Source organism: Seonamhaeicola sediminis, assembly GCF_004358095.2.
In the GTDB taxonomy this organism is placed as follows: domain Bacteria; phylum Bacteroidota; class Bacteroidia; order Flavobacteriales; family Flavobacteriaceae; genus Seonamhaeicola; species Seonamhaeicola sediminis.
This window is the reverse complement of sequence record NZ_SMZJ02000004.1, coordinates 230,685-288,355: the sequence shown is the minus strand read 5'-3', so window position 1 is coordinate 288,355 and position 57,671 is coordinate 230,685. Positions and strand designations below refer to the sequence as shown.

46 protein-coding genes and 1 pseudogene (2 of these 47 cut by a window edge) are annotated in these 57,671 nt (G+C 33.3%); 12 read left to right on the top strand and 35 right to left on the bottom strand.

Annotated elements, in window-relative coordinates:
* From E1J38_RS07615 to E1J38_RS07600, 4 genes and pseudogenes are all read left to right on the top strand, one after another.
* A protein-coding gene (locus tag E1J38_RS07615) for a four helix bundle protein (RefSeq protein ID WP_133355448.1) crosses the window boundary here: on the top strand, positions 1-51 show its 3' end. 297 nt of this gene lie to the left of the window's left edge; the window shows 51 of its 348 coding nt (coding positions 298-348); its start codon lies off the left edge, out of view; it ends in the stop codon at positions 49-51.
* A 25-nt stretch (positions 52-76) separates the two neighbouring features.
* Complete coding sequence (gene moaCB / locus E1J38_RS07610; RefSeq protein WP_133355447.1) at positions 77-988, top strand: bifunctional molybdenum cofactor biosynthesis protein MoaC/MoaB; 912 nt, start codon at positions 77-79, stop codon at positions 986-988.
* A 79-nt stretch (positions 989-1,067) separates the two neighbouring features.
* Positions 1,068-2,075 carry a GTP 3',8-cyclase MoaA gene (gene moaA / locus E1J38_RS07605; protein WP_133355446.1) on the top strand — a complete coding sequence of 336 codons (1,008 nt, stop codon included), beginning with the start codon at positions 1,068-1,070 and terminating at the stop codon, positions 2,073-2,075.
* A gap of 25 nt (positions 2,076-2,100) precedes the next feature.
* Positions 2,101-2,547, top strand: a pseudogene (locus tag E1J38_RS07600) (RNA methyltransferase).
* A gap of 73 nt (positions 2,548-2,620) precedes the next feature.
* On the opposite strand, the gene E1J38_RS07595 reads toward E1J38_RS07600, so the two are convergent.
* A complete protein-coding gene (locus tag E1J38_RS07595; RefSeq protein WP_133355445.1) occupies positions 2,621-3,805 on the bottom strand; it encodes a glycosyltransferase in 1,185 nt (394 codons plus the stop codon).
* A gap of 184 nt (positions 3,806-3,989) precedes the next feature.
* Between E1J38_RS07595 and E1J38_RS07590 the strand changes: the two genes are divergently transcribed.
* From E1J38_RS07590 to E1J38_RS07580, 3 genes are read left to right on the top strand one after another with little or no spacing between them, the layout of a single operon-like run.
* Positions 3,990-7,076: a putative glycosyltransferase family protein gene (locus tag E1J38_RS07590; RefSeq protein WP_133355444.1), complete on the top strand. Its 3,087-nt coding sequence runs from the start codon at positions 3,990-3,992 to the stop codon at positions 7,074-7,076.
* Positions 7,076-8,281 carry a hypothetical protein gene (locus tag E1J38_RS07585; RefSeq protein WP_133355443.1) on the top strand — a complete coding sequence of 402 codons (1,206 nt, stop codon included), beginning with the start codon at positions 7,076-7,078 and terminating at the stop codon, positions 8,279-8,281. The genes E1J38_RS07590 and E1J38_RS07585 overlap by 1 nt, the downstream gene beginning before the upstream one ends.
* Complete coding sequence (locus E1J38_RS07580; RefSeq protein ID WP_133355442.1) at positions 8,278-9,795, top strand: glycoside hydrolase family 2 TIM barrel-domain containing protein; 1,518 nt, start codon at positions 8,278-8,280, stop codon at positions 9,793-9,795. Before E1J38_RS07585 ends, E1J38_RS07580 begins: the two co-directional genes overlap by 4 nt.
* On the opposite strand, the gene E1J38_RS07575 is transcribed toward E1J38_RS07580, so the two are convergent.
* The 3 genes from E1J38_RS07575 to E1J38_RS07565 form a co-directional block, all read right to left on the bottom strand.
* Positions 9,785-11,002: a glycosyltransferase gene (locus E1J38_RS07575; protein WP_133355441.1), complete on the bottom strand. Its 1,218-nt coding sequence runs from the start codon at positions 11,000-11,002 to the stop codon at positions 9,785-9,787. The two genes, E1J38_RS07580 and E1J38_RS07575, sit on opposite strands and share 11 nt — an antisense overlap.
* A gap of 121 nt (positions 11,003-11,123) precedes the next feature.
* On the bottom strand, positions 11,124-12,362 hold the full coding sequence (locus E1J38_RS07570) for an oligosaccharide flippase family protein (RefSeq protein WP_133355440.1): 1,239 nt from the start codon (positions 12,360-12,362) through the stop codon (positions 11,124-11,126).
* A gap of 41 nt (positions 12,363-12,403) precedes the next feature.
* Positions 12,404-12,682: an STAS domain-containing protein gene (locus tag E1J38_RS07565; protein ID WP_133355439.1), complete on the bottom strand. Its 279-nt coding sequence runs from the start codon at positions 12,680-12,682 to the stop codon at positions 12,404-12,406.
* A 156-nt stretch (positions 12,683-12,838) separates the two neighbouring features.
* Here E1J38_RS07565 and E1J38_RS07560 point away from each other — a divergent pair, with 156 nt between their 5' ends.
* Positions 12,839-14,899, top strand: a complete 2,061-nt coding sequence (locus tag E1J38_RS07560) for a tetratricopeptide repeat protein (RefSeq protein ID WP_133355438.1) — start codon at positions 12,839-12,841, stop codon at positions 14,897-14,899.
* 32 nt (positions 14,900-14,931) lie between these two features.
* Here E1J38_RS07560 and E1J38_RS07555 read toward each other — a convergent pair whose 3' ends face one another.
* From E1J38_RS07555 to pabB, 27 genes are all read right to left on the bottom strand, one after another.
* Positions 14,932-15,774 (bottom strand): GIY-YIG nuclease family protein, encoded by an 843-nt coding sequence (locus tag E1J38_RS07555; protein ID WP_133355437.1) that lies wholly within the window; start codon positions 15,772-15,774, stop codon positions 14,932-14,934.
* Between the two features lie 157 nt (positions 15,775-15,931).
* Positions 15,932-18,721, bottom strand: a complete 2,790-nt coding sequence (locus E1J38_RS07550; protein ID WP_133355436.1) for a T9SS type A sorting domain-containing protein — start codon at positions 18,719-18,721, stop codon at positions 15,932-15,934.
* A gap of 394 nt (positions 18,722-19,115) precedes the next feature.
* Positions 19,116-19,415, bottom strand: coding sequence for a GIY-YIG nuclease family protein (locus E1J38_RS07545; protein ID WP_133355435.1), 300 nt, complete (start codon positions 19,413-19,415; stop codon positions 19,116-19,118).
* Between the two features lie 163 nt (positions 19,416-19,578).
* Positions 19,579-20,289 carry a LytR/AlgR family response regulator transcription factor gene (locus E1J38_RS07540; protein WP_133355434.1) on the bottom strand — a complete coding sequence of 237 codons (711 nt, stop codon included), beginning with the start codon at positions 20,287-20,289 and terminating at the stop codon, positions 19,579-19,581.
* Positions 20,290-20,299: 10 nt separating this feature from the next.
* Entirely contained in the window at positions 20,300-20,617 is a 318-nt protein-coding gene (locus E1J38_RS07535) for an Hpt domain-containing protein (RefSeq protein ID WP_133355433.1), read from the bottom strand.
* Positions 20,618-20,620: 3 nt separating this feature from the next.
* Entirely contained in the window at positions 20,621-21,670 is a 1,050-nt protein-coding gene (locus E1J38_RS07530) for a sensor histidine kinase (RefSeq protein WP_133355432.1), read from the bottom strand.
* Complete coding sequence (locus tag E1J38_RS07525) at positions 21,670-22,803, bottom strand: FIST signal transduction protein (protein WP_133355431.1); 1,134 nt, start codon at positions 22,801-22,803, stop codon at positions 21,670-21,672. Before E1J38_RS07525 ends, E1J38_RS07530 begins: the two co-directional genes overlap by 1 nt.
* A 3-nt stretch (positions 22,804-22,806) precedes the next feature.
* Positions 22,807-24,783: a PAS domain S-box protein gene (locus E1J38_RS07520; protein ID WP_133355430.1), complete on the bottom strand. Its 1,977-nt coding sequence runs from the start codon at positions 24,781-24,783 to the stop codon at positions 22,807-22,809.
* On the bottom strand, positions 24,783-25,322 hold the full coding sequence (locus tag E1J38_RS07515; protein ID WP_133355429.1) for a heme NO-binding domain-containing protein: 540 nt from the start codon (positions 25,320-25,322) through the stop codon (positions 24,783-24,785). Before E1J38_RS07515 ends, E1J38_RS07520 begins: the two co-directional genes overlap by 1 nt.
* Before the next feature lies 1 nt (position 25,323).
* Complete coding sequence (locus E1J38_RS07510; RefSeq protein WP_133355428.1) at positions 25,324-25,734, bottom strand: response regulator; 411 nt, start codon at positions 25,732-25,734, stop codon at positions 25,324-25,326.
* Positions 25,735-25,883: 149 nt separating this feature from the next.
* Entirely contained in the window at positions 25,884-26,255 is a 372-nt protein-coding gene (locus E1J38_RS07505; RefSeq protein WP_133355427.1) for an Hsp20/alpha crystallin family protein, read from the bottom strand.
* A gap of 255 nt (positions 26,256-26,510) precedes the next feature.
* Positions 26,511-27,947 (bottom strand): rubredoxin, encoded by a 1,437-nt coding sequence (locus E1J38_RS07500; protein ID WP_133355426.1) that lies wholly within the window; start codon positions 27,945-27,947, stop codon positions 26,511-26,513.
* Entirely contained in the window at positions 27,947-31,468 is a 3,522-nt protein-coding gene (locus E1J38_RS07495) for a nitrate reductase (protein ID WP_133355425.1), read from the bottom strand. The genes E1J38_RS07500 and E1J38_RS07495 overlap by 1 nt, the downstream gene beginning before the upstream one ends.
* A 241-nt stretch (positions 31,469-31,709) precedes the next feature.
* A complete protein-coding gene (locus E1J38_RS07490) occupies positions 31,710-33,146 on the bottom strand; it encodes an MFS transporter (protein ID WP_133355424.1) in 1,437 nt (478 codons plus the stop codon).
* 171 nt (positions 33,147-33,317) lie between these two features.
* On the bottom strand, positions 33,318-33,980 hold the full coding sequence (locus tag E1J38_RS07485) for a response regulator transcription factor (protein ID WP_133355423.1): 663 nt from the start codon (positions 33,978-33,980) through the stop codon (positions 33,318-33,320).
* A gap of 50 nt (positions 33,981-34,030) precedes the next feature.
* Entirely contained in the window at positions 34,031-34,414 is a 384-nt protein-coding gene (locus E1J38_RS07480; RefSeq protein ID WP_133355422.1) for a RidA family protein, read from the bottom strand.
* 6 nt (positions 34,415-34,420) lie between these two features.
* Positions 34,421-36,241 carry an ATP-binding protein gene (locus tag E1J38_RS07475; RefSeq protein ID WP_133355421.1) on the bottom strand — a complete coding sequence of 607 codons (1,821 nt, stop codon included), beginning with the start codon at positions 36,239-36,241 and terminating at the stop codon, positions 34,421-34,423.
* An 11-nt stretch (positions 36,242-36,252) separates the two neighbouring features.
* Entirely contained in the window at positions 36,253-36,840 is a 588-nt protein-coding gene (locus E1J38_RS07470; protein WP_133355420.1) for a DUF4202 domain-containing protein, read from the bottom strand.
* Between the two features lie 12 nt (positions 36,841-36,852).
* On the bottom strand, positions 36,853-37,230 hold the full coding sequence (nirD, locus tag E1J38_RS07465) for a nitrite reductase small subunit NirD (protein ID WP_133355419.1): 378 nt from the start codon (positions 37,228-37,230) through the stop codon (positions 36,853-36,855).
* A gap of 22 nt (positions 37,231-37,252) precedes the next feature.
* Entirely contained in the window at positions 37,253-39,772 is a 2,520-nt protein-coding gene (gene nirB, locus E1J38_RS07460; RefSeq protein ID WP_133355418.1) for a nitrite reductase large subunit NirB, read from the bottom strand.
* 267 nt (positions 39,773-40,039) lie between these two features.
* Positions 40,040-42,334: an FdhF/YdeP family oxidoreductase gene (locus E1J38_RS07455; protein ID WP_133355417.1), complete on the bottom strand. Its 2,295-nt coding sequence runs from the start codon at positions 42,332-42,334 to the stop codon at positions 40,040-40,042.
* Between the two features lie 173 nt (positions 42,335-42,507).
* Positions 42,508-44,724, bottom strand: a complete 2,217-nt coding sequence (locus tag E1J38_RS07450; protein WP_133355416.1) for a xanthine dehydrogenase family protein molybdopterin-binding subunit — start codon at positions 44,722-44,724, stop codon at positions 42,508-42,510.
* Between the two features lie 16 nt (positions 44,725-44,740).
* Positions 44,741-45,202 carry a (2Fe-2S)-binding protein gene (locus E1J38_RS07445; RefSeq protein WP_133355415.1) on the bottom strand — a complete coding sequence of 154 codons (462 nt, stop codon included), beginning with the start codon at positions 45,200-45,202 and terminating at the stop codon, positions 44,741-44,743.
* A 113-nt stretch (positions 45,203-45,315) separates the two neighbouring features.
* The gene (locus E1J38_RS07440) at positions 45,316-46,278 is read right to left on the bottom strand and encodes a YheT family hydrolase (protein ID WP_133355414.1); all 963 of its coding nucleotides are present in this window, start codon (positions 46,276-46,278) and stop codon (positions 45,316-45,318) included.
* Positions 46,279-47,901, bottom strand: a complete 1,623-nt coding sequence (ade, locus tag E1J38_RS07435; protein ID WP_133355413.1) for an adenine deaminase — start codon at positions 47,899-47,901, stop codon at positions 46,279-46,281. It lies immediately after the preceding gene.
* 43 nt (positions 47,902-47,944) lie between these two features.
* The gene (gene tilS / locus E1J38_RS07430; RefSeq protein WP_369407153.1) at positions 47,945-49,288 is read right to left on the bottom strand and encodes a tRNA lysidine(34) synthetase TilS; all 1,344 of its coding nucleotides are present in this window, start codon (positions 49,286-49,288) and stop codon (positions 47,945-47,947) included.
* Positions 49,289-49,337: 49 nt separating this feature from the next.
* Positions 49,338-50,633, bottom strand: coding sequence for an aminodeoxychorismate synthase component I (pabB, locus tag E1J38_RS07425; protein ID WP_133355412.1), 1,296 nt, complete (start codon positions 50,631-50,633; stop codon positions 49,338-49,340).
* 136 nt (positions 50,634-50,769) lie between these two features.
* Here pabB and E1J38_RS07420 point away from each other — a divergent pair, with 136 nt between their 5' ends.
* On the top strand, positions 50,770-52,125 hold the full coding sequence (locus tag E1J38_RS07420) for a DEAD/DEAH box helicase (RefSeq protein WP_133355411.1): 1,356 nt from the start codon (positions 50,770-50,772) through the stop codon (positions 52,123-52,125).
* Positions 52,126-52,227: 102 nt separating this feature from the next.
* On the opposite strand, the gene E1J38_RS07415 is transcribed toward E1J38_RS07420, so the two are convergent.
* Positions 52,228-52,530 carry a hypothetical protein gene (locus E1J38_RS07415; RefSeq protein ID WP_133355410.1) on the bottom strand — a complete coding sequence of 101 codons (303 nt, stop codon included), beginning with the start codon at positions 52,528-52,530 and terminating at the stop codon, positions 52,228-52,230.
* Between the two features lie 418 nt (positions 52,531-52,948).
* Here E1J38_RS07415 and E1J38_RS07410 point away from each other — a divergent pair, with 418 nt between their 5' ends.
* A complete protein-coding gene (locus tag E1J38_RS07410) occupies positions 52,949-53,764 on the top strand; it encodes a 2,3,4,5-tetrahydropyridine-2,6-dicarboxylate N-succinyltransferase (RefSeq protein ID WP_133355409.1) in 816 nt (271 codons plus the stop codon).
* Between the two features lie 72 nt (positions 53,765-53,836).
* Positions 53,837-54,655 (top strand): glycosyltransferase, encoded by an 819-nt coding sequence (locus tag E1J38_RS07405; protein ID WP_133355408.1) that lies wholly within the window; start codon positions 53,837-53,839, stop codon positions 54,653-54,655.
* On the opposite strand, the gene E1J38_RS07400 is transcribed toward E1J38_RS07405, so the two are convergent.
* Positions 54,652-55,482 (bottom strand): glycosyltransferase family 2 protein, encoded by an 831-nt coding sequence (locus E1J38_RS07400; RefSeq protein ID WP_133355407.1) that lies wholly within the window; start codon positions 55,480-55,482, stop codon positions 54,652-54,654. The genes E1J38_RS07405 and E1J38_RS07400 overlap by 4 nt on opposite strands.
* Positions 55,483-55,574: 92 nt before the next feature.
* Between E1J38_RS07400 and E1J38_RS07395 the strand changes: the two genes are divergently transcribed.
* Positions 55,575-56,336: a glycosyltransferase family 2 protein gene (locus E1J38_RS07395; protein WP_133355406.1), complete on the top strand. Its 762-nt coding sequence runs from the start codon at positions 55,575-55,577 to the stop codon at positions 56,334-56,336.
* Here the strand turns inward: E1J38_RS07395 and E1J38_RS07390 are convergent.
* Together E1J38_RS07390 and E1J38_RS07385 are read right to left on the bottom strand one after the other, a co-directional pair.
* Positions 56,325-57,092, bottom strand: coding sequence for a lipopolysaccharide kinase InaA family protein (locus E1J38_RS07390; RefSeq protein ID WP_133355405.1), 768 nt, complete (start codon positions 57,090-57,092; stop codon positions 56,325-56,327). The genes E1J38_RS07395 and E1J38_RS07390 overlap by 12 nt on opposite strands.
* A gap of 9 nt (positions 57,093-57,101) precedes the next feature.
* Positions 57,102-57,671 carry the 3' portion of a DUF1919 domain-containing protein gene (locus tag E1J38_RS07385; protein ID WP_186525834.1) on the bottom strand. 60 nt of this gene lie beyond the right edge of the window, so only the last 570 of its 630 coding nucleotides appear in the window; its start codon lies beyond the right edge, outside the window; it ends in the stop codon at positions 57,102-57,104.

Genomic DNA, 57,671 nt, shown 5'->3' with positions numbered 1-57,671 from the left:
GAGTTAACAGCAATCTTTATAGCCTCTAGAAAAACAGCAAATAATAAATAATCAATAGAAAATTGAAAATTGAATAATGGTCGATATAACACATAAAGTAACAACATTACGAACAGCAGTCTCGCAAGCCATAGTAAAGGTTAGTAAACCCGAAACTATTGAAGCTATTAAAAATGATACTGTACCAAAGGGAAACGTATTTGCAATGAGCAAAGCAGCGGGATTACTTGGAGTTAAGCGCACCCCAGATATTTTACCAGATTGCCACCCCATACCTATTGAATTTACAAGTGTTGAATATGAAATTAACGGATTAGAAATCACTGTTTTATTCACCGTTAAAACCATTTACAAAACGGGCGTTGAAGTTGAAGCCATGCATGGCGCAAGTGTTGTAGCATTAAATATGTACGACATGTTAAAGCCCATTGATAAAGGCATTGAAATTAGCACCATAAAACTCCTTAAAAAGAAAGGTGGGAAATCTGATTTTAAAGATAGTTTTAGAAAAGATTTGAAGGCAGCCGTTGTAGTATGTAGTGATACCATTTCAGCAGGGCATAAAGAAGACAAAGCAGGTAAGGCCATTATTGAAAAGCTGAAGTCTTGTAATGTTTCTATTGCAGAATATGTTATCATTCCTGATGAAATTGATACTATTCAAGATAAGGCTAAAACCTATCAAGAACAGGGTATTGATATGGTAATCTATACTGGAGGCACAGGGCTTTCAGGACGCGATGTTACACCCGAAGCGTTATTACCACTATTAGACAGACGTGTTTCTGGAATAGAGGAAGCGATTAGAAGTTACGGTCAAGGTCGCATGCCTTTTGCAATGCTATCTAGGTCTGTTGCTGGCACTATGGGAGATACTTTAGTATTGGCATTACCAGGTTCCACAAATGGAGCTAAAGAATCTATGGATGCCATTTTTCCAGCAGTATTACACAGTTTTAGAATTTTAAAAGGGGCTAGACACGATTAAAATTGTTTATATGTGGAATAGTTAAATCGCTTAGTCGATTACACGGTTTAACAATTCAACGATTAAACAGAGTGAGAATATGAGCGAAAACAAAAACATATTACAAGACACCCACGGTAGAGATCATGCCTATTTACGTATCTCGTTAACGGAGCGCTGTAATTTACGCTGTACCTATTGTATGCCTGCGGATGGTATTCAACTATCGCCAAAAAGTCATTTAATGACTTATGAGGAAATATATGAAATTGCCAAAACCTTTGTAAAGCATGGTGTAACAAAAATTCGCCTAACGGGTGGTGAACCTTTAGTAAGAAAAGATATTCCTGTAATTTTAGAAAAATTAGCGTCGCTTCCTGTGGAATTGTCCATCACATCTAATGCCGTAATTATAGATAAATTTGTTGCTATTTTAAAGGCTAATGGTGTCAACAAAATTAATGTGAGTTTAGACTCCTTGGACGCTTCAAAATTTAAGCATATCACACGGCGTCATGAATTCAAAAAAGTTTATGATAATATTTTATTATTAGTTAAAGAAGGCTTTACGGTAAAAGTAAATGCTGTTTTAATGAAAGGATTTAATGATAATGAAATTATTGACTTTATCAACTTTACAAAAGATCTGCCCATTTCGGTTCGGTTTATAGAATTTATGCCTTTTGATGGCAATAAGTGGGATATGAGTAAAATGGTGTCGTATGCCGAAGTGATGAAATATGTAAGCGAAGCATTTAAAGAAAAAGATATTATACGCTTACAAGACTCGCCAAATGATACATCAAAAAACTATAAAATAAAAGGGTATCAAGGTAGCTTTGCAATCATTAGTTCAGTTACAAATCCGTTTTGCGATTCTTGCAATAGACTACGTTTAACGGCTAATGGCCAATTAAAAAACTGTTTATTTTCTGCTACAGAATCTGATTTATTAACATCGCTTCGAGCTGGAAAACCCATTGAATCCATAATCGATAAAGCAGTACAAGCTAAATTTAAAGTTCGAGGTGGCATGGATACTTTAAAGAAGCTTCAGAAACCTGATTTACATTCAAAAAATAGAAGTATGATTACTATTGGGGGATAATCTTAAGAATATTTACTTTTAAAAGGTGAACAATAACTTTGAAAACGAATTCTTCGGTATCGGCATCCAAAACGGAAAAACACCTTAAAACTTAGGCGTACTTTGGCTATCTGAACATAATTTAGGAGCTAGCTTTATTTTCACCATTGGCAACCGCTATGCAAAACAAGCTTGTGATACTCATAATACCGTTAGGGCGATGCCGTATTCTTTTGAAGAGTTTTATAACAACTTACCAAAAGACACAAGAATTTTAGGCGTTGAGTTGACCTATGATGCTGAAAGCCTGAAAGCATTTCATCATCCAAGACATTGTGTGTATTTGCTTGGTAATGATGATTAAGGATTATCAAAAAAAGCTATTGAAAAAAGTCATTTTTTAGTGAAGTTTAAGTCTTAATTAAGTTTAAACGTTTCTGTTGCTGGTAGTATTGTGATGTATGACAGAGGAATTGATAAGCCTAGGTCATAATAAAATAAAAAGGCAGTACAAAAAGTACCGCCTTTTAATCACAAAAACATAAACAAATCAAACTAAATTAACTCTAGTGAACTAATTTGAGTTCAATCTGAGTACTATCAACCAATTTTTTTCTACCTCTATATACCCAAGCAATTTGAGCTAACTGTCCAACAATTTTAACTGAATCTTTCATTGAAAGCTTAGAACCATCAGCATGAATCCATCTTTTTAATGGTTGCTCACATAATATAGATTTTGCTTTAGATAATCCGTAATACTGACTTATTCTCTTAAATATTTCAACATCAAAAATCCATTGGGTTACAAATTTTTCTGCAAAAGCGAGTTGAATCACATCTTTTCTAAAGATTTTAGCACCACATTGTGTGTCTTTAAAATCCATTTTTAAAATCTTTCTTATAATAAAATTGATAGTTAAACTGATAATTTTTCTGGCTGATTCTTTAGTAATATTTGCACCCATTCTAGCAATACGAGAACCACTTACAATTTTAAATTCTGAATGTTCTATAGTTTTAACCAAGTCATCAAAATCTGCTAAATCTGTTGATAAATCAGCATCTAAAAATCCTATATAATCTAGATCTTCTTTTTTTGACATATGTAACATTCCTAATCGTACAGCTTCTGCTTTCCCTCCATTTTTCTCACAGTCATATACAGTAATAAACTCTTCTCTACCTTTTTGTAATGCTTTTAAAACCTCTAGAGTATTATCTTTACTACCATCGTTTACAAAACATAAATGGTAACCAGAGTTTTTATCTATATAATCTGTAAACTCTTTACTAAGTAATCGTTCTTCTTCATTATAACAAGGAATAACAACTCCTACACAACGCTCTTGAATCATCACATCACTTTTGTGGGCTATATTTTTAACTTCAGGCGCACCAATTAATCGCTTTACACGTGCACAAATTTCATTAAGGCTTAATGGTTTTTTCATATAATCATTAATACCTAATTCAAAACCAGTTGTGATAATATTATCTTCTGTATTACCCGATAAAACCATTATTGGTGTATCAGCATTTTTAGAATTTCTGATATATTTTACAATATCTAACCCAGAAACACCTGGCATATTAATATCTACAATAACTAAATCTGGATTAAATGAGTTGTAAAGTAAAATACCATCATTAGCATCTGTTTCTATTTTAACCTCATATCCTAATTCGGCTAATCTTTTTTGTAATGGTAATAAAACTAATTGTTGATCGTCTATGGCTAATATTTTCATTTTTGAGTGTTTTTGTTTTTTAATTACAGGACAAATTTACACTTGAAGTATCTTCAAAAATCTATATTTAGCTTAACTAATAGGTAAGTATAGACGAATGGTAATTTTGTGTAGATAAATAAAATTTAAGGCAGCAATTAAATTATTTATCTTTACCATGTAGCGATTACCGTTCAAAAAAATAATGAAAGAGACCTCAAATAAATTCTTAATAGTTGCACTGCTTATAGGTATTGCATTTCATGGGACTTCTATATTTTTCACTTTAGAAAGTACCTATGATGCCCTCATCCACTTATTTTTTGCAGAACACTATGCTTCTAGTTGGTTTGAACCGTGGAACTATAAATGGTACACAGGTTTTACCGTGATGAGTTACCCGCCTTTGGTACATCAATCTATAGCTGCACTATCTTATATTGGTGGTTTAAAATTTGGGCTTTTTACGGTTGCGCTAATTGGTATTGTATTATTTATAACTGGTGCTTACCGGTTTTCCTTATTAATTACTGGAAACCGAACTGTAGCGGGTTATGCATCTGTTTTAGCAGCATTATCGTCTTCATTTGCAGAAACATTGCATGTATTTGGACAATTACCAAGTATCATTGGTATTTCGGTGTTAATGCATGCGTTACCGGAAATATATTTATGGTTAAAAACTGGTAAAATAAAATATTTATTCACCTCTTTATCTCTTATAGCAGTTACGGTTACCTCCCACCATGTAACGCCAATTTTTGGAATGGTTTTCTTTATTTTTCCGCTTATTGGTATGGTACTTATGGATGTATCGAAAGACAAGGCAGGTAGCATGAAAGCCGTTACGTTTAAAGTATTTTTAAATAGTTTCTTTAACCTTTTTAAACGTATCGTAAGTTTTGGGTTGTTATCCTTAGTTATTATCATCACTTGTATTTTACCCTATTGGATAAACTCTAAAAACAACCCCATAACCCAAGTTCCCATACCACATGGATCTAGAGATAATTTTTTAGAAATTACCTCCTCTGGCTTGGTATTCTTTTTAATTCCTTGGGGCGTTTTACTCATTATATTGCCTTACATTTTTTATAGGTATTACAATAAACGCTATTTGTTTTTTGGCTTATCCATTACCATATTAACGGTGCTTGGTACTGGTGGTACTACTCCCATTCCCAGACTGTTTTTAGGAGAAACAGCGTTTAATATTTTAACCTTAGACCGATTTACACTTTGGGCATCAATAATGTCTATACCACTTTTTGGGGAGTTTGCATATAGATTAGTTGAAGGCGATTTAAAAACCTTAATGCAGGATAAATTTGGAGCCGTTTACCATAGAATTATTGGGGGTGTGTTTGCTGGGTTATTTGTTTTCATGACCATCTTTACCATGAGTTTGGGATATTTTAGGCCAGGGCAACCCCAGAAAATAAAAATGTTACCCATTATTAATTTTTTGAATCAAGACCAGCATGACCAATGGCGTTACATGACTTTAGGGTTTGGGGATCAAATGGCGTGGTTATCAGCTCAAACTAAAGCCATGAGTGTAGATGGCAACTACCATTCTGCGAGAAGACTTCCTGAGCTTACCACAAGACCTATAGAACGATTAGAAAACTCAAAATTTAAAGGTGTAGAAGGTATTGGATCACTACAACAGTTTTTAACCACACCCGAAAAGTATAATCTAAAATACATTTTCTCTAACGATAAGTTTTACGACCCTATTCTGTATTTCTGCGGATGGCAACGCTTAAGGCAACTAGAAAATGGTATTCAGGTTTGGGAAAAGTTAAATGTACCACCAATTTCTTCCATTCTTCCAAAAGAAGATGTAGCACAATGGCAAAAAATACTTTGGGGAATAGTTCCGTTTTTAACGGTTCTTATGGCATTCTTTTTAAACGTGCACTTGCTCATTGCACGCGCTTTAAAAACAAGACTAAAACACAATCCTGATTACCTGAATTTTAAAACCAGCTACACCCATTTTTCCAAACGGGTTTTAAACATAAATCATATTTGGTCTTTCATTTTAGTAATAATCGTTGGCTTTGGCTTTTATCAATTTTATATAAAAAACAATAGCCACCATGCGCCTAAAAATGCCATTTTAGCATATTACGATGCTTTAGATTTTAAACAGTTTGAAACAGCACATCAATTAATCAACCCAAAAAGTAATTTATCTATTTCTCAATATATGCTGGAAATTTCTGTTACCGATGGCCTTTTAAGTTCTTATGCGAAATTGGATGCTATTGATATTGAAGTCACCAATAAAACTGATACGCTAGCCTCTGCAATTGTCAATACAAAATGGATTACACCTTTAGAAAAAATTGATAAAACGTATTATAAATCTCTTGTCAAAATAAATGGAAAATGGTTTATTGAACCTGATGCTATTGATTTAGATTTACCGCCAAATCAGTTTTATACCGATAATCAAACACAGTATTTCAATCAAGGTAGACGCCGTATTACAACCGAACAAACACATCACGAAGATGTTTTAAAGCAGCCTGTATTAGAGATCCTTTCTGCGAAACTGGTAAAGCATGATAAAAGCTACGTACTGGTTGGTGAGGTGCAGAATATTGATAATGTGCCGGCCGATGTCGTTTTAAAAGGTACGCTTTATAATGACAAAAATAAAGCATTGGCCACCTATAACGCCAAACATCAGGTAAAGCATAAATTGATGCCAAAAGAAGTAAGTTCTTTTAGAATTAATTTTGAAGGTATTGCTTGGTCTAAAACAAAAGATTCCATCCCAAAAACATTTAATCCTGATGAGTTTACACCGATTGAATTAGAGGAGCAACCTACCAAATTCAATTTGCAAGTCGCTGGAAATGTGTCTGGGTCAGATTTATACAAACAAACTGTGTTAAGTGATTTAGAACTTTCAAACCACGGATTTTCTGGTAAATTATTTAATTCTGGTATCATGGAAATTACCATACCTCAAATTTTAGTATCTTATTATGATGATGCTAAGACGTTGGTGTGGGTAGACCATATCTTCGTTAAGGAAGGTATCAGGCAACAACGCCAACAAAGTTTTGAATATGAATTCTTAGACCAGCAAACCACCATCATAAATGATAATATGGCAAATTGTTTTGTAAATGGTTTACCAAATCAAGATATTTCAAATAAAGTAGTACCAAATCGCATAAAAAACCAAACATATTCAGAACTACAACCCATAAATCATCCCATTTATAGTTATATAAAAATTGAAACCAATGCTTATTTAGGAGCGCCGTACTAATGCAAAAACTACAACTACATATTACCCTTCTCTTGGTGATGCTATTGTCATTAAATGTTCATGCATTTTTTAATGATGATTTTAAGTTAATAACTACCCAAACAGAGTTTGTTGCAGGTGATACCGTAGTTTTAAAATTTTTAACTACATCTAGTAAAACCCCGTCGTTGTATGTAAGTAATAGCTTTGGAACTACATTGATTGAAGGCGATAGAGCTGATAATACTTTAAGTTATAAAATCCCAAATAATGTGTCTTCAAAATCAGGAGTTATACATTGGAAATTACTTGCTGCAACTGCAAACCTACAGGGTATCATAAAAATTGTGCCTACTAAAACCGTTTCAAAAATCCAGACCTATTTAGGGCCACCAAGTATTTCTGCTGGCGGTAAAGATTTTAGTATGATGGTTCCCATTCCAACCGATGAACATGATAACCCATTGGCTGAAGGCACTAAAGTTGCTATCAAACATCAATTTCAAAATAACCAAACTGTGGATTCGGTTAAAATTAAAAATGGCATTAGTTACCAAAACATATATTCGCCATTACAAACAGGTCGTATTTTACTGAGTTCTTCCTGCATGGGCTTCAACTCAAAGGAATACGATATTAGTATCATGCCGGCACCTCCTACTAACTTTGAAATTAAATACAAAAGAGATCACGATTATGCAGACGGTAATCAAATCACCACCTTTTTCACATCCAAAATAAAAGATGCATACGATAATACAATTAGCGATGGCACTTATATTGAATTCTTTATTAGAACAAAAAATAATACTATTTTAAAAACCTCAGGAACCACAATTGATGGTGTTGCTAGCGCTAAAATGATTCACCCTAGTAAATCGGATGATTGGTCTGTTCAAGCCTTTATTGAAGGTATGGCGGAAAGTAACCGCATTGATATTTCGTTTAAATCTGTAATTACGGATTTTGATATCACACTTTCTGATAATAATCGGAGCATTACCATTGGCCCGCTAAAAAGTTTCATGAACCAGATGATTCCAGATGGATTAGAAGTAATTTTAGAAGTCTATGCCGATGATAAAGTATTACATACCCAACGCAAAAGTAGTTACGAAGGCTATGTTGGCTTTAAACTCAAACCAGATCAATTGCCAACAGGAGATTATAAAATAATAATTAAAACTGCAGGAATTTCTAAATCTATTGCACATTTAAAATTATGAAAAGCCTAAACAAAAATATAATGCGGGCACTTTTGCTATTGTCATACATAGCAATAACGGTTATCATTGTTTTAGGCATAGGTAGTGTAATTTCATATTTAAACACAGGTGCTGATAGAAGTAAAATGCTCCATACGGAGATAAAAAAGATAGATCAGTATTTACCAAAATTGGAATGGGCACCTTTGAAAAACGAAGGACGCCCAATGGATATGCAAACTTTAAAATCCATTGAAACTGATTATTTAGACGCGTGGTATGTGAGACATGTTGCATACAAAACAAATACCACACAAGGCATTGAAGATTACTACACCGAAAATGCAAGAACTTCTATCTACAACTTTATTGAGAAGAACAGCAACGACAATATATGGATTGATGGCACCACTTTAGAGCATCATCTTACGCTAGAGTTTTTTAGTGAAGATGGCCAACTGGTTGTATTGAGAGATAAAGATGTTTTAGAATACAAACGTCTGTATCAAAATGATGAGATCCTTTTAGAAACTAGAGAAGTGTCAACCTATAAAATTATTATGTTGTTGGAAGATGGGTTTTGGCGCACAAGACATCTCATCAAAGAAAAAAGTGAACCTTATCAACAGAAGTTGACATCTGTATCCAAAACCATTACCAACATTAAAGGTATTAATTATTATCCGCAAGCCACACCATGGAATTTGTATGGTGACGATTTTGATAAAAATATCATTTCAAAAGATTTCAAAATTATAAAAGAAGCTGGTTTAAACAGTATTAGAATTTTTGTGCCTTATGATGATTTTGGACGTGCTAATGTTACATCTGATAAATTAGAAAAACTAAAAACCGTTCTAAATCTTGCTGAAAACCAACAGCTAAAAGTTGTAATAACTCTCTTTGATTTTTATGGGGATTATGAAGTGCTTAACTGGACTTTAAATCAGCATCACGCCATTAACATAGTTTCAGCACTAAAGGATCATAACGCACTTTTAGCATGGGATATCAAAAATGAACCTAATTTAGATTTTGAATCCAGAGGAAAAACTAAAGTACTGGCTTGGGCAGAACAGATGATACAAACCGTTAAATCAACTGATACCATACACCCCGTAACCATAGGGTGGTCTAATACAGAAAGTGCAACTATCTTGAAAGACAAGGTCGATTTTGTATCCTTTCACTATTATGAAGATTTAGATGCATTAGAAACCGAATACAAAACATTAAAAACTAATATTCCAGACAAACCTGTTATAATTACAGAATTTGGGCTATCCTCTTACCGTGGTTTGTGGCGTCCTTTTGGTAATTCTGAAGAAGATCAGGCCGATCATCATAAAGCAGCGCAAACTCTATTTGCAAAAAATGACATCCAGTTTATGAGCTGGACACTTTATGACTTTACAGAAATACCAAAGGAAGTCGTTGGTAGACTTCCTTGGAGAAAACAGGCTCAAGGCTATTTTGGTTTTATTGACCAAAATGGAGAGACTAAGCCCGCATTTAAATACATTTCTAAAGAATAACTTCTTCTGCTTGAATGGATTTTGTTGAAGATTTTTTGGCTATGATTGCTTCAAACGTATTGATATACATTTCTGCAATTCTAAACATTGGATACGCCGTAGCCGCCTTATAATTTGCTTTTTCAAGAGAGATACGATATGCATTATCTTCCAATATTTTCTGTAATGCAACGGCTAAACTACTTGCACTTGTTGGTTCAAAAAACTCACCTCTATAACCTTCATCTTGAACTAGCAACGCTAAGTCTCCTAAATCTGGCATCACAACTGCTTTTCCATAACTTCCTGCTTGGTGTAACACCCCAGAACTTCCTGTAGTTGATGTGTATGGAAATACTACTACTGCACTTTCTTTAAATATCTTTGGCACATCTTCTTCAGCAACATAACCGGTAAAGGTTAAACCTTTAACATGGTTATATTGTTTTTGTACGCTTTCTAAATATCCAGGTGTATTTGGGTTATCAGTTCCTGCAATTACAATTTCAATATTTAAATCAGAAACTTCTCTTATCATTTCTACAGCTTCAATCATCCCTTCCACTTTCTTATACGTTCCGAACTTTCCAAAAGTCATTATTTTAAAAGGTTCTAAAGGTATATCATAACTAGGCTCTTCAAGAATTTCAAACGTGCCATGAGGTATTAATTTTACATTTAGTGCTTTGTACTTTTTACTCAACACATCAACATATTTTTGCATGGTCACTGCAACGGTATCAGATTGCAAAATCAATCGTGTTAATGTACTTCCAATAAAACCATATATTTTTTGCATGATTTTATTATTAGTAAATCCAGCGCTTCCTAAATCTACTTCTTCCATTATATTGTGAAGTAATACAATGTTTGGAATCTTTTTCAGCTTACAAACTAATGGCAACATTAAGCCCAAAGCTGCCGCTATTTTTTTATCGCCAAACTTCATAAACTGCAGGTTAAATAGAACCGAATCTGGTTTTACTTTATTAATCGCTTTGGTAACATTTACAATGTTTAAATAGCTATTAAATGTCCAGCATTCTTTAACTGTGATTTTACATTCATCTTCTGTAAAGTTGATGTCTTTTTGTCCTTCGGTAGTATCAGTAAGTAAAACTAATTCTGTGATATTTTGGTTTTGTCTGAAGTGTTTTACTAAATGATATGCGTATTCATTTAAAGTAACTTTACTTGGTGGATATGCTGTAACGATTGCTAATTTCATAATGATTTGAGTTTTATGTTATTTGTGATTTACACTACAAAGATGCAGCGTATTACAGAATATTTATGGTGTATTTAGGTAGATGGAAAATTACTGTAGACGAATGGTAATTTACTTTAGATTAAGCCTTTTTACTAGTTGCTTTAAAAAATACAATTTGAATTACCAAAAGCAAAGCCATAGCTACAATTTGCATGTGAACTACCTGATTTAAACTATCATGATATCCTATAACTAATGCTACCTGAAGCATACCGAATATTCCCGAAATAACTACCGGAATATATTTATCTAAAGACAGGTAGTAATAGGCAAAAATGTTAGAGATAGCAAATAAAGATGTAGCAATAGCGTATTTATAAAGTAATGGAGCCATAGCAATGTAGCTATCTCCAAATAAAAGTTGAATGATGAGTTCTGGAAAACTAAAACACCCCACAACAATTGAAAGTGAAATACCTGCAATGTAACCAATGTATTTAAAAAGAACAGAAGCCGTTTCCTTACCGTCTTTTTTCAATTGTACTACCGTTGGTAAAAGCAACATAACAAACATCCAAGCAATAAAATATACAATACGTCCTATTAGTGCTAAGGATGCGTATAATCCCGCTTCATACGATTCAAAATAGTGCTTTACTAAAAGAATATCACTGTTGTTAATAATGATTTGTGTGAGTTCGTAAAACGCCGTAATTATAAAAAAACTGCGTATCGCTTTTTTATGTGTTTGGGATATTGTTTGACGTTTAAAACTAACGTTAGACGACTTAAATGGTATCAGTCCAAAAACGAAAGATGCCAAAATACCTATAGCAATAATTACAGGTGATTTTATATCCAATACCAGTATTAAAAGCAAGGTGACAAGCAACCTGCTCCACATCTCTGTTTGATAGGTTATTGATAGCAATTTAAAGGCTTTTTTTCCTTGAAAAACACCCCTATTCACGCTCATTAAAAAGTAAATAGGTACACCGCACCCAAACACCACGAACATGGTGGATGATGATGTATTGAATATCTCTTGCAATGTTGGTGCAAACACCACTATAGCTACTCCAAAAAGTAACCCTACCGCAAATGCATTTTGATAGACTTTTGCAATGAAACTTTGAAATAATTGATACTCAAAAAGCATCGAGAATTTGGCGGTTACCAACTGAAAGGTCATTGCTGCGAAACTCAATACCAGTAAAAATGTAATGAGTACAGCGGCATCTGCAAAAGCGGCAGGTCCTAATACCCTGCCAAGAATTAAGTTATACAAATAATTACCGCCATTTACGGCAAGAACACTGAGCATAAACAATTGTTCTTGTGTAATTTTTTTTGATTTTAGTATTGTAGCTAATTGCATCTTATAGTGTTTTTTGTGAGTGGTGATTTGGGTTAGCGTTTTTACGCTGCTAGGTTCGATTCAAAATCTTGAAATATCTCTTTACAACCATTTCCGATAATGTAAAACGACTTATTTTTTATGAGAGCAACTGTATATAAATCTCTTAACGCATGCATGCCATTTGTATCAATTTCGGTTACTTCGTCAATATTAAGGGTTACCCCTTTGGTATAAAGTAATAAGAATTCTACATGATTTTTAAACTGCTTTACAGTTGAAGCATTAATAGAGCCTTCAATAAAAAAAGTGCCGTTGTTTTCTTTAATTTTTAGTGCCATAATTTCTAGGTTTTAAATATTGTTTTCAATGATTTCTGACGCAAATATGGCGCAACAAACAACGGAAGGCGCTCAAATTTCGGTGAGTGACGGTTTGCTGTAGATGAATGAAACAGGTTTCGGTCTTAACTTGCAGTATCACAAAAAACCCGAGTCATGAGTACTTTAAAACACTTAAGTTTCACCTTATTATTTGCTGTATCGTTTGGCTTTAGTCAAAACATGCAAAAAGGATTTACCTACTTAGAAACTGGAAAATATACAGAGGCTGTTACCTTCTTTAAAACAGTTTTAGACGAATATCCAGATAACAAAACCGCTAAACTATGTTATGGTAGAGCCGTTGGTTTATCTGGCGATTCTGAAACTGCAGTACAACTATTTACCAACTTACTAAATCAGTATCCAAACGATTTTGAAGTTAAATTGAATTATGCTGAAAGCTTGCTATGGGATTCAAACTTTAAATCTGCAAAATCTTACTACGAGATTTTAATAGAAGAAAACAACCAAAGTTTTTCTGCGCTTTTAGGTTATGCCAATACTTTATCGAACCTTAAATTATATGAAGACGCTTTAACGCATGTGAATAAAGCATTGGACCTATCTCCAGGAAACCAAAATGCAATGACCTCCAAAAAGTATATCTATTTAGGATACGCCTATCAAAATCAGCAAGCACAAAACTATGAGAAGGCAGAAAGCCTTTTAAAAGAAAACCTAGGTGTGTTTAAAGAGGATAAAGACACGCTCCTGAATTTAGCTAATCTGTATTTAATTATGGGCGCACTGGATAAAGCTACTGAAACTTATAACATACTCGAACAAAACCCAGATAACAAACGTACAGCATTAAACGGTTTAGCCTTAGCGCAACATTTAAATGGTAAAGAAAAAGAGGCTTTAAAACTTAGCGAACAGGCTTTTTTAAGCATCACAGACACCACTGATGCAGTAGAGATAAAATCTACAACGGAGCGTTATGTACAAGCTTTAATTTGGAATAAAAAGTTTAAGCAAGCGAAACAGTTAATTACTAATTTAGTACAGCAACACCCCAATGAAAATTGGGTATTAGCCTTAAGAGCGACTTTAAACATTTATAAAAGCGACTTTAAGAAAAGTTTAGCCGATTACAATCAGATTTTAGTAAACGACAGCACTTCTTTTGATGGTAACTTAGGAAAAGCTAACACGCTTAAAGCTTTAGGTAGATATGATGATGCGCTTACCTCGGCAAACAATACGTTGAAGTTTTATGAGAATCAAAAAGATGCCACACAATTTATTAAAACCTTGAACAACCAATTTACACCGTCTTTAGAAACTAAAGCGTCTTATAGTTTTGATAATGGCGATAACGAAGCCTATATGTTTCAAACGAATTTGGAATATCCAACCTCTACCAAATTTAAATGGTTAGCTGGTTATGGGTATAGAAACACGAGTAATACGGTAACCGATGCCAAAGCATCTTCCAATAATTTTAGTTTGGGCTTAACGTATCAGTTGTTACCTAATATGACGCTTAAAGGAACAGCAGGCATCACCTCAGCCAAAGTAGATACGGATAATTTCACGCAATTTTTAACAGATGTATCGGTACAACTAAAACCGTTTAAACTACAGGTTTTAGATGTGGGCTATAAACGTGAGATTCAAAATTTTAATGCCGATTTATTAGATCGTGAAATTGTGATGAATAACTTTTACGCCAATTATAGCCTAAGTACCAACTTTAATTTAGGATGGTTTACGCAATACTTTTATACCACACAAAGTGATAATAACGCAAGAAACTTATTGTTTACCTCACTCTACTACAACATTTTAGCAAAACCAAGTTTAAAGGCTGGATTAAATTACCAGTATATTACATTTAAAGACCAAGTACCTAGTATTTATTTTAGCCCAGAGCGTTTTAATGCCGGTGAAATATTTATTAATTTGATTAAAGATGAAACCATTACCAAACCTAAAGCGTGGTTTTACGAACTGACTGCGGCCACGGGTTACCAGTTTATTGAAGATGATGCTAAACAAAGCACCTACCGCATACAAGGTAAATTGGGTTATAAATTCTCTGAACGCGCTTTATTAAACCTTTATGGCACACGTAGTAATATTGCCTCGGCTACTGCTGCCGGTTTTACTTTTACCGAAATTGGCCTACGCTTTAAATGGTATTTGTTTAAGAAACCTGTTTTTAGGAAGTAGAGAATATTAATTCAGTTTAATAAAAAAAAATATTATTTTCTTTTTAATTCATCAAGAGTTTTTCCTTCCTTATTTTTCCATTTTGTCCAACCATTAGTTGAACGACCCAAAACAACTCCACCTGCAGTACTTGGAGAATTAAAAACGTAATCTTGAACAAACTCGTAGTTACTACCTTTCTCAATCATTATTTCATTTAGTAAAAGTTTCTGCCTTAGGTTAATTAAATACTCGTGACAAGATGGTACAGTTTCTTTTTTTGCGTGTGACCCTTTAAACACAACAAATCCATCGTCTATCAAATCGCCTTCTGCCTGTATATTTCGACCATTTAAGAATAATAATTCTTTTGATGTAATTTGTTCTTTTCCAATTTTGTCATAAACGGGGAAACCTAGAGTTGAAAGTAAAATTTTAATTGTATCAAAACTATCAAGTAAATCAGCTTCCATTGATTCAGTTACAAAAGGTTTGCTTGGTGCTGTTAAGTTTTCAGTCTCATATCTATTTGAATCTTTAGCTTGATCAACTGCAATATGTTCTAAATATTTGGCATGAGACTTTGTGAAAGCGTTAATTTTTGAAACCATAACTACAGCATAATTCCAGAACTCTTTTGTTCGGTTATGCTGCTTTAATCTATCCAGACAATCTTCTGCTTCTCCAATATAAACAATAGGTTTAGCTTTATCTACAGATTCACCAAAAAGGAAATATATTCCGACATTATTTAATTCATTTCGTGTAGAAATATAATCAAGCTTGTTTCTAGGAACCAAAACTGCCTTTACAACTCTGTTCGTAATTTCAGCAATTTTCACACTTCTTGGAGAGCCATCAGGTAAAAATATTTGTATTGTTTGTGGTCTATTCATTCGGTTTATTTCAAATATTTTACAACTAAAAGACATCAATATTTCGATATCCCAATCAAAAGTAAAAATAATCAATTAAATCAATTTCCTACAAAAAACAAAAAGGCAAAAAACATAAGCTTTTTGCCTTTTCAAAAAATGAATAGTTGCTATTAACCTATTCTATTACAAATGTTCCGCTATGCATTTTACCCAAATCATCTTTAAGCACATACTTATAAATACCTTGTGTTACATCAGGAGCGGTATAGGCTACCTGGTTGCCAGATGTTTTTATATGTTGCATATCTACCGTTCTACCTAGCATATCAACCAGCTGAATATCAACATAGCTTGAAGGCGTATTTAGTTTTATGGTGGTATGCGTTTTAAAAGGGTTTGGATAATTTTTTAATGTTTTACGCTCTACAATTTCCACTTTATTTACCTCTAGAGATACCATGTTTTTAAAGGCCATACTATTAATAGCCATGCTATACGGTTTATAGGTTGTATAATCTCCAATCACAGAGAAAACCACGGTCTTAATATTAGAAATAGACTCCGAAAGCCCGCTGGCGTTTACAAAATCATCAAATGAAATACTGTAAAATGTCTCGGTATCATTTGCATGAATGGTATAACGTAAACGGTTGTTCCAATCTGTTAAATTTGCTGGCATCAAAATAATTTCTACTGCTTCTGAGTTTGCTATCTTAAATTGGATGCTATTAAAACCTGTTACGCTTAAAGTTTGGTCGCCTGGAAGTAAGTGTCTAAATAAATTAATGTTACCTTTAACCAGACCAGTGACAGAGGGCTGTCTTTCAACTTCATACAAATCATCGGCATAATTAATAGGACTATTATCAACACTAAAACTGTCTACCGTGGCATAATCTGTTAAATAGTCAAGTCCCCAAGGTCCATCAGCAAGATATAAAGCATCCTTTTGATTGGATTCTAAAGTAGACAACGAGAGTCCTATATCGAACAAACTGCCCGTTTCTATAGTTATTGTTTCATATAAATTTCCACTCAAATTTACAGATGTGGTCATATTAAACCTGTTGGCCACTTCTGTTGTGGCTATATTTCCATCAAAGGTCATGGATTTTGCACTCGCTTTATTAACAATATCAAGATGAATTGCACCATTAGAGTAATAACCAGAACGCACAAAAACCTTAGGAACTGCATGTTCTACTTTGGTACTTGTAAGATGTTTTTTTGTATTAAGATTATTTAAAACGCTGTTGCATAATGAAAACAGTTGTAGGTAAGAACCTCCCCAAATTTGGAAATTATAGTAATTGCCCGCTGGATACTCTCCAATATTCCAAAAGCTGAACAATTGGTTTGCCACATCGTCTTTTTTAATGGAAAAGCTAAGGGTATATTCTATCTCGCCGGTCGCTCTTTTTAATTTCGTACTAATAATTTGATGCCCGCCAATAGAAACCGTTGAAGCATCTTCTAAAGAAGAATTATTTAAGCGGTCGCATATAATTTTGGAATGGTCATAAATGCTGCCACTTGTTTCGGTTGCAAAAATGGCCGCTATTCTAGCGTTATCTTGATAATAATCGACTGAAAATATTTTTGTAGCATTAGTGATTCCTAATAAATCTTCAGGACTAGAAATATAGGCTGTTTCTGTACCTTTATAACCTGTAATAGGTAAATAATCTTCTAAAGACGTAGTTGTTTTAAGGTTCGTGGTTGTTTTGCTTGCGCTTGTACTATAAAGTTTTTGGGTATTTTTTTTATAAATACTTTGTAAATCCTTTTTATTAGATATGGATCCTGTTTTTGTGCGCTTAAAATTGCGCTTAGCAATGAGCCCAGCTAGACTACCATTACTTTCCAATCCACCATCATTTCCAGATGTCACCGAAGAATCATTGGTTTCAGATGGTACAATAAAAAGTTCAGAATCTGTAACGTCTGTCACTGTTTGATTATTTGAAGCTCTATAGACGCTAGCAACAATATCATAAGTACCATAGGCTAATTCGGAATTTTGAATAGGCAAACTCCAATTAAGCCCCTCAATTAAAAGGCCATTACTTTCGGTATAGATTGTGTCATTAACAGTTACTGAAAGCGTATCATCTCCCAACATTCGCCCTCCCCATGTACCTGTTATTATAGGTGTTGTATCTTCTGTTACTTGATTATACACCTTAGGCGTTACAATGACTCCTGAAGCAATATTATTTAATGAACCCTGTATTATTACCCCTAATTCCTCCCAAGTTTTATCCAATTCTCCAGAAACACTATCATTTACACCACCCACATCTCCATTAGATGTTTGGCTCGTCGATGTGAAAGCGTATAATGCAATTATGGAGTTCCCGTTTATGTTAAGTCCAAAATTATTTAAAACAAATGCTTTTAAAATTTCCTCGGTAAATGCAAACTCAATCCAAAAGTCTTCTCCACTATTGCCGCCATCAATATCACTTCCTGCAGCATAATCTAAAATAATAGCATCTCTTGATGACAAAAACAACTCATTGTTTTGAGTACCATTCAACCAAGCCGTTTGAGACGGCGATATCCCAGATTTTGAATCATCTCTTATGTGAAAAGACACAAAAGGCGTTTGGCTTTTAACATTAGCCTCAATAAAAACATCCCCAATTAAGTCACCTGTAACATCTAGACCAAAATAAAATGATGTGCTAGGGTTACTCTGCCCCATACGTGCTCTAAAATAATAAACCTCATCTGTAATACCATCTGCAAATGTTACCGTTTGCTTTTGGGTTTCCATTAATGCATAGTTTGAATTACCAACAAAATCTGTATCGGCATTAGATTGTTGATCATCATTGGGATCAAAACCATCAAATTTAATAAGAGCCGACCAATTACCAGAAGCTTTTTGAACAATGGAAGGATTTTGAGCTTCATTATTTAAGCTTATTGTAAAAACTACAAAAAGTATTATTTTATTCATGGTACTCTTAATTTATACCACAAAGCTAGACTCTTAATGCTCTGATATTTTTATTTTTCGGTGGATGAAAATTTAGTGTAGACGAATGGTTATTTTAAGGTGTTTAGCTATTTTTATTTGTGATGTGATTTCTCATGATGTCGAAATGACTAGAAATGCTAAATTAATATACGCTCGTCATATCGACATGAGGAACGATTGAGACATCTCATTAAGAATGGAGAGTATTACGTTATAATAATGTGATTTCTCCTGTCGTCGAAATGACTACGAATATTATAAATTGAATGCGTTAGTCATGTCGAACTTATGTGAGACATCACACTAAGATTGACTACTTTAAAAACTTAATAATGTGTTTTCTCCTAGCGTCGAAATGACTATGGACTATTAATCAAAACACCTCATTATTTAGTGTTTCCCATTTTGGATTAAATTCTGAAATTAGTTTATTTTTCTTTTCTCTTCGCCACTTCTTTAATTCCTTTTCTCTGGCTATACCTAATTTTGGAAACTCGAAGGTTTCATAATACACCAAGTAAACACAACCATATTTTCCAGCAAATGACTTTTTTGCATTTTGGGAATCAAAATAATGTTGAGAGAGTCTGTTTTGGATATTGTTTGTAAAGCCTATGTACAAGGTAGTTCTGTACTTATTTGTGGTTATATAGACGAAGTATTTATGTTGCATTAATGATTTTTATTATGTGATTTCTCCTAACGTCGAAATGACTCGGATAGTATAAATTGTATACGTTAGTCATGTCGAACTTATGTGAGACATCACACTAATATTTACTGCATGAAAAACTAATTAATGTGATTTCTCCTTTCGTCGAAATGACATGGGATAATTAAAGCAAATTGAGACGCTTCATCAATTCTGGCCTATTAGAGCGACTCACTGGAATAACATCTTTTTTAATAAGTACACTATTATCCTCTATATCAATGATTTTTTGGACATTGATAACATAAGATCGATGTACTTTTAAAAAGAGATCTTTTGGTAGCTTCTCCTCTATTTTCTTTAATGTAGAATGTACGGTATAATTCTTATCCTCTGTTTTTACATGAATGTAATCGCCTTTAGCTTCAATCAAATAGATACTTGGAATATCAATTTTAATTAAACGTCTGTCAATATTAACGTAAAGATCATTACCAGAAATCGTTTCCACCTTGTCATTTTCTGGAGCTTGTGTAAGCACTGAGGTGACTGATTCTGCTTTTTTAATTGCCTTTTCAAAACGCGGTAATGCTATAGGCTTTACTAAATAATCAACAATACAATCGTACTCAAAAGCTTCTATAGCGAATTGAGAATCGGACGTTGTCAATATAATTTTCGGAGGATTTTTAATGGTTTCAATAAAATCAAAACCTGTAAAATCTGGCATGTGGATATCCAGAAAAATTAAATCAACCTCATTCTGATTTAAATATTTAATCGCCTGTATAGCGTTTGGAAACTCTTCTAAGATATTTAAGCTGGGGACATTAGAACACAATTGAGCAAGTATGGTTCTCGCTGTGGCTTCATCGTCAATGATAATACAGTTCATTCAAGTGGCTTTACAAAGTCTCGAGATAGTCTGTAATCGTTTTAAGAATATTGTTAAACGCTTCTTCTCCAGAAGTGCTATTTTCTTTAAGGTTATCCTCGTAACGCTCCGCTATCTTATAACTTTTTTCAAGCCCTAAAATACTAATTTTATGTTTAAGTTTGTGTACATTTTCTGCTGAAGCTTTAAAGTTGTGAGCTTCAAAGTTTTTAATATATATTGCTTTTTCCTCTGGAAATTCCTTTTTTATAATTGCTATTAGCTTATTCTTAAAACTTTCGTCGCCTCCAGAGAGTTCATTTATATAAGATAAGTTGGGTTGTTCCATGGATTACTTTTTTAAAGTGAAGTGAAAGGTCGTCCCTTTTCCTATTTCAGATTCTACCCAAATTTTACCACCATAAAGCGTTACTATTTTTTTCACTATCGATAAACCAATACCTGAAGATTCTGGGTTATTTTCTAATTTTTGAAATGTTTTAAATATTTTATCAAAGTATGCCTTTTCAATACCTTTACCGTTATCTTTTACAAAAAACTTCCAAAAGGAATTATCATCTTCCACTCCTATTTCTATACTTCCTTGAGGCTCATCATTATACTTTATAGCATTATCAATTAGGTTTTGAAAGAGTTGTTGCAATCTAAATTTATCACCTTTTACTACGGGTAGCTTATCTTTTTTAACTATCGTAATATACTGTGGCACCAACATAGTAGATGTAATATTATCTACTAGCTTATCAATGTCTACTTCATAAACATCGGTTTGATTTTTATTAATAGTTGAATAATCTAAAATACCACTAATTAGCGTATCCATTTTTTCAACATTATTTCTAATGAGTATTAAACTTTCACGTCCATTCTCATCTAACTTATCTTTATAATCTTCACTTATCCAAGCCGTTAATGCATCTATACTTCTAAGTGGCGACTTTAAATCATGTGATACCATGTGAGCATAATCACTTAGCTCTTGATTTTGATGCCCTAGTTCTTCAAGCAACTTTTCACGCTGCTTATTCATTTTAACGATTTCCTTGGTTTGATTATCAATAAATTCAACCAGTTTTAAACCATCTAAATCTACATTATCTAAACTTGAACTACTAGGCAATTCATAAAACTTAAGGGTTTCTATAACATGCTTTAACTTATCAATAAATGCATTTTGAGCTTGGGCTTCCTTCTTTAATTGTTCGTTAGCAACAAACAATTCTTCTGAGCTGATTGACATGGCCCGTTGTTGCATGACATATTGTTCGTCAAAATTGGTATAAGACCGACTTACTGCATCTAGAAATTCTGCCATCTCGTTTGATGAGGCCTGTTCTTCTGATAGATATTTGCGTATTTGTCGTTTAAGTAACGAGTTCATTATTCACTTAATAGCGTTATAGTCATAGTTTGATTATGCAACTGACAGTTGTTTTCGCCATGGAAAGGTGCTATCTCTCCATAAGAATAAAATCCGCATATAGTAGTTTCTTCTCCCAATACGGCAACTACTTCTTCTATTTCCTCCTCAACACGCTGATCTAAAACTAACTTTCTGCCTATGCAACTTACCAATAATGCCAATTCGGGTTTTATATGTCTCAATTCTAAAGCTTGTTTTGCTGCGCGTTCTGATGCATTTGCAATATTATCTACATTAGTCATCATTAATTGCACTTTGGAACCTTCAGGAATATCTCCAGCAAGAATCATTGTATTATCGTCTTCATTTATATTCAAGATAGTACGTACAATGGGATGATTCTCATCTGTAGACTTCACATTTAATGGATACAATAGTGCAGCTGCTGGTAATTCTTTAGATTTATCTCCTAGATATTTTTTGTATAAATCTAGTGCAGGTTTATTGTCCAACTCATAAAGCACATTAGACTCTGATTTTGTTACCACACGTTCTGGACCAAATGGCGTCCATCCTCCATGGATTGAAAAGGTTGCTTCAAACGATTCTCCATAAAACCCTACAGCAATAATTTCACCGGGTTTTGGATTTTCGTTGTAACCCGCTATAGTTTTCTCAAAACGTGCAGCATCTCCGCATAACCCCCCTGTTATTAAAATATTATCTTCTACAGACGCATTCATTCCTTTGGTTAGCTCACTCCCATTTATAAAACTTCCTTCAGATAATACAAAAACATATTTTAGTCCTTCTTCTGGAAATTGCTTTAATAAGCTTACCCCTGTTTTATAACTATTTAAATCTGAGCTTAAAACATTACTAGTTTTAATTAAAAACTCTGTTTTTTCAAACTCTACTGCTGTTATCGTGATACTATCGTCATCAACCCTATTTGATGTAATATCCCCACTAGTTGAACCCATAACAATGGCACCATCAGGAAATAGTGTTTTCACTTCTTCAAAAACAGTATCTTGCTCTAGCATATATCTGTTTCCTAATACTAAAACCAATGGTTTAGAAAGGGTTTGCTTTGGCAATAAATATTCCCAAGCTGTATCTTTATATTTTTTTAATTGTACTATTTTCATATACTATTTTTTTAGTGTAAAAAAGAAAGTAGTACCTTCATTTGGTTTACTTTCTAACCAAATTTGGCCTTCATGTAAATCCACAATTTTCTTAACAATAGAAAGCCCTATCCCTGTGGAATCTTTACTTTTATTAAGCGCATGAAATATTTTGAAAATTTTCTCGTGAAACTTTTCTTCTATACCAATACCATTATCCTTAATTGAAAATTCGTAGTCAGTCACTTTATCTTTCACATCTATTTCAACTAAACCAACATCTTTATCTATAAATTTTATAGCATTACTGATTAAGTTTTGAAATAGTTGCTGTAGTTTAACTTTTTCGCCTTTAACTTTTGGTAGCGGATTTAAAACTGAAATAGATACATGGTCTGGAACAAATAAAATAGTTTTTAAATCTGATATTAAAACATCTAAATCGACTGTTTCTCTTTCTAAAGTTTCTGCTCCAACACTAGAATACATTAACACATCTGAAATAAGTTGTTCCATTTTTTCCAGTGTAGTTTCAATTAGATTAAAATTTTGTAGGCTTACTTCATCTAATCTATCCTTATTGTCATCTTTAATCCAATTGACTAAAGCATCAATACTTCTTAATGGTGATTTTAAATCATGTGAAACGATATGCGCATATTCCTGCAGTTCGTTATTACTTTTTTCTAATTTTTCTAATAGCCTCTCTTTTTGTGCTTGCAGGCTTTTTAAATCGGTGATATCCAAATGAATCCCTATAGAACCAGTAACTTCACCATTCAAATTATAATTAGGCGCACCACTTATAAGCCAATAGCGTTCTTCTCCAGTTTTGGTATATCCCTTAACTTCATAAGAATTAGAAAGCCCTTTTTTGCGCTTAAAATTTTCTTTGCTCAAAATTTCTGAATTATCTCTGTCTAAAAACACATTTCTAGCTATTTTACCAACTAGTTCGTCTTCTTTATAACCAGTAATATCCAAGAAACTTTGGTTTACCATAAGTATTCTATCATCATTGTCTACTTCCATTAAGCCCAAATTCATATTTGCAATAATGCTACTATACTTTTGCTTTTGTGCTTCAAGGCTTTTTCTGTATTTACGTCTCAGGGTAACGTCTTTATATGCCCATAAATGCCCTTTGTAATTATCGTTTTCATAAATGGGAATGTAGTCACGTAGTAATATTTTACCGTTGGACATTTCCAATTCATCACCTACAACTTGCTTCTTTTCTTTTAAAATCGTATTAATTCTATCAACAAAAAATTGTGGTTCCTTAAAAAGAATTTTATTTTGTTCAGCAGCAGTACTGCAATCTGCACCTTTTAATTGTTCTGGACTTACAGGGACTTGAAAAAGTTCACAAAATTTATTGTTAGTAAGTACAATTTTGCGGTTCTCGTCTTCTAATAAAACCCCGCTATCTAGATTTAAAATAAGGGTGGCGAGCCTATTTTCAGATTCTATAAGTTTTTCTTCGGCCGCTTTGACTTCTGTAATATCCCTTACAATACCTTGGGCAGCTACTGGTTGCCCATTATCATAAATAACGCTTGCGTTTATATGAACAAGTTTTTGGGCTTTATCTTGCGAAATGATATTTAAATGAAAATCTGTAATTGTACCATTTTTCATTAAAGATTGAAATGATTCTGCTACGCGTTCCATTTCATCAGGATGCACCATTTCAAGAAGATTAAAGTCTACTTTTGAATCTTGAAACCCCAATAGACTAACCGCGGCGTCATTCATCTTAAGAATTTTACCCCACAAGTCCATAATCACATAAGCATCAACAATATTTTCAAAAACGCCTTGAAGTTCGGAGTCCTTTCTGTTAAGCAAAGCCTCTAATTCAGTATAAGACTTTTCCAGTTTTTGCTTTGCTTCGTATAATTCAGCTGCTTTGTTTTCAAGAATTTTTTCTGCTTGTTTCCGAGCAGCTTTTTCTCGTGCAAGCGCACGTTGCAACATGTCAATTTTATCTTGACTCATTAATTTTTATTGATTACAAACTTAACTTCGGTACCTTCATTATTGAGTTTTTCTAAAACTATAGAAGCAGTTGAATTAAAATGTTCAAAGGTTTTATTCATTAAACCTAATCCAAAATGATGCATAGCCCTACTGGACTTATAAATCAGAACCAAACTATCTTGAGTTTTCTCAACGATTTCAAAGGTTGGTAATTCTGCATCCGGATATATTTTTCGCACTTCTACATGTATGTGATTTTCTATGGAAGATAACATCTCTATTGGGTCTTTGTAAGTAGCTAAAAGTCCAGGGTAACTTTCTTCTATAACTCCAAAAAAATGTTCTGCATACACCAATAATAAATCATCAATAGAAATATTGGTATGCGCACTTAATTGTTGCAATAATTGCAACATCTCAGAAAAACTATAGGTACCAACAGATGTATACACACCGCCAGATTCTAAATTAGATTGTGTTATGATTTTATCAAGAACTTCTAATCCAAATTTATCTTCAACCAAGTCCAAAAATTCAGTAAATACTATCCCTTTCATTTTAAATTTGCTTTAATTCGTTAATACTCCAATACCCCAAAAGCTTTTCAATTTTAGAGACATAATCTTCATATTTCAAAGGTTTTAAAACATATCCAGCAATACCAATTCTATAACATTCTAATAAATCTTTTTGATTGTTAGACGTTGTCAAAATTATGGTGGGAATGTATTTTAAAACTTCGTCATTCTTTAAAATATTTAAAAACTCTATACCATTTAACTTTGGCATATTCAAATCTAACAAAATTATGTCAGGTAAATCAGATTTATTTTGTAAAATTTTTAAGGCTTCTTCGCCATTATTTGCTTCTACTATCTTGTGAGAAAGATTGAGTTTTGAAATTGTTCTATTCAATTTCATTACTTCAATCATGTCATCTTCGATAAGTAGTATTTTTAAACTATACATTGTGTCTTTCCTCTTTTAATAAGGCAAAATAGTTATATTAATTAAGCCTCTAATCTAAAATCGGTGGCTGGAAATTTAGTGTAGATGAATGGTGATTAAGTATAGACGAATGGTTTCAACAGGTTAATCAAAATAATAGATTTAAAACCTTATAATTTGAACAAACTAAAACGTAATACCTCATCTTGATAATCCACTGTTATTCGCTTTTCAATAGGCTTATTAGGTAATGGGATTATCTTTTTAAAATAGGCGGAAGGATAGCAATAAGAATGTTTAACACTATTCACTTCATCTGGTAGCATACATTTACTTTTGTCTGTTGTTAAAACCAAGTGGTTTCCGCTTATGTAAAAATTAAAATCGTCTTTCATGTAACCTGGTATTTTTAATTCATACTGAAAACCAGAATCAGTCTCTAAAACCTTTATATCGTTTTTATTTGATTTAGAATCCGAAATAATGGAAACTTGATTTCTACTTCTTTTCTTATTCGTTTTAGTCGTTATTGAGAATGTCATGAATTGAGGGAAATTATGCAGTTAAAAAAAGGAATAGAGTAGAATAGATTTCTATCTAGCAGAAGAACACTTAAATTTACATGAAATATTTGAGCCAACCAACTAGAAGCCCTTGTTTATTTTATAAGAAAATGGAAATTTACAGTGCTATAGGTATTGTTTTTTAAACATTATTTTTTATTGGCATGCCAATAATCAACAGCTTCAGGTTATTTACTCTTTATAATAGGTTATGCTTTCCTATTAATTTGTTTCCTAAGTTTGTTTTACCAAAACCTTTTTTTCAAAATTACTTTTTGGGGCTTCACAAAGTGAACAAGTATAAGTGCCTGGTAAGTCTTCAAAAGGTGTATTGGGCAGTACGTCTTGGGTAACATCACCATACACTTCACTATATACTGTTAAACAATCTGAACATTGGTAAACATTTTCTTCAACCGAATCTTTTTTGGTTTCTTGCTTATCATCATCCACTATTTCATTTCCTAATTGCTCAAAATATAATTTACTCAACTCCATTAGTAATCCAGGAAGCTCTACTTTATCCACATCTTGCACGTGCATAATGTATTGTCTGGTATTAGGGTCAAAATTTTTTGCATATAGGAGATTATAAGTATCTCTTATTTTAAAGTCTCCAATATTTTCAGGCTTTCTGTTTTTTTCAATAACAATGGATGTGAAATTATAAGTATCGCTGTCGTAGCTTGTTATCCCAAAGGTTAGCCCATAAGTACTTATATCATTTTGATCAAAGTTTGTAACCAAATACTTTTTAAGACTTAAAGCCTCGTCATCATTTACTGGTACATGCCAATTCATCTCTAACATGGAGTGTCTTACATTGATTCCAAATTTTCCCAAAAATTTTTCCCATTGCAACCTGTTTTTTTCTGGTATGCCTTTAACAATAAACGATTTCCACGGGGTAATTGATATTTTACCTATTTTATTCTCAGAACACAAATCACACATAGCTTTTAAAAAAGCTAAATCGTAACGGTTATTTCTCCAATATAACCCTAACCAGTATCTATCTGTTCCTATACGGTTCATACCTTCATAATACGGAAAGGGATAAAAAGGAACGTCTAATGGTTTATCAACGGTTCTATTATTGGTATCAACAGCATCACTAACCAACTCAAAAACGGTATCAACATCTTCGGGTTCTTCAATTAAAATGCTTTCTATAGCCATTTCAATTTTATCCATATCCCAACTGAAAATTAAGGCAGGATACATCACTGTTTTTTTCCAACCTGGCAGCCTTAAATACATGTACCAGTAATCTTCATGTTCTGAAGCAATGAAATTTACATTCCCAGTAAAAAGAGGTACAAGTTTTTGCTTAGGGTCAGTAACGTTAATACGTAGTTTGGGCTTGTATTTAAACTGTTCTAAAACATATAAATACTTATCACTAGTGAGCCATGATGTGTTTGATAAAATTTCAGCAGAAACATAGGATGAAGCAATATTCTCAACTTTATCTCTTTTAGGTTTTACAAACTTAATTTTATCGAATTGACTAAACTTTGTCTCATCAATCTTTTCTGGGAAAATAATATCTTGTCTAGACCCAAACGATATAGCATCTAAGCCTAAACCTTCGGCAGCTTCACATATATATTTTAGTTCAGAAGGAGATAAAACACCTCCATGTATCATTAACCTATATCGTTCTTCCATTACACTAACACTTTAGATTTTTGAAGTATTTCTCTAACTTCTGTTTTACAACTACCACAACCTAACCCTGCTCCAGTTTGTTTGCATAATTCTGTAAAATCTGTACAACCTTTTGCAATGGCTTCTTCCACATTTCCTGCACCTACCTGACTGCATGAGCAGATTAGTTTACCAATAACTGGTTTATCATTGGATGTTCCCCTAAGCAAGGTATCGCGTTTTTCAGACATTTCAATTTTACTCTCTATCAGGGTCTTAAATTCAGCAAACTCATTTTTATCCCCCATCAAAACAGCTCCAACTAGCAAATCGTCCTTTACAATACACTTTTTATAATAACGTTTAGAAATATCTGTAAACACTACCTCTTCGTAGCTCAAATCATTTTCTGGTACATTAATATCTCCAATACTACATAAGTTTAAGTCATTAAACTTTAAAATATTCATTAATACTGAACCATTATAGGTACTACTTATATCTCCAGCAATAAAGTTTGCTAAAATAGTTGCTTGCTCTTCTGCAGCCGATGTAATTCCAAAGAGCTGGTTATTGTATTCTGCTATTTCTCCAATGGCAAAAATATCAGGGTTAGACGATTGCAAATGTTGATTAACAACCACACCTCGTCCACATTTAATACCACTTTCCTTAGCTATTTCAATATTTGGAATAGTACCAATAGCGTATACTATGGCATTAGCAGTAAAAAGTTTACCACTCTTTAAGCTTATGTTTAACTCACCCGCTTCTTCGTCATTAAACACCGTACTTACCTCATTATCAAAATAAATTTGAATACCACGTTCTTGAACATCTAGCGCCAATAATTTACTTGAAACTTTATCTAACTGACGTTCCATTAAACGTGATCCACGTTGTACAATGGTAACTTTTACATTTTTATGCTTTAACGCAGCCGCTAATTCTAGCCCCAAAAGCCCACCACCAACAATAGCTACATGTTGTTCCTCTGGAGGCAACCCGGTATCATCTAAATACTTTTTAAATCTATCGGCATCTGACTTATTACGCATAGTAAAACGCCCTGGAAGATCAATTTGGACATCTCTAGGGATGAAGGCCCTACTACCAGTTGCTAATATTAATTTATCAAAGACATGTGTTTCACCATGATTATCTGTTACTACTTTTTCTTCAGAATCTATTTTTGTAATCAAGGTCTCAGCATGAAGATGAATATTTAGCTTATCTAACTCTATTTTTTTGATTTTAAGCAGTTGCTCCCATGTTAATTCTTCAGTCACATACTCGGGTAATAATACTCTGTTATAAAATAAATTAGGTTCCTTTGAAAATACATGGATTTCATCCTTTTCATTATACTCTCTATAATTTTGAATAAAACGAAATGAGGCTGCCCCTGCTCCTGCTATTAGAATTTTTTCTTTTGGTTTTTCGTATTTAGAAACCGATACTCTGGTAAACTTAAAATCTGGCTCTTTTGAAACTGGATCTACATGCGTGTTGGTTAAATTATTAGCTCTATTTAAATCGTTTTGCAACTGTTTTCCCCAGTGCATTGGTAAAAACACCACACCTTTTTTTATAGACTCTGTTAATTTAGCGCGTACACGCACTTTTCCATTTTCTCCTACTATATCAGTAATGTCTCCATTTTTTATTTTATTTAAAAAAGCATCAACAGGATTAATTTCCAATACGGGTTTTGGATAATGCGTTTTTAAGCGAGACACCTTTCCAGTCTTGGTCATGGTATGCCACTGATCTCGAACACGCCCCGTTGTTAAAATTAACGGATAATCAGAATTTGGTTGCTCCGATATATTCTCTAAAGTGGTAGCTACATTGAAAATGGCTTTTTTTGACGGTGTGTAAAATACTTTATCTTGAAATAGTCGTGATGTACCTTTATGTCTGTATTCATTAACAGGCCACTGAAAAGTACCCTCACTTTTTAATCTGTCGTAATTAAGATAGGAAATATCAATATTAGTTCCCTTTGTCATAGCACAATATTCATCGTAAATCTCTTCAGTAGAACCATAATTAAAACCCCGGAATCCCATACGTTGCGCAAAGTCACAAAAAATTTCAACATCTGGTCTCGCTTCACCAGGAGGATCAACTTCCTTAGGTAAATATGAAATACGACGCTCTGAATTGGTCATTGTACCTTCCTTTTCTAACCAACCAGCTGCCGGGAGCAACAAATCTGCAAATGCCGCCGTATCAGAACGATGTGATATATCCTGAACCACCACAAACTTGGCATTTTTCATAGCTCTTTCAATGCGGTTGGTATTTGGTAAACTCACTAACGGATTGGTACAGGCAATCCATACGGCTTTTAAGTCTCCTGATTCTAAGGCATCAAACATTTCTGTAGCCGTCAACCCTGGTTTCGGGTTAATCTTCTCAACACCCCAAAATTGTGCGACTTCCCTCCTATGCTCTTCGTTCATCAAATCTTTATGAACCGCTAAAAGATTAGCCATTCCCCCTACTTCTCTACCACCCATAGCATTTGGCTGTCCTGTAAGTGAAAAAGGCCCTGAACCAGGTTTCCCAACTTGACCCGTGATAAGTGATAAATTCAGAAGTGCTACATTCTTATTAACTCCTACCATACTTTGGTTAAGCCCCATAGCCCACATGCTAATAAAGCCTTTTGATAACCCAATAATATCAGCAGCTTTTTTGATATGCTTTTCATCTATACCACAAATCTTAGCTGCCTTACTAATTCTAGTATTAAAAATTTGTTCTTTATAGGCTGCAAAACCTTCAGTATGATTGTTTATAAAATCCTCATCTACAAGTCCGCGTTCATACAAACGACGCCCAATAGCGTTATATAAAACCACATCCGTTCCTGGAAGAATCTGTAAATGCAAATCGGCAAAACGTGCTGTGTCAGTCTCCCTTGGGTCAACCACTATAATTTGAACATCTGGATTTTCTTCCTTATGTTTTTCTAACCTTTGAAATAAAATAGGATGACACCATGCAGGGTTAGCCCCTGTAATTAAAAAGCTATCTGCTAACTCTATATCGGCATACGAAATTGGAACACTATCTTCTCCAAACGTTTTTTTATACCCAACTACTGCAGAACTCATACACAACCTTGAGTTGGTATCAATATTGTTGGTTCCTAAAAACCCTTTGGTGAGTTTATTGGCAATGTAATACTCTTCGGTTAAACTCTGACCAGATACATAAAAACCAACACTATCTGGACCATGCTTTTTTATAATAGATTTAAAAACGTTTGCTGCTCTATCTAAAGCATCATCCCAACTAACACGTTCACGAGGGTGTGATCTACTCCAACGCATTTCAGGATATAAGATCCTATCAGAAGTATCATTAACTACATAATGTAGGTTTCTTCCTTTAGAACAAAGCAGGCCTTTATTTACGGGGTGGTCTTTATCGCCTTCAACAATAACTTTGTTGTTACTGTCTTTTTTCACAATAATTCCGCACCCTACTCCGCAATATGAACACGTTGTTTTTACCTCACTTTTAACCATTTACAGCAGCGTTTTATACGAATTAAACTTTTTTTTTAATACAAAACAAGGGTTACTTTCATTATTAGCAATCCCTCAAAAAAGCCTTTTTTAATCATGAAATTGATAAAATTCGGCTCCCGAAATTTAATATTTAGTTTCGGTTAAATTATTTATTGTTATTCCCGATTTACCGAATGAACTCGGTAAATCACTCGGGAATAACCGTCTTAAAGAAAACCCCCATAATAGAGGAAAACTTTTAACTCTTAACTTTTATAGGTTGAAGCGTTCTTACTTCATCTTCATCTACAGATACCTGAGGTGCATGTAACTTTTCATCTGCTTCAGAGAACTTAATTGCTAAAGCTACAATTGCAGTAACAATCACAATTAACCCAATTATAAAATATCCTTGCGATACTGCCGCTGATGAGGCAGTAGATTGTGCTACTTTAACCGCTTCTTCTCCCAAACCTTGATTAGCAACAATTGCAGTTTTTTCGGCAAAAGCTGATTTAGATTTTAAGAAAAGTGCTGCTAAAAAGGCACCAACATTTCCTCCTGCTCCAACTATACCCGAAACAGATCCTATTGCTTTCTTATTTATAAATGGCACTACTGAAAAGGTTGCTCCCTCAGCCATTTGAACACTTAAACTAAATAAAATTAAAAATATAAATCCTACTACTATACTTGTTGTATTTGAAAATGTTACCAACATAATTCCTTGAACACACAGAATAAACGATAAAAATAACACACGACCTCTCAGCCCTTTTAATTTACCAAATCTATCCCCAAAGAAGCCTCCTAAAGTTCTCGCAAAAATATTCATTAAAGCAAATGATAATACAATGTTTCCAGCTGTTAAGCGCTCTAATTGAAACGTGTTTTGAAGATAATCGTCCATAGTTCCGTATACTGTTAGCTCTATACCGAAACTTGCTGCATAAATCACAAACAAAATCCAAATTCTATAATCTTTAAGAACAGCCAAAAAACCAACTTCATCCTTCTTTTTACCAATCTCTACGCCTTGGGCTCTTAATTCTTTAAAGTTCCCTTTCGGAGTATCTTGGGTAAAAAAGTAATACACAAGCCCCATTAAGAGACACACACATCCTGCAATAACCATAGAATACCTCCATGCTTCAGCTTCAGCTACACCAAAACTCACCACTGCAGCAGCAATAATTGGCATACCCAAGCGGTTAGCTCCGCCACCAAGGTTTCCCCAACCTGCCGAAGTTGCATTAGCCGTACCAACAATATTAGAAGCAAACATTAAAGAGGTATGAACCTGTGTAATTACAAAAGAGGCCCCAATAAAACCAATAAACAACCTACAAATTAAAAATTGCGTTGGAGTTTGTACTAATCCACATAAAATAACGGGAATTGCTCCCAACATTAATAAAAAGGTATAACACATTCTTGGCCCATACTTATCACATAACTTGCCAATAAGCAAGCGTGCAAACACGGTACCAGTAACAGCTAAAATAATCGAATTCCATTTTTGATCTGGTGTTAACCCCAGATCTTTTACAACATCTGGCATAAACGGAACAATCCCAAACCAAGAGAAAAAGCACATAAAAAATGATATGGCTGTTATCCAGAAGGTTCGTATCGAAACGTTTTTAAAGTTAAAAAGAGATAATTTTGTTGACTTTTCTGCTTGAAGATTTATCATGACTACGTAATTATATATTACAAAACTAAGTATTTATACGTAATAAAAACGTGTAAAAATTAAGTAATCAAAAATTATTGTAAGATTAATAAATACAGAAAGATGATTTTAAGGATTTCATAAAAAACCTATAAAATTTAATTGTTGTGTAAAGGAAAATTAAAAATTAACCTAAATCAATTGATACTCTCTAGCTTTATCAGTCAACTCTTTTAAGTTAGATACCTCTAACTTTTTCATGAGGTTAAAACGGTGTACCTCTGCAGTGCGCTTACTTATTTCTAGCTCTTCAGCAATATCTTTATTGTTCTTTAACTCTAAAACTAAACTAAGTATTTGTTTTTCGCGTTTGGTTAATTTAAAAGGTAATTCTACAGATTTCTTTTTTGGTTCTAAAGTTGCAGAAGCACCATTCACAAAATTATTCATGATGATTGCAGAAACATCACCTGTAAAATATTTACCTCCAGAGGCAACCTTGTTAAGGGCTTTTATAAATTCATCTTTACTAGCCCCTTTTAATAAATATCCGTCTGCACCAGCTTGAATAGATTGCACTACATACTCCTCAGAGTCGTGCATAGATAAGACCAATGTACGCACATCTGGATGATGAGTACTCATTTCTTTGACTACCTCAATACCGTTCATTTCTGGCATTCTTATATCAACAATAAGTACAGTGGGTTTATTTCTACTAATAACTTCTAAAGCTTCTTTACCGTTAGAAGCTTCGTCTATAACCTCTATTCCAGATTGGTCTTCTAAAAGTGCTTTTATACCATCTCTTACCAACTCATGATCATCAGCAAGTACAACTTTAATTTTATTCATAAACTATTAATATATTTACAAAAATAATAAAATTAAGTACTCTTACGTATTTACTTATTTTTTAATGCAGTAACCTCTATTTCAATCTTCATTTTTTCATTAGCTAAACCTGCCGATATCATGGTAGCAGCGGGTTTTACATCACCTAAATACTCTCTAATAACAGGCCAGCACAATTCAAAATCTGCTAGATTTGGTACAATGTAAGTTACCCGAACGATGTCTGATATTTTCGCTTCTGCTTTTTGTAAAGTAGCTTTAATGTTTATAAAGCATTGGTTGGCTTGCTCAACAACATCTTCACTAATGGTCATAGACTCATAATTATACCCAGTGGTTCCAGATACAAATACCCAGTTGTCTTGCACAACGGCCCTAGAGTATCCTATTTGAGTTTCAAAAGAAGAGCCTGAACTAATAAGCTTTTTTGTCATATTTCGTTAAACTTCTTTCAAAGGAATATTAAGCGTAACTCGTGTTCCTTTTCCCGGTTCAGAATTTAAAAACAATCTTCCGTCAATATATTTAATGCGTTCATGCATAAAGGTCATTCCCATACCTCCATCACCTGTTTTTATCTTCTCTACATTATCTGGATCAAAACCCTTTCCATCGTCATCAACTACAATACTTAAAATATCCTTACTATTTGACAGAGAGACCAAAATATGTTTAGAATCTGCATATTTAATGGCATTATTTATTGCTTCTTGAGTAATCCTATAAATATTAATTTCAGTAAGCGAATCCAAACGTCCATTGAATTCTGTTTTGTTGACAAAGAGTATTTCTTTTCCTGTAAGTTTGGCCAATTCTTTAGTAAGTTTTATTAAGGCTGGCACAATACCATGATCTGCTAATTCTGGTGGTGTTAAATTGAAAGTAGCGGTTCTAACCCCTTTTATAATATTAGCAGTCAACGCCTTTAAATGCTCAATTTTAGATGCCGTTTTATTTGCATCTTTAATATCAATACTCTCTAAATTATACTTTAAACCTGTTAGCATTTGCCCAATACCATCATGGACATCTTTAGCTATACGGTTTTGTTCTTTTTCTTGGTTTTCAATAATTTTACTTGAAACTATCTTCTGTTGACTCATCTTTTCTTCAAAGCTTTCCTTGGTCAATCGCTCTATTTCTAGCTGGCCTTCCTTTCGTTTTGTTATATCTGAAGCTATAATAAGCAACTCAGACCGCTCACTGGTAGGGGTGAATGGTATTATTGATAACTCTAACCAAATGTTTTCTTTGTTTTTAGCAGTTGCCTTTACCACTCCCTGCCATCCTGTTTTTTTATGTTTAGAAATTAAATTATTTAAGAACTCCTGTTCACTTTCATTTGATGAAATTACTTTAGAAAAGTTGGTAGCCTTATTAAATTTATTAACCTTAAAAAGCTTTGAAAATTTTTTACCCATATGCAATACTATGCCCTCTGGAGAAATTCTAGCAAATAAAAGTGTTTCATCCATGGCATGAGTTAAAGCCCGCAATTCTTTGATGGATTTCTCTTTTGCTTCACTTAAAATATCAGCATTATAAGCCATCTCTTTAGCCTTTTTTTCGGCAAGTATTAATTCTGCTAAACTATTCTTCACAGTTTTAGCGGTTGGCCAGAAAATAAATAAAAATTCAGCAAGTAAGAGCAAAAGTGTAAATGCCATTAAAAACAACTCCAACTTTCTTAACCAAGCTACGCGTTCTTCGGCCTCTAAATCGTATTGGTTTACAATACCATCCATTTTTGTTAAAAAGTCTGATTCATTTTGTTTAACAACACTTATTGCATTAGCAAAACTTTCAACGGATATATTAGGTGTATCCTCAATTAAATTTATAATGGTTTCTGAAGCATTTTTAATAGCAGTGAATGCTGGATTTATATCATCAAACATTTTAGAAACAACCCTACTATTCTTTCCAGGCAAACCTAAACTATCGCTCCCTTTTTGTAAGGCATTATGGGAATTAACCCACATTAACAAGGTGTATTTCAAATTATCTTTAATGTCAATTTGAGTCTTATAATCATTTTCAGTAGAAAGCGATAAAATTTCCTTTGTTAGTTTCTGACTTAACATTCGTTGCCTTCCGGCAATGTTAATAACGCCAGAGTCATTCTCTTGATTCTTTAAATGCTTCCTAATTAAAATCTGACTAACAATAACCGAAAGTGCAATGGTACTAAGTGCAATAATGTATAAACGACGTAATCGTTCAAAAGTGCTTTGATCTAATGAATTACGTTTTACAGCCATTTTAAATTAATTTATCCCTGAATTGCTTGTTTAATTAAGGCTAGATTTTCATCAGAATAATTTAATTGTAAAGCAGCTTCATGTCCTTTATTAGACATTTTTTTCCAAGTTTTTTGAAGAATATCAATTACTTTTTCTTCGGGATGTTTAGCTGCAAACTCCTCAAAGTAATAATCAAGAAAAACCAAACAAACCGTATCTTCTAAGGTTTGTGATTCTTCATTTTTTTTAATAAGTTTTTTTGTAATGAGTTGAGAAATCCTATCAACATATTGATTGTCATAACCAACCTGTTTCAAAATGTTGGCTGTAATTTCGGCATGCATTTTTTTTAGGGTTTCTCGCCATTTTAAATACCCCACTCTATCCATTGGATACTCGTCTCTTGATATTTGCCATCTGCAAATATGTTGCGCGCGAGCAGCTATTTGTAAGGCCTTGGAAGCATTGGGCTCGAACTGCAACAGTTTTTGTGTCATACGTTGTGAATACAACAGTTCTTTAGGGTATTCCATACCGGAAACTTGGTATGTATTTATATCTTCAGAGTTTTTTTTATCTATTAGAGCTATTGCTGTTTCAAATCGAGTTGGCTTCATTCTTTTCGTATATTAATCTGAAAAGCCAATATACACATTTTCTCCTTCAATTTTTACTGGATATGTTGCAATAGATTCTAAATCTCCATTTAAATTTTCACCACTCTCTAATGAGAAGGTTTTTTTATGTAATGGACAAGCCACTTTGGGAATGCCTTTTTCATCTCCAATCATTCCTCTAGATAAGACCATTTCCATTTTATGTGGACAAACATTTTGACAGGCATACCATTTGTTTATTCTTGCAAAATTAAATACGGCAATTTGCTTGTTTTTATATTTTACACAAGCACCGCCATCTGTTGGAAAATCACTTACTGATGCTGCTTTAAACCAAACTTTTACTTCCTCTATTTGGATTGTTCGGTATTTTTCTAAAACTTCTTCCATGTCTTTTTAAATTTTAGTCCTATTAATTACTCCAAGGTTCTGGCATTTTTTGTTCTCTCATTGGAACAAACACCAAGTTATCATCGTCTTCTTTACTATTTATAAAGTGACTGAAACGTTTCATCATTTCAGGATTATTAACCGCTTGTGTCCACTCACATTCAAACTTATTAACCAAGGTTTGCATTTCTTTCTCCAAATCTTCTGCAATACCTAATTTATCATCAATAATCACTTCTTTTAGGTAATCCAATCCGCCTTCAAGCCTTTCTTGCCATGCAGCAGTTCGTTGTAAAGGCTTAGCTGTACGCATGTATAACATTAAGTATCTATCTAAGTATTTTATAACAGTTTCGTTGTCTATTTGTTCAGCTAATAATTCGGCATGACGTGGCGTTGCCCCTCCATTACCTCCAACATAAAGGTTCCATCCTCCTTCAACAGCAATTAAACCAAAATCCTTACCACGTGCTTCAGCACACTCTCTTATACATCCAGAAACACCTCCTTTGATTTTGTGAGGAGCACGAATTCCTCTATAACGGTTTTCTAATTCAATACCAAAACTCACACTCTCATCCATACCGTAGCGACACCAAGTTGAACCTACACAAGTTTTAACGGTTCTTAAGGACTTACCATAAGCATGACCACTCTCAAAACCATGACTGATTAATTCTTTCCAAATTAATGGTAATTGATTTAATGTTGCTCCAAATAAATCAATACGCACACCACCTGTAATTTTAGTATATAAATCGTATTTCTTGGCAATTTCTCCTAAAGCTATTAACTTATCTGGTGTTATTTCTCCTCCAGGTACACGAGGTACTACTGAATAGGTTCCGTTACGTTGAATGTTTGCCAAGAATCTATCGTTGGAATCTTGAATAGCATATTCTTTATTAGCGGTATCTGCATGGATGCTTGCCATTAAGGAAGCTACAACAGGCTTACACAATTCACAACCATGACCACCATTACCATGATTATCTAGTACTTCATTAAAAGTTGTGTATCCTTTAACTTGGATAATTTGATATAAATCCTGTCTGTTATAATCAAAATGCTCACAAATAGTGTCTTTCACTTCGATGCCTAAAGACTTTAGTTTGGCATTGGTTAAATCAGCCACCATAGGCTTACATCCACCACAGCCAGTACCCGCTTTAGTACAACTTACCACATCACCTAAATCTTTAGCTTCTCCATTTTCTATGACACTACAGATCTGCCCTTTGGTTACACTCTCACAAGAACATATTTGAGCTTCATCTGGCAAATCCATTACATCTCCAAAAGCAGCTCCACCATCGCTTATTGGTAATATCAACTGTGCCGCATTTTCTGGAATAGCCATACCATTAAGATAAATTTGGTGCAGCATACTATAATCGGTCGCATCACCCACTAAAATCCCACCTAGTAGCTTCTTTCCATCCAAGCTTACATTTATTCTCTTATATAAATATTCTGTTTTATTTTCAAAAATTATGGAATGACCTTTTGATGCTGGCATAAACGGTTCACCAAAACTAGCCACATCAACACCAATTAGTTTAAGTTTGGTAGACATGTCAATGGACTCAGGCATTACAGCATTGGTTTCTCCAAGAATTTGTCTTACTGCAATGTCCGCCATGTCATATCCTGGAGCAACCAACCCATAAATCATTTGGTTGTAAAGTGCAATTTCTCCAATGGCATAAATATTATCATCAGAGGTTTTCATAGTATTATCAACCAAAATACCTCCTCTAACACCAACCTCTAAGCCACAAGCTTTTGCTAGCTCATCTCTTGGTCTAATTCCTGCTGATACAATAAGCATATCAACATCTAAAACATCATCTTCTCCAAACTCCATCCCGGTAATTTTACCATCCCCTAAAATCTGATTGGTCGCCTTACTTAAATGAATATTTAAACCTATAGATTCTAACTTAAGTTTTAAAACCTGAGAACTTCTAGAATCCAATTGTCTTGGCATTAATTTAGGTGCAAACTCAACAATATGAGGCTCTAAACCCATATCTAAAACAGCCTTTCCAGCCTCTAAACCCAATAATCCTCCACCAAGAACAGCTGCTTTTGCATCTGGCTTTTCAGCTTTAAGCTTAGCTGCATAAGCCAGCATCCCTTCTAAGTCTTCAATGGTTCTATATACAAAAACACCTTTCTTTTCAACACCCTTAATTGGCGGTACAAAAGGAGATGAACCCGTGGCCATTACTAAATAGTCATATGAAAACTCTCGATCTTTAGCAGTTGTTATTTTCTTTCCAGACCTGTTAATATCTGAAACACGCTCACCTGTAATTAATTTGATATTATTTTCAGAATACCACTCCGCCGGAGCCATTTCCAATGCCTTAGCATCTTGATTATCAAAAAATTCACTTAAATGAACCCTGTCATAAGCAGGTCTTGGTTCTTCACCAAAAACAGTAATTTGAAAATTTTTGGCAGCTTCATTTGCTACAAATTTTTCACAAAATTTGTAACCTACCATACCATTACCTACTACAATGATGTTTTTCATATCTACGTATTTTGAATACAAAACTAAGTAATTATACTTAATTATATTTCAAATAATACATAGTAAATTAGCTCTAATGTAAATTATTAGAGATTTCGCAAATTGATAAGTAGATAATTAAGTAAACAACAAAAATTACGTATTAGAATTATATTTTAATTGATAAATAAAAAAGGAGTGTATTTTGGGGTATTCTAAATAACATATAAGCCTTTGTAGCTTGTAAAATATAATAATTGCTTGGAATAATTAAATACAATTAAAGAACTAAGCTATAGAAACTGTAATAATTATACTTTTTGATGCTGGGGTTTTAGCAGTGTGTGCGTAACTATTTAATGGTACCAATACATTTGTTTCAGGGAAATAAGTAGCACAGCATTTTTTAGGGATATCATACCCCACTGCTTTGAATTTGTTCGCACTTCTCACTACACCATTGTAATTAGACTGTAAATTTACAACTTGCTGCTCTGTAATCCCTCTTTCTTTCATGTCATCTCGGTTCATCATGATAATACGACGCTCATTAAAAATACCACGATAGCGATCATTTAAACCATAAATAGTGGTGTTGAATTGATCATGACTCCTAATAGTCATCATAACTAATTCATCCTTTTTAAGTTTCCATTCTGGTAGTTTGTTAATAGAAAAATGTGCTTTACCCGATTTGGTTTTAAAATCTCTTATACGCGCCCCATTAGGTAAATAAAACCCTGATGGTTGCTTTAACCTTTTGTTATAATTATTAAAACCGCTTACAACTTCTTCAATATCATCTCGCACTAAGCTATAATCATCTTTATAAGCCAGCCAATTAATTTTAGAGCGGTTTTTTAACGTAGCATTTGCAATACCACAAACTAGAGCAACTTCACTTATTATTTGATCAGAACATGGTTCTAAAACCCCTTTTGTAGAAGATACCACACCCATTGAGTTTTCTACACTTTGAACCTGAACACCTGTTTTTTGATAGTCCTTTTCTGCTCTTCCTAAACAAGGTAAAATAAGTGCTTCTTTACCTGTAACCAGATGAGAACGATTGAGTTTTGTGCTCACATGAACCGTTAAATTACAATTTGCTAAAGCCTGTGCTGAAAAATTAGTATCTGGCACTGCCGAAATAAAATTTCCGCCTAAACCAAAAAATACTTTAGCTTCCTTATTGTACATAGCTTCAATAGCCTCAATAACAGAATACCCATGCTTTGCAGTAGGCTTGAAACCATATTTAGCTTCAATTCTATTTAAAAAAGATTGTGGCGCAGCTTCCCAGATACCAACGGTTCTATCACCTTGAACATTGGAATGACCTCGCACCGGGCAGGTACCTGCACCTTCTTTTCCTATACTACCTTTTAACAGTAAGAGATTTACTAGTTCTCGAATGTTGTCAACAGCATTTTCGTGCTGAGTTAACCCCATAGCCCAACATATAATAATTCTATCATTGTTAAGAATCAACTCAAACACCTCATCAAAAGTTTTTTTAGAAACTCCTGATAACTTTAAACATTCTTCAAAATCAAAGCGCTTTAAATCTGAGATAAAGGCTTCATAACCATGAGTATATTCTTCAATAAACTGTTTATCAAATACATTTCCATGTTCTGATTGTTTCTCTAGTAACTTTAAAAGAATGGCCTTAAAAAAAGCTACATCGCCATTAACTGTTACTGGTACAAAAACATCTGCTAAATCTGTGCCACCAGTTAACATTTTAATAGGATTTTGAGGATTGGTAAACTTCATAAAACCAACCTCCTGCAAAGGATTAACAGCAATAATTTTACCGCCATTCTTTTTACATTTTTCTAAAGCCACCAACATTCTGGGGTGATTGGTTCCTGGATTCTGCCCCACTACCATAACCACTTCAGCCTTATATAAATCATCTAAAGTAACCGACCCTTTTCCAATACCAAGGGTTTCTGTCAAGGCCTTACCACTAGCTTCATGACACATGTTAGAGCAATCTGGTAAATTAGCCGTTCCAAATTCGCGTACAAATAATTGATATAAAAAAGCAGCTTCGTTAGTGGTTCTTCCTGATGTATAAAATACGGCCTCATCAGGTGAATCTAAAGCATTTAAGTGTTTAGCTACTAAAGTAAAAGCATCTTCCCAAGAAATGGATTGGTAGTGAGTAGCTCCTTTAGCTAAATACATGGGCTCTGCTAACCGACCTGATTTGCCAATTTCAAAGTCTGACCATTCTGCCAATTGATTTACAGAATGTTTTGCAAAAAAGTCTCTCCCAATAGAGTTCTTTTGAGCTTCTTCTGCCATGGCTTTTATACCATTTTCACAGTATTCACCTAAAAGTGAGCGGTCATCATCTGGATCTGGCCATGCACAACCCGGGCAATCAAAACCTCCTTTTTGGTTTAATTTTGAAGAAATTTTAAGTGCATCTAAAGGCTTCATATACTTTAAAACCATACCTGTAGCTGACTTTAAAGCACTAAACCCCACACTGTTTTTGGGTGGTTTAGTGATTTTTAAATCGGTAAAATTCTCTGAAGTTGCAGCCTTTTCTTGTGGTGTTTTGCTCATACAATTATTACTTGTGTCTTACCTAAAATGCTAAAATATATTTGTTGAAATACAAAATCATACTTAATTTCATCTTACTTGTAAATAACACCTTTAGTAAACTTAGGTAAAATGTACATAAAAAAAGCGAGCATAACTACTCGCTTAAATATATAAATTTTATGTTATCTAAATTACCCTATAACTTCTTTACTTTGTAAATTATTCATAAAGGGTAATTTATATAAACGTTGCCCTGTTGCCTTATAAATAGCATTGGCAACAGCGCCCCCAATAGGTGGTAATGTTGGCTCTCCTAAGCCTGTTGGCGCAATATCACTTTTAGCAAAATGAACATCTACTTCTGGTGTTTGACCCATTCTTATTAATTGATAGCTACTAAAATTATTGGCCGAGGGTACACCGTCTTTGAAGCTAAAATCTGCATACATGGCATGCCCTATACCATCCAAAACACCGCCTTTAGCTTGATTTAGTGCACCTAGAGGATTTACAACAATACCACAATCTATAGCGCAAGTAACCTTTTTAATAAATGGCATGCCGTTATCTAAAATCACATCTGCTACTTCAGCAACATGTGTGTTATGACAATAATATACTGATAAGCCTTGGTAAACACCTTCTGTAGTCTTTCCGTAATTAGATTTTTCAACTACCATTTGTAAAACACCTTGTAATCGTTCTGGACTATAATCTACTTTTGGACTAGGATTCTTCTTCACGTTATCTAACAAGTCCATGTGTAATTGTACTCGGTCTACCTCCATTTCTTCAGCTAATTCATCAAAAAAACTTTGCTCTGCAATAGCTAAGAAATTAGTATATGGGGCTCTCCACGCACCTGTTGTTATATTACTTCTTAAAGGAACACTATCTACTTGATAATTTGCAATGGCACCCGCTGGAAAAAAGTTAGGTACCAAACCATACATATTTCCATTAACACAAGCTTCTTTAAGGTGATAGCCCGTAAGTTTTCCATCTTTTATAGATGCTGCAATCTTATATTTACAGGCTGGACGATATACTCCAGTAGTCATATCGTCTTCTCTAGTAGACACCATTTTTACGGGCATTTTAATTTTATCAGCAATTTCGGCTGCTTCTATAACATAATCGTTATATAAACGTCTTCCAAAGCCTCCACCCATTCTGGTAAGATCAACATGAATATCCTCTATAGGTCTACCCAACAAACTTGCTACGGCATTTGCTGCTGCTTCTGGAGTTTGTGTTGGACCTACTAAATGCACTTTTTCTGGAGTAACATTAGCGAAAAAATTCATAGGCTCCATGGTATTATGCGGTAAAAAAGTTGATTCATAAATACGCTCAACAACCTTATCAGCCTCAGCAAAGGCCTTTTCTACATCGCCATCCTTACGTCTTGTTCTAAACTTATTACCATTTAATAAGTCTAGCAGTTTTTTATCGTGTTCTTTTGTGCTTTCTAAATTAGAATCGGTTTTCCAAGTGGTTTTTACAGCCTTCGCTCCTTTAATAGCATCCCAGATTGTTTTACCTACAACTACAATTTTATCTGTTGTACTCAATTTAACACTCCAGTTAGGCCTACCTTCAGTTAACATAGCTCTTGCTTTTTCGCCAATTGTAATTACATCTATAACTCCTGGCATTCTCTTTGCTGTTGTTGCATCAAAAGATTCTAACACTTGCCCAAATGCTGGTGGACGTATAACCGAAGCATACACCATACCTGCTTCTTTGTAATCTAACCCAAATAGTGGTTTTCCTGTAATGATTTTATCTATATCAACATTAGCCGTTTTTGTTCCAATAATTGTAAAATCTTTAGGATCTTTTAAACTTATATCTTCAGGCACTTCTAACTGAGCGGCTTCTAAAACAACATCGCCATAACCTATAGTTTCTCCATTAGCATTAATAATAACACCTTGTTTTGCAGTACATGTTGAAGCTTCTACACCCCATCTGGCTGCAGCTGCATTCACTAACATTTGTTTTGCCGTAGCCCCTGTTTGACGTAAGGGTTCCCAATTTCTTCTAAGAGACTGACTCCCTCCTGCTGTTTGGTTTCTATAATTTTCGGTATCTAGTGGGGCTTGAACAACATAAACATCTTCCCAAAGCACATCTAACTCCTCTGCAATAAGCATGGGCATTGAGGTTTTAACTCCTTGACCAATCTCTGGATTAGTTGCAAAAATTGTTACTTTACCTTCCTCAGAAATTTTTATAAATGCGTTGAAGTCATTATAATTTAACTGACTTAAATCTACAGGCATTTTAGCATCTTCTTTACAAGCATTAAATAAGTTAAAACCTATTAACATACCTCCACTTGCCAAAACAGAGGTTTTTAAAAAAGATCTTCTACTAAATGAAATTTTATTTGAAGTTTGCATGATTAGTTTTGGTTGGTTAACTCATTTTTTTCGCTGCCACTTTTACGGCTTCCTCAATGCTTCTGTATGATGCGCATCTGCAAATGTTACCGTTCATAGCATTTCTTATTTCTTCACTTGAAGGATTCGTGTTTTTTTCTAGAAAGGCCGCCGCGGTCATAATTTGCCCGCTTTGACAATAGCCACATTGTGGCACATCAATGGCTTTCCAAGCTTCTTGAACTGGATGATCTCCATATTCTGAAAGTCCTTCTATGGTAGTTATATTCATTCCTTCGGCTTGAGACACCTGAAGTAAACAACTTCTATTAGCTATACCATCTGTATGAATAGTGCAAGCACCACATTGCCCAATTCCGCAGCTATATTTTGTTCCTATAAGGTTTATTTGATCTCTTAACACCCAAAGTAATGGCGTATCAGAATCGGCCTCTACGGTATAGGCTTTATTATTGATTTTTAAGTTGAAAGTTGGCATAATATAGAATTTTGTTAAAAGTTACTAAAATTCTAGCTAACCTAGCTCCAAACTTACAATTTTAACAAGGGCCTAACTAAACCAAAATTATCCCCGAGAGTGCTTATGTTATCTTAATTACTTGAATTTATAAATTCTAATGCACGACGCTCGTTATAGTAAACATTTTTTTTATCAATAAAGGCCACATGTCCACCATGAGTAGGCATTTCTAAATAAATATATTCAGAGCTTTTTGCCTCTTTTACGGGATAACATTCTGGTGATAAAAAAGAATCGTTTAACGCATTAATAATAAGCGTTGGAATTTTTATATTAGTGATGAACTGTAAACCACTACATTTTTGGTAATAATCTAAGGCATCTTTAAAACCATGTATTTTTGATGTATAAACATCATCAAAATCTCTTAGGGTTTTAATGTTTTTTAAAACTTCTCCAGATATAGCTTCTGGAAACTTTTCCATTTTAGCCGTTAACCTCCTTTTTAAATGATTTAGAAAGCGTATGGCATAAGGTAAATTTTTAATCTTATGAAGCTCTTTGCACGAACCATTTAAATCACATGGAACAGAAACACATACGGCTGCTTTTATTTCATGTGGTAAACTATTTCCTTCTCCCAAAAATTTAAGAATCATATTAGCACCAAGACTAATACCTTTTAAATAAATATTAGCGTAACTTTTTGTTGAAATTACATGCTCAATAACCTCGTGTAGATCTTCTGTTGCACCAGAATGATAACTACTTAATTTTAAATTATCTTCTCCACTACAACCTCTAAAATTTACGCACAGAGCATCAATATTATTATTGTTGAAAAGTTTAGCTGCCCCTAACATATATGGGCGCTTGCTATCACCTTCTAAACCGTGCAAAAGAATGATGAGTTTATCTGTTTTTTCCTTTGAAAAGCACCAATCTAAATCTATGAAATCACCATCAGACAATGTGATACGCTGGCGTTCTTGTACTACATTGTTAACCCTTCTGAATAATCCAGAATAAACCGTAGCTATAAAACCGTTTTTAAATAAAAAAGGGGCTTTGTAAGTTGATTCTATTACAGGCATTTAGTTAGCTTCTAAAGACGTAAATTTAAAGTCAGTTCCATTAAACAATCCTTTATCACTTAACTTTAACGATGGAATAACTAATAATGCCATAAAAGAAAGCGTCATATAAGGAGCGTTTAGTTTACTACCTAGCTGTTTAGCCATTGCATCTAAAACTTTATATGTTTTAGCAACTTCTCCAGCGCCTTTATTACTCATAATTCCAGCAATAGGTAGTGGTAATATTTTTTCTTCAGAATTACTCACAGCACAAATTCCACCTTTATTTTCAATTATGAGATTAACTGCTTTGCAAATAGCTTCATCAGAAACACCAACCGCTATGATATTATGTGAATCATGACCAACCGATGATGCAATAGCACCTTTTTTCAAGCCAAAATTCTTGATGAACGCCATAGCTGGTTTTTTATTTTGGTAACGATTCACTACCGTCATTTTTAGAACATCTTCTTTTACATTAGAAACTAAATTGCCGTTTTCTATTTTTGAGTTAGCTATATATTTATTGGTAACCAACTGGCCTTCTAATGCTTCAATAACCTTTATTTGTTTCGCTTTCAATTCAATTTTAAAATCTAAAACCTGCTTTATTTCACTATTAAAATTATTAATTGGCTTTACAGGCACTTTATTAATTAAAGACTTACCATTTTCATAAACCACCTTACCGTTTATGTAAGTTTTAATTGTTTTGAAATTCACTAAATCTTCAACAACTATAAAATCAGCAAAGTCGCCCTCATTTAGTAATCCAACATCTAAGTTGTAATGTTTAACTGGATTTACACAAGCCACCTGCAGTACCTTGAAAACATCCATTCCTTTTTCAACCGCCCTAGCACAAAGTTTATTAATATGACTAAGCACTAAATCATCAGGGTGCTTATCGTCACTACAAAACATTATACCCTCATAATACTCTGGAAGTAAACTAATTAAAGAATCAAAGTTTTTAGCAGCACTACCCTCTCGTATAAGAACTTTCATGCCTTTTTGAAGTTTCTCTAAAGCTTCATTATAAGTAAAACATTCATGGTCTGTAGAAATTCCTGCTGAAATATACTTAGACAAATTATCTCCTACCAAACCAGGAGCATGACCATCAATAGGTTTGTTAAAATTTTTAGCCCAATGTAGTTTTTTTAAAACCTCTTCATCATCAAAAATTACGCCGGGGTAATTCATCATTTCTGTTAGAAATTTGATATTAGGATCTTGAAGAAGCTCTTTTATATCATTAGAGTTTATGATTGCACCAGCTGATTCAAAGGTTGTGGCAGGTACACAAGAGGGAGCTCCAAAATTAAATTTTAAAGGCACCTGGTTTCCGTTTTCTATCATGAATTTTACGCCGTCTAACCCACAAACATTAGCTATCTCATGCGGATCTGATACGGTAGCAACCGTACCGTGTTTTACGGCTATTTTTGCAAACTCACTAGGCACCAACATTGAGCTTTCAATGTGAATATGGGCATCTATAAAACCTGGTAAAATGTAGTTTTTTGCATCATGCTCCTTTTCTGCAATGGAAACAATTCTATCATCTTTAACGGTTAATTCTCCCTTAAAAATTCGTTTGTTTTGTATGTCAACTATTTTTCCTTTAAGTTTCAAAAGTATTAGGATGTTTTTACGATTGCGCTTAGTTTAGCATGTGTTATTTCAATTCGATTTTTAAAATTTCTTGAGTGGCTTCAGTTACTCTAAAACGGTTATCGGCTCTTCGGTTTACTATCCATACAATATTATTTTCTGAACATAACAATAAGGTACTTTCTTTATCTAAAAGTGACAGTTTTTCGTCCTTAAAATACTTACTCACTTTTTTTCTTCCTTTCATTCCGAAAGGAAAAAACACGTCACCAACTTTCCACTGCCTTATTAACAAAGGAAATTTCAATAAGGCTCTATCTACATAAATAGATGTTGTACTATTATCGGATATTTCATCTACCTCAGAAAAACACATCATTCCAAATGGGGTTTCAATTTCCTGACTTGTATCGCTAACAACAATTTCAATTAACTCTCCCGGAACAATTTTACTTAATAGTAAATGGTCCTGATGTTTAATTAACCTATGTGTATTAGATAAAATATACTTACCCGATTGGGCATCTAACAAATTTAAAGCATCATTCCATTCTGTAAATCCGTAATCTTTAAATGTTTCGAACAAATACGCCCTTGGATTGTTTTGTTTCTTGAATTCAGAAATTTTAAAGGTCATTTTACTTTCTTCAATACTTACCACGGCCTCCTGAAAAAATTGTTCTAAATGATCCTCAACAATATCAGTAGCATCACTAAGATTATTTATGGTACTTTGATAGCTTTGAAGCAAACTAGGGTTTATTTCTTTTAGAATGGGAATGACCTCATGTCTCAATTTATTTCTAAGGTATTTTGTGGAGGCATTACTACTATCAACCCGCCACTCTAATTGGTTGTCTTTTGCATAATCCACTATTTGTTCTCTTGAAAATGGCAATAATGGACGTACAAATTTGTTGTTAATCTCAGGTATTCCTGTTAAACCATCCAATCCAGTTCCTCTTGAAAAATTAATTAAAAAAGTTTCCAAATTATCATCGGCATGGTGCGCTGTTAAAATGTAATCGAATTGTAGCTGCTGCGCTAGTTCATCGAACCAAAAATAACGCATTTCTCGTGCCGCCATTTGAACAGATATTTTATGCTCATTGGCATAACCCTGGGTGTCAAAACTTTCAGTAAACGCTTCAATATCTATACTGTTAGCTAATTGGATAACGAAATCTTCATCTCCATCACTCTCTTTGCCACGTAAATTAAAATTACAATGTGCTAAGGCAACATTTAAATTTAATTGATGACACAAATGCACCAATACCACACTATCAATACCTCCAGAAATGGCAATTAAAAGTCTACTTCCTTTTAGAAAAGAGAGGTTGTCGTTAATATGGTTTTGGAAGTTTTTTAGAAGCATTGCTGTAAATTCACGAATACTATGTTTCACAAATATACCAACTTGAAACTTTGAACTTTAATCTTTTTTCTGAAAACTTTTAGTTTTCAAGAACTTCACGCATAGCCTTGGCTTTTACCAAACATTCCTCATACTCTTTTAAAGGATTACTCTTAGCCGTAATAGCACCCCCAACCGAATACGATACATATTTTTTTGAAGCATTGAAAAGAATACTCCTGATAACCACATTAAAATCAAAATCTCCTGTGGGGTTAAAATATCCAATAGCCCCAGAATAAATACCACGTTTTGTTTCTTCCAATTTTTCAATGATTTCCATTGCTGAAATTTTGGGAGCACCCGTCATACTTCCCATTGGAAATGTACTTTTTATAATATCTATAGGATGTGTTACAGGTTCTACCTTAGAAATCACGGTGGATATCATTTGATGCACCTGCTTAAATGTGTATACTTTGCAAAGTTCTTTTACGTTTACACTACCCTTTATGGCAGTTCTTGACAAATCATTACGAACCAAATCTACAATCATAATATTTTCACTACGTTCTTTTTGGTCGTTTTCTAAATTGATTTTTAAAGTTTTATCCTCCTCCATATTATCAGAACGTCTCGCGGTTCCTTTTATGGGTTGGGATACAACAGTTTTACCCTGTTTTAGTAAATAGCGTTCTGGAGATGCACTTAGTACATATTTATCATGAAACTTAATATATGATGCAAATGGTGGTTTTGATATTTCGTTGAGTTTAAAATATGTTTCTAACGGATTAATTTCTGTATTTTCAGCATAAAACTCCTGACAAAAATTGGCTTCATAAACATCCCCTCTGCGAATATGATTTAACACAGCCTCTACCTTTTTAAAATAGTCATCTTTGTGTATGCGAAGCTTAATCTTGATATCATTTGAGACCTTTTGACTTTTTTCTGGAGGATATGTAGTTTCAATTTCTGATAAATCAGCTTCAACTTCATCTGAAACATAATTTAAATATTGAATTTCAACAGAGTTATTTTTAAATAAAAACAGTTTTTTAGGCTGAAAAAAATACAAATCTGGAAAACGTAAGCCATCAAAATTATTTGAAGTTAATTTCTCAGCATCATTTTTTAAATCATAGGTTAAATAGCCAAAAATCCAATCTTTTGTAGCAGATTGATACTCCTTTAATTTATTAAAAGCCTCATGATAATCGGTTTGAATACTTGTAAACCCATCAACTGCCAAAATAGCATCATAATTTGAATAATCTTGTTGGTAGCTATTAGAATCTAACCAAACCACATCTTCAAATTGTTGTGCCCATATCAATAATTGCTCTTTAAAAGCCTCAATACTTTTTGGTTGATATGTTGTTGTCGTTCTCAAAAGGATTGCAAATTACCGAAATTTAATATTGAAATAAAACAAGAACTTAACTATACTTAGGGCTATAAAAAAGATTTCTCTCTAACAGAAGGCCCAATTTTAAAACATATATCTTTGCTGTATCTAAATTTTAAATGTGACTTTTCAAGATTTAAATCTAAACACCCCGCTACTTAATGCCATAAACGATTTGGGTTTCACCAAACCTACACCTATTCAGGAACAAGCTTTTAATGTGGTTAGTTCTGGTAGAGATGTAGTTGGAATAGCCCAAACCGGTACTGGAAAGACTTTTGCCTACATGTTACCTATTCTTAAACACTTAAAATTCTCTAAACAGGAAAACCCAAGAGTTTTGATTTTGGTACCTACAAGAGAGTTGGTGGTTCAGGTAGTTGAAGAAATTGAAAAATTATCTAAATATATTAATACTAGGGTTTTAGGCGTTTATGGTGGTACTAATATCAACACACAGAAACAAGCAGTTGCCGAAGGTTTAGATATTCTGGTAGCTACTCCGGGTAGGTTATATGATTTAGCTTTGAGTAGGGTTTTGCAATTAAAGTCTATACAAAAACTGGTTATTGATGAAGTTGATGTGATGCTAGATTTAGGTTTTAGACATCAATTGATTAACATCTTTGATTTACTTCCTGAACGACGTCAAAATATCATGTTTTCTGCAACTATGACTCATGATGTAGATCTATTAATCAATGACTTTTTTAGAAATCCCATACGTATTTCTGTAGCTGTTTCAGGAACTCCATTAGATAACATTTCACAAAACAGATATAACGTTCCTAATTTCAACACCAAAGTTAATTTATTAGTCCACCTATTAAGTAATACTGAAACTTTTAATAAGGTATTAATTTTTGTGGCTTATAAGCGAATGGCAGATCGTCTATTTGAAAATCTAGATACCGTGTTAAGAGACGAAGTTTGTGTGATTCATTCTAATAAAACACAGAATTACCGCTTACGAAGTATAGAGGCTTTTAGTGAAGGTGAGCATAGAATTTTAATTGCTACTGATGTGATGGCACGTGGACTTGATATTAATAACGTGTCTCATGTGATTAATTTTGATACCCCCGAATATCCTGAAAACTACATGCACCGTATTGGTAGAACTGGTCGTGCAGAACGTAAAGGGGCATCTCTGGTATTTTCTACTGAAAAAGAACAAAAAGCCATTGAAGCTATTGAAAGGTTAATGGATATGAAAATTCCGTTATTGGAATTTCCCGAAGTAGTTGAAATTTCTAATGAACTTATTGAGGAAGAACAACAGCAAATAAAAGAGCACTACAATCCCTTAAAAAGAGGGCAAGATGAGGATACTCCTGGTCCCGCATTCCATGAAAAGAAAGAAAAAAATAAAAAAGTAAACCAAGGCGGATCTTACCGTAGAGAAATAGCTAAAAAGTATAAAAAACCGAAAACTCGAGGAGATAAAAATGCCAAAAGACGTAAAAAAAGAAAATAGTTAAGAGGTAATTCCATTTAAATTTCCCAAAGTAATTTTACAAAAAAAGACTGTCTAAATTTAGACAGTCTTTTCGATTTAACCTTTATGTTTGAAATTTATTTAAGCTTTCTTTGCCTTATTGATTGTAGGGAACAACAATTTAATGTTTTCAACATTTCTTTCTCTGTTAAAATAAGTTCTAATATCACTAGAAGTACGAGCAATAGACTCCCTTAAATCTTCTTCACTAATTATTAATACGTCTTGTTTAGTTTTTAAAGTTTCATTAACAACCTCTACATTGTCTTCTGAAACAGAAACGGTTTTAGTAGTTTCAACGTTTACCTCTGTAGCAGTACTTTGAGCATTTGCAAAAGCAAAACTTAAAACAAAAACTAATAATATGTAAACTCTTTTATTCATGACTTGGGTTGATTTATGATTCAAATATATTATCGATTCAAAGATTGAATGCAAAAAATTAGTTGTAAAACCCAGTATTTTCGTTTATTAGAAAATGTGTTAAAAACTCAAGATTAACTGATAAAACAACCGATTTTTTCGTTAAAAACGCACAGAGAATGCATTTCGTCGATGTTTTTATTTGTTTACCAGATAGTCAGAAAAAAGCACTCTTTTAAATACATTTTTTATCAGATAAAAAACACCAAGTTTTAGTCGGTAATTTGTATCTATTAGCACCTTTATATTTCTCATACAAAAACAAAATCTCTACTTATTAAACCATACAAAATTTAGTTTTTACTTAAGTAAATAGTATACTAGCTATAACATTTTTAAATAAAAAAAATCATGTACTTTTGCCAAAAATTAAATACCAATGACAGAATTACAACAAATAATAGAAGCCGCTTGGGATAACAGAGAGCTTTTAAAAGAAGATCAAACGACTTCTGCTATAAGAAGCGTTATAGATTTACTTGATAAAGGTGAGTTACGTGTAGCCGAACCTATTGAAGGTGGTTGGCAAGTTAACGAATGGGTTAAAAAAGGGGTTGTACTTTATTTTCCTATTCAAAAAATGGAAACCATTGAAGCTGGCCCATTAGAGTTTCATGATAAAATACCTTTAAAAACTGGTTATAAGGAAAAAGGTATTAGAGTGGTTCCTCATGCTGTTGCAAGACACGGGGCTTATATTTCTCCAGGCACTATTTTAATGCCTAGTTATGTAAATATTGGAGCCTATGTAGATGAAGGCACCATGGTTGATACATGGGCAACTGTGGGTAGTTGTGCTCAAATTGGTAAAAATGTACACTTATCTGGTGGTGTTGGAATTGGTGGTGTTTTAGAACCACTACAAGCTGCACCAGTTATTATTGAGGACAATGTTTTTGTGGGTTCAAGATGTATTGTGGTTGAAGGTGTTCATGTTGAAAAAGAAGCTGTTTTAGGAGCTGGCGTTGTTTTAACTATGAGTACTAAAATTATTGATGTTACTGGTGATGAGCCTTTAGAACTGAGAGGTAAAGTACCTGCTCGCTCTGTTGTTATCCCAGGCAGTTACACTAAAAAGTTTGCCGCTGGCGAATATCAAGTTCCTTGTGCATTGATTATTGGGAAACGTAAAGAAAGTACAGACAAGAAAACATCTTTAAACGATGCGCTTCGCGATAACGAAGTAGCTGTTTAAAATGAGAGTGCACTTATAAAAAAATGACTATCTTGACTCATTATACCGAGGTAGTCATTTTAATTTTAAATTATGAAGCTTTCTGAATTACCTACGTCACTATATCATAGCATTAAATTAGCTTTAAAGCCGATAAAAGCTTTTAATGAAGCTACAAAAGAACGTATTCCTGTAGTTGTATCTCTCACTACAATTCCATCCAGAATCAAAACGCTACACATTACTATTAGAAGCTTATTAAATCAAGAAGTGCTTCCAGAAAAAATAGTACTTTGGTTAAATGACAGCTATAAAGACAATATTCCTTCAAAACTAGAAAAACTTTTAGGCAATATATTTGAAATTAGATTTTCACCATATACATTTTCACACAGAAAGCTTATTCATAGTATAGAAAATTTTCCTGATAAAGTAATAATAACTTGTGATGATGACCTTATTTATCATCCTTCTAGTTTAAAAATGTTATATCAAGAGCATTTAAAAAATCCTAATGTTGTTATAGGTAACCGCTGTAGAAGAATAACTTATGATGAAAACCATAATCCTCTACCATATTTGCAATGGCCATTTGCTGAAAAAACAGTTTTTGGGGAGAAATGGCTAACACCTGTTGGAGCATTTTTGGTTTTATATCCTCCAGATATTTTACATAAAAATGTACATGATATAAATTTGTTTAACAAATTATCTCCTAAAGCAGATGACCTCTGGTTTAAAATGATGACATTGTTAAACAACAATTTAAGCATCAAAGCAGAACATGAACCTCCTGAACCTATACCAATAATTGGAACCCAAAAAAACTCTCTTAAAAAAGTAAATAAAAAACTTGACTACAACAGAGTACAATGGTTACAACTTTGTGAATATTTTAAATTAAATATTTAAGGAAATATTTTTTTTATCCCAAAATCTGTCCAAACCCGTTTTTCTTTTTTTGTAGAGGCTCTTATAGCTAGGTTTTTATTAATTGATTCTTGATTTTTATATCCTCTTGGGTGGTCTAAATGTAAACATATGGCACTATAACGTATTTGCTTTGATTTTATTCCAAGATTAAACAAACGCTCGCCTAATTCCCTATCCTGTCCCCCATACTGCATACGCTCATCAAAACCATTTATTGTTAAAATATCTGCTTTCCAACCAGATGCATTATGTCCATTCCAACTGGCATTTGTTGGTGTAATAGCGTTTAAAACTTTACTTTTAAAACCTTTAGCTGTTAACTTGTTATTTTTAAAAGAAGACTTTAAACCTTTTTGTTTTAACCATTTTAAATCAAAACATTTTTGAGTTAAAATATCGTCTTTAGAAATTAATTTTGAAATATTCATTGGTAGCATAAAATATCCCCCGGAAAGAAAGTAGCCTTTCTCTTTTCTATCTACATGAACTTTCACATAATCTTTTCTAGCAATGCAATCGCCATCACTCATTAAAATGTAATCGGCATTACAAGCTTCTACTGCTTTATTTAAAATTTGAGATTTTTGAAAGCCATTATCTTCATGCCAAACATGAATAATTGGGTAATGTACTTCAGATTTCATTTTATCAATTAAATCAAATGTTGGTTGTTTGGAACCATCATCTGCAATAACCATTTCAAAATCTTTGAAGGTTTGTGCTTCATAACTCCAAAGTACTTTTTCTAACCACGCTTCAGAATTGTAGGTGCTTATTATAATTGATATTGTAGGTTTAATTTTCATATCACTATTAAGGCTTTTATTTCTTATGGTTTGTAATTGGTTGGAGCAAAAATAACTATTTTTACCTTTTTAAATTTTGCATAAATTCTATTTTGAAAGAAGACTCAATTAAAATTTCCACATTACTAATAACTTATAATGAAATAAACCACATAGATGAAGTTATAGAAAACATTACTTTTTCTGATGAGATAATTGTTGTAGATTCTTTTAGTACTGATGGAACTTATGAAAAACTAAAATCTTATAACAACGTCACTACTATACAACGTGCTTTTAAAAACTTTGCGGACCAACGCAACTTTGCTATAAATCAAGCAACAAATGATTGGATTTTATTTATTGATGCCGATGAACGTCTTACAAATTCTCTAAAAAAAGAGATTTTTAATGAAATATCAAGCGACAGTAAAAAAGTTGCTTATATGTTTAAAAGATTATACTTCTTCAAAAAAAAACGCATACGATTTAGCGGATTTCAAACCGACACCACTTACCGTCTTTTTAAAAAAGGACATGTGAAATATGATGAAAACAAAATTGTTCATGAAATGCCAATAATAGATGGAAAAAGTAAAATTTTAAAAAGTAACATGCTTCATTATTGCTTTAATAATGCTGCTCACTATAAATCAAAAATGGAACATTATGCAAACCTTAAAGCCTTAGAACTTTCTAAAAAAGGCAAAAAACCAAACATTTTTCATTTCTATTTTAGACCGTTCTATAAATTCTTTATAAACTATGTAGTTAGATTAGGCTTTTTAGACGGCAAAGAAGGTTTTTACATCTGCTACTTAAGTGCGTACGGTGTCTATTATAGATATAAAGCACTTGATAAGCTAATAAGTTGATTTCCAAAATTTAAGTTTCTTTTTCAATCTTTTTTTTCGATTAAACCTTTCTTGAAAAGCCTGAGTTTCTTTCCACATTAAACTAAAAACTTTGTTATAATCTTCACCATAACATTTAGCATACTCATCACTCATAACCTCAACCATTGGTTTATGTTTAGTTAACCTCGCAAAGTTTTTAATTCTAGTTTCAAAATCTAAAACACCAAAATTCATTCTATTTAAATCAACCAAATAAAAATTGTATTCAGACTTATTTTTTTTAATAAGTGTATTTCCAGGAGAATGATCTAAAAAATGAATACCTTTTTCATGTAAACCAAAAGTAAAACGTGTAAAAGCCCTTAAAATGTTATCATAATCTGGAATATCAAAATCATGAATAAGTTCTCGGTAAGTATAGTCACAATCTAATTGCTGGCTTACATAAAAACTTTTTTTAAATAAGATTCCAGACTTAAATTCAAAATAAGCCATTGGTCTAGGAGTTCCCACTCCCATATCAATTAATTTATTAGCATATTCAAAAGACCGTTGAGCTTTACTATTTCTAAAAAAACTGTAAGCAACTTGATTTATTATATTGGGGATTTTAAAAGCTTTAATATTAATATTAACACCGTTAAAATTAACGATTTTGATAACATTCCGTTTTCCAATACCACCTTTTATAGAATCAAAATCTTTAATAAGAGATCTTAAGTTCTGTGCATCTATAGAACTAATATCTTTGGAAAACAAACTAATTTCTTTCATCAAAAAATTCTAAATATTTTGATTCATCAACCACCTATTAGGATCAAAATACAAAAAGGTTAGTTTAAACATTTTTTTACCATTTGGCACAATGTTTTTATTTTTCTTCGCAGATTCCTTCACTTTTACATGATTATCAATTTTCTTAAGTTCTGAATCATCATAAATAGCGAATGATATTTTATTCTTGAAAGGCAAATTATGAAAGGCCTTTAAATGCTCTTTAGTTGTTCGCTCCCTATCACAAATTTTAAAAAAATAATTGTCTAGATTTTTCTCTTTGAGCATTCTTTCAACTCTGCGCTTCCACTTTTTCTTGGCTTCTTCCTCATTATCATAATGTGTAAAATGAACTTCTATATCACCCAACAATGCCAACGGATACGTCTTCTTTCTATCTGGATATTTAGAACGGTCAACAAAAACTAAATCTTGGTTAATATAATACTCAAAATTTTGAAGTAATTTAATATAACACGGACCATACAGAAATAAGCCTACAAAAGGTGAATTATAGGGTCTCTTATACCATTGATAAAGCGATCCTCCCCAACAATTATTAGAAATAATAACAAATGG

What these genes read in the sequence shown, in the direction of transcription:
- E1J38_RS07390 (WP_133355405.1), bottom strand. Translation starts at nt 57,092, where the DNA reads ATGAAAGAAATTAGTTTGTTTTCCAAAGATATTAGTTCTATAGATGCA.
- E1J38_RS07475 (WP_133355421.1), bottom strand. Translation starts at nt 36,241, where the DNA reads ATGGCTGTAAAACGTAATTCATTAGATCAAAGCACTTTTGAACGATTA.
- E1J38_RS07575 (WP_133355441.1), bottom strand. Translation starts at nt 11,002, where the DNA reads ATGAAATTAGCAATCGTTACAGCATATCCACCAAGTAAAGTTACTTTA.
- E1J38_RS07570 (WP_133355440.1), bottom strand. Translation starts at nt 12,362, where the DNA reads ATGCAATTAGCTACAATACTAAAATCAAAAAAAATTACACAAGAACAA.
- E1J38_RS07545 (WP_133355435.1), bottom strand. Translation starts at nt 19,415, where the DNA reads ATGCAACATAAATACTTCGTCTATATAACCACAAATAAGTACAGAACT.
- E1J38_RS07455 (WP_133355417.1), bottom strand. Translation starts at nt 42,334, where the DNA reads ATGAGCAAAACACCACAAGAAAAGGCTGCAACTTCAGAGAATTTTACC.
- E1J38_RS07400 (WP_133355407.1), bottom strand. Translation starts at nt 55,482, where the DNA reads ATGAAAATTAAACCTACAATATCAATTATAATAAGCACCTACAATTCT.
- E1J38_RS07445 (WP_133355415.1), bottom strand. Translation starts at nt 45,202, where the DNA reads ATGCCAACTTTCAACTTAAAAATCAATAATAAAGCCTATACCGTAGAG.
- E1J38_RS07485 (WP_133355423.1), bottom strand. Translation starts at nt 33,980, where the DNA reads ATGAATAAAATTAAAGTTGTACTTGCTGATGATCATGAGTTGGTAAGA.
- moaCB (WP_133355447.1), top strand. Translation starts at nt 77, where the DNA reads ATGGTCGATATAACACATAAAGTAACAACATTACGAACAGCAGTCTCG.
- E1J38_RS07590 (WP_133355444.1), top strand. Translation starts at nt 3,990, where the DNA reads ATGAAAGAGACCTCAAATAAATTCTTAATAGTTGCACTGCTTATAGGT.
- E1J38_RS07410 (WP_133355409.1), top strand. Translation starts at nt 52,949, where the DNA reads ATGACAGAATTACAACAAATAATAGAAGCCGCTTGGGATAACAGAGAG.
- E1J38_RS07585 (WP_133355443.1), top strand. Translation starts at nt 7,076, where the DNA reads ATGCAAAAACTACAACTACATATTACCCTTCTCTTGGTGATGCTATTG.
- E1J38_RS07530 (WP_133355432.1), bottom strand. Translation starts at nt 21,670, where the DNA reads ATGAACTCGTTACTTAAACGACAAATACGCAAATATCTATCAGAAGAA.
- E1J38_RS07505 (WP_133355427.1), bottom strand. Translation starts at nt 26,255, where the DNA reads ATGACATTCTCAATAACGACTAAAACGAATAAGAAAAGAAGTAGAAAT.
- E1J38_RS07415 (WP_133355410.1), bottom strand. Translation starts at nt 52,530, where the DNA reads ATGAATAAAAGAGTTTACATATTATTAGTTTTTGTTTTAAGTTTTGCT.
- E1J38_RS07520 (WP_133355430.1), bottom strand. Translation starts at nt 24,783, where the DNA reads ATGAGTCAAGATAAAATTGACATGTTGCAACGTGCGCTTGCACGAGAA.
- E1J38_RS07510 (WP_133355428.1), bottom strand. Translation starts at nt 25,734, where the DNA reads ATGTATAGTTTAAAAATACTACTTATCGAAGATGACATGATTGAAGTA.
- E1J38_RS07595 (WP_133355445.1), bottom strand. Translation starts at nt 3,805, where the DNA reads ATGAAAATATTAGCCATAGACGATCAACAATTAGTTTTATTACCATTA.
- nirD (WP_133355419.1), bottom strand. Translation starts at nt 37,230, where the DNA reads ATGGAAGAAGTTTTAGAAAAATACCGAACAATCCAAATAGAGGAAGTA.
- E1J38_RS07535 (WP_133355433.1), bottom strand. Translation starts at nt 20,617, where the DNA reads ATGGAACAACCCAACTTATCTTATATAAATGAACTCTCTGGAGGCGAC.
- E1J38_RS07555 (WP_133355437.1), bottom strand. Translation starts at nt 15,774, where the DNA reads ATGAATAGACCACAAACAATACAAATATTTTTACCTGATGGCTCTCCA.
- E1J38_RS07565 (WP_133355439.1), bottom strand. Translation starts at nt 12,682, where the DNA reads ATGGCACTAAAAATTAAAGAAAACAACGGCACTTTTTTTATTGAAGGC.
- nirB (WP_133355418.1), bottom strand. Translation starts at nt 39,772, where the DNA reads ATGAAAAACATCATTGTAGTAGGTAATGGTATGGTAGGTTACAAATTT.
- E1J38_RS07480 (WP_133355422.1), bottom strand. Translation starts at nt 34,414, where the DNA reads ATGACAAAAAAGCTTATTAGTTCAGGCTCTTCTTTTGAAACTCAAATA.
- E1J38_RS07550 (WP_133355436.1), bottom strand. Translation starts at nt 18,721, where the DNA reads ATGAATAAAATAATACTTTTTGTAGTTTTTACAATAAGCTTAAATAAT.
- E1J38_RS07560 (WP_133355438.1), top strand. Translation starts at nt 12,839, where the DNA reads ATGAGTACTTTAAAACACTTAAGTTTCACCTTATTATTTGCTGTATCG.
- E1J38_RS07500 (WP_133355426.1), bottom strand. Translation starts at nt 27,947, where the DNA reads ATGGAAGAACGATATAGGTTAATGATACATGGAGGTGTTTTATCTCCT.
- E1J38_RS07580 (WP_133355442.1), top strand. Translation starts at nt 8,278, where the DNA reads ATGAAAAGCCTAAACAAAAATATAATGCGGGCACTTTTGCTATTGTCA.
- E1J38_RS07405 (WP_133355408.1), top strand. Translation starts at nt 53,837, where the DNA reads ATGAAGCTTTCTGAATTACCTACGTCACTATATCATAGCATTAAATTA.
- E1J38_RS07525 (WP_133355431.1), bottom strand. Translation starts at nt 22,803, where the DNA reads ATGAAAATAGTACAATTAAAAAAATATAAAGATACAGCTTGGGAATAT.
- E1J38_RS07515 (WP_133355429.1), bottom strand. Translation starts at nt 25,322, where the DNA reads ATGAAAGGGATAGTATTTACTGAATTTTTGGACTTGGTTGAAGATAAA.
- E1J38_RS07450 (WP_133355416.1), bottom strand. Translation starts at nt 44,724, where the DNA reads ATGCAAACTTCAAATAAAATTTCATTTAGTAGAAGATCTTTTTTAAAA.
- E1J38_RS07440 (WP_133355414.1), bottom strand. Translation starts at nt 46,278, where the DNA reads ATGCCTGTAATAGAATCAACTTACAAAGCCCCTTTTTTATTTAAAAAC.
- moaA (WP_133355446.1), top strand. Translation starts at nt 1,068, where the DNA reads ATGAGCGAAAACAAAAACATATTACAAGACACCCACGGTAGAGATCAT.
- E1J38_RS07495 (WP_133355425.1), bottom strand. Translation starts at nt 31,468, where the DNA reads ATGGTTAAAAGTGAGGTAAAAACAACGTGTTCATATTGCGGAGTAGGG.
- E1J38_RS07490 (WP_133355424.1), bottom strand. Translation starts at nt 33,146, where the DNA reads ATGATAAATCTTCAAGCAGAAAAGTCAACAAAATTATCTCTTTTTAAC.
- E1J38_RS07470 (WP_133355420.1), bottom strand. Translation starts at nt 36,840, where the DNA reads ATGAAGCCAACTCGATTTGAAACAGCAATAGCTCTAATAGATAAAAAA.
- E1J38_RS07540 (WP_133355434.1), bottom strand. Translation starts at nt 20,289, where the DNA reads ATGAACTGTATTATCATTGACGATGAAGCCACAGCGAGAACCATACTT.